General features: G+C 62.2%; 43 protein-coding genes and 1 pseudogene. 16 read left to right on the top strand and 28 right to left on the bottom strand.

Features of this window, described 5'->3' with window-relative positions:
• The 15 genes and pseudogenes from CCR96_RS12670 to CCR96_RS24620 form a co-directional block, all read right to left on the bottom strand.
• Nucleotides 1-406, bottom strand: a pseudogene (locus tag CCR96_RS12670) (polysaccharide deacetylase family protein); the annotation flags it as partial.
• 72 nt (nt 407-478) lie between these two features.
• Nucleotides 479-853: a DUF5615 family PIN-like protein gene (locus CCR96_RS12675; protein WP_201220475.1), complete on the bottom strand. Its 375-nt coding sequence runs from the start codon at nt 851-853 to the stop codon at nt 479-481.
• Nucleotides 834-1454, bottom strand: a complete 621-nt coding sequence (locus CCR96_RS12680) for a DUF433 domain-containing protein (protein ID WP_201220476.1) — start codon at nt 1452-1454, stop codon at nt 834-836. The genes CCR96_RS12675 and CCR96_RS12680 overlap by 20 nt, the downstream gene beginning before the upstream one ends.
• A 38-nt stretch (nt 1455-1492) precedes the next feature.
• A complete protein-coding gene (locus CCR96_RS12685) occupies nt 1493-2419 on the bottom strand; it encodes an AAC(3) family N-acetyltransferase (RefSeq protein ID WP_201220477.1) in 927 nt (308 codons plus the stop codon).
• Nucleotides 2416-2655: a phosphopantetheine-binding protein gene (locus CCR96_RS12690; protein WP_201220478.1), complete on the bottom strand. Its 240-nt coding sequence runs from the start codon at nt 2653-2655 to the stop codon at nt 2416-2418. The genes CCR96_RS12685 and CCR96_RS12690 overlap by 4 nt, the downstream gene beginning before the upstream one ends.
• Nucleotides 2655-4160: an AMP-binding protein gene (locus CCR96_RS12695; protein WP_201220479.1), complete on the bottom strand. Its 1506-nt coding sequence runs from the start codon at nt 4158-4160 to the stop codon at nt 2655-2657. Before CCR96_RS12695 ends, CCR96_RS12690 begins: the two co-directional genes overlap by 1 nt.
• Nucleotides 4161-4190: 30 nt before the next feature.
• The gene (locus tag CCR96_RS12700; RefSeq protein ID WP_201220480.1) at nt 4191-5156 is read right to left on the bottom strand and encodes a sulfotransferase; all 966 of its coding nucleotides are present in this window, start codon (nt 5154-5156) and stop codon (nt 4191-4193) included.
• Nucleotides 5153-6595: an oligosaccharide flippase family protein gene (locus tag CCR96_RS12705; protein ID WP_201220481.1), complete on the bottom strand. Its 1443-nt coding sequence runs from the start codon at nt 6593-6595 to the stop codon at nt 5153-5155. Before CCR96_RS12705 ends, CCR96_RS12700 begins: the two co-directional genes overlap by 4 nt.
• Before the next feature lie 54 nt (nt 6596-6649).
• Nucleotides 6650-7249: an acyltransferase gene (locus tag CCR96_RS12710; protein ID WP_201220482.1), complete on the bottom strand. Its 600-nt coding sequence runs from the start codon at nt 7247-7249 to the stop codon at nt 6650-6652.
• Entirely contained in the window at nt 7246-8898 is a 1653-nt protein-coding gene (locus CCR96_RS12715) for a DegT/DnrJ/EryC1/StrS family aminotransferase (protein ID WP_338035874.1), read from the bottom strand. The genes CCR96_RS12710 and CCR96_RS12715 overlap by 4 nt, the downstream gene beginning before the upstream one ends.
• Complete coding sequence (locus CCR96_RS12720) at nt 8895-9224, bottom strand: hypothetical protein (RefSeq protein WP_201220483.1); 330 nt, start codon at nt 9222-9224, stop codon at nt 8895-8897. Before CCR96_RS12720 ends, CCR96_RS12715 begins: the two co-directional genes overlap by 4 nt.
• A gap of 16 nt (nt 9225-9240) precedes the next feature.
• On the bottom strand, nt 9241-10290 hold the full coding sequence (locus tag CCR96_RS12725; RefSeq protein ID WP_274601114.1) for a Gfo/Idh/MocA family protein: 1050 nt from the start codon (nt 10288-10290) through the stop codon (nt 9241-9243).
• A gap of 72 nt (nt 10291-10362) precedes the next feature.
• Complete coding sequence (locus CCR96_RS12730; RefSeq protein ID WP_201220485.1) at nt 10363-11784, bottom strand: O-antigen ligase family protein; 1422 nt, start codon at nt 11782-11784, stop codon at nt 10363-10365.
• Entirely contained in the window at nt 11784-12599 is an 816-nt protein-coding gene (locus tag CCR96_RS12735; RefSeq protein ID WP_201220486.1) for a metallophosphoesterase, read from the bottom strand. The genes CCR96_RS12730 and CCR96_RS12735 overlap by 1 nt, the downstream gene beginning before the upstream one ends.
• Entirely contained in the window at nt 12599-14881 is a 2283-nt protein-coding gene (locus CCR96_RS24620; RefSeq protein WP_242519006.1) for an HD domain-containing phosphohydrolase, read from the bottom strand. Before CCR96_RS24620 ends, CCR96_RS12735 begins: the two co-directional genes overlap by 1 nt.
• Before the next feature lie 17 nt (nt 14882-14898).
• Between CCR96_RS24620 and CCR96_RS12745 the strand changes: the two genes are divergently transcribed.
• The 6 genes from CCR96_RS12745 to CCR96_RS12770 all read left to right on the top strand — a co-directional run bounded on the left by CCR96_RS12745 (nt 14899) and on the right by CCR96_RS12770 (nt 27986).
• On the top strand, nt 14899-15570 hold the full coding sequence (locus CCR96_RS12745) for a transglutaminase-like cysteine peptidase (RefSeq protein ID WP_207191952.1): 672 nt from the start codon (nt 14899-14901) through the stop codon (nt 15568-15570).
• Nucleotides 15571-15653: 83 nt separating this feature from the next.
• The gene (locus tag CCR96_RS12750; protein WP_201220488.1) at nt 15654-16904 is read left to right on the top strand and encodes an EAL domain-containing protein; all 1251 of its coding nucleotides are present in this window, start codon (nt 15654-15656) and stop codon (nt 16902-16904) included.
• Nucleotides 16901-21106: a PAS domain S-box protein gene (locus CCR96_RS12755; protein WP_201220489.1), complete on the top strand. Its 4206-nt coding sequence runs from the start codon at nt 16901-16903 to the stop codon at nt 21104-21106. Before CCR96_RS12750 ends, CCR96_RS12755 begins: the two co-directional genes overlap by 4 nt.
• A gap of 122 nt (nt 21107-21228) precedes the next feature.
• Entirely contained in the window at nt 21229-21939 is a 711-nt protein-coding gene (locus CCR96_RS12760; RefSeq protein ID WP_201220490.1) for a response regulator transcription factor, read from the top strand.
• Nucleotides 21940-23187: an EAL domain-containing response regulator gene (locus CCR96_RS12765; RefSeq protein WP_201220491.1), complete on the top strand. Its 1248-nt coding sequence runs from the start codon at nt 21940-21942 to the stop codon at nt 23185-23187. It abuts the gene before it with no gap.
• A gap of 14 nt (nt 23188-23201) precedes the next feature.
• Nucleotides 23202-27986: a PAS domain S-box protein gene (locus CCR96_RS12770; RefSeq protein WP_201220492.1), complete on the top strand. Its 4785-nt coding sequence runs from the start codon at nt 23202-23204 to the stop codon at nt 27984-27986.
• A 217-nt stretch (nt 27987-28203) separates the two neighbouring features.
• Here the strand turns inward: CCR96_RS12770 and CCR96_RS12775 are convergent, their stop codons facing one another.
• The 8 genes from CCR96_RS12775 to parE all read right to left on the bottom strand — a co-directional run bounded on the left by CCR96_RS12775 (nt 28204) and on the right by parE (nt 41384).
• Nucleotides 28204-29148 carry a lysylphosphatidylglycerol synthase transmembrane domain-containing protein gene (locus CCR96_RS12775; RefSeq protein ID WP_242519007.1) on the bottom strand — a complete coding sequence of 315 codons (945 nt, stop codon included), beginning with the start codon at nt 29146-29148 and terminating at the stop codon, nt 28204-28206.
• A gap of 8 nt (nt 29149-29156) precedes the next feature.
• Nucleotides 29157-30086 (bottom strand): lysophospholipid acyltransferase family protein, encoded by a 930-nt coding sequence (locus CCR96_RS12780; RefSeq protein WP_201220494.1) that lies wholly within the window; start codon nt 30084-30086, stop codon nt 29157-29159.
• 36 nt (nt 30087-30122) lie between these two features.
• On the bottom strand, nt 30123-34571 hold the full coding sequence (locus tag CCR96_RS12785; RefSeq protein WP_201220495.1) for a translocation/assembly module TamB domain-containing protein: 4449 nt from the start codon (nt 34569-34571) through the stop codon (nt 30123-30125).
• Between the two features lie 32 nt (nt 34572-34603).
• Nucleotides 34604-36415 carry an autotransporter assembly complex protein TamA gene (locus CCR96_RS12790; protein WP_201220496.1) on the bottom strand — a complete coding sequence of 604 codons (1812 nt, stop codon included), beginning with the start codon at nt 36413-36415 and terminating at the stop codon, nt 34604-34606.
• Nucleotides 36416-36574: 159 nt separating this feature from the next.
• Nucleotides 36575-37558, bottom strand: coding sequence for a glucokinase (gene glk / locus CCR96_RS12795; protein WP_201220497.1), 984 nt, complete (start codon nt 37556-37558; stop codon nt 36575-36577).
• A gap of 176 nt (nt 37559-37734) precedes the next feature.
• Nucleotides 37735-38280, bottom strand: coding sequence for a hypothetical protein (locus CCR96_RS12800; RefSeq protein ID WP_242519008.1), 546 nt, complete (start codon nt 38278-38280; stop codon nt 37735-37737).
• Between the two features lie 52 nt (nt 38281-38332).
• Nucleotides 38333-39445, bottom strand: coding sequence for an FIST signal transduction protein (locus CCR96_RS12805; RefSeq protein ID WP_201220498.1), 1113 nt, complete (start codon nt 39443-39445; stop codon nt 38333-38335).
• A 52-nt stretch (nt 39446-39497) separates the two neighbouring features.
• Nucleotides 39498-41384 carry a DNA topoisomerase IV subunit B gene (gene parE, locus CCR96_RS12810; protein WP_201220499.1) on the bottom strand — a complete coding sequence of 629 codons (1887 nt, stop codon included), beginning with the start codon at nt 41382-41384 and terminating at the stop codon, nt 39498-39500.
• 114 nt (nt 41385-41498) lie between these two features.
• Between parE and CCR96_RS12815 the strand changes: the two genes are divergently transcribed.
• Nucleotides 41499-41759, top strand: a complete 261-nt coding sequence (locus CCR96_RS12815) for an exodeoxyribonuclease VII small subunit (RefSeq protein WP_201220500.1) — start codon at nt 41499-41501, stop codon at nt 41757-41759.
• Nucleotides 41760-41965: 206 nt separating this feature from the next.
• Nucleotides 41966-42868, top strand: coding sequence for a (2E,6E)-farnesyl diphosphate synthase (gene ispA / locus CCR96_RS12820; protein WP_201220501.1), 903 nt, complete (start codon nt 41966-41968; stop codon nt 42866-42868).
• Between the two features lie 35 nt (nt 42869-42903).
• Here the strand turns inward: ispA and proX are convergent, their stop codons facing one another.
• From proX to CCR96_RS12840, 4 genes are all read right to left on the bottom strand, one after another.
• Nucleotides 42904-43923 carry a glycine betaine/L-proline ABC transporter substrate-binding protein ProX gene (proX, locus tag CCR96_RS12825; RefSeq protein ID WP_201220502.1) on the bottom strand — a complete coding sequence of 340 codons (1020 nt, stop codon included), beginning with the start codon at nt 43921-43923 and terminating at the stop codon, nt 42904-42906.
• Nucleotides 43924-44100: 177 nt separating this feature from the next.
• Nucleotides 44101-45204 (bottom strand): glycine betaine/L-proline ABC transporter permease ProW, encoded by a 1104-nt coding sequence (gene proW / locus CCR96_RS12830; protein ID WP_201220503.1) that lies wholly within the window; start codon nt 45202-45204, stop codon nt 44101-44103.
• Between the two features lie 3 nt (nt 45205-45207).
• Entirely contained in the window at nt 45208-46401 is a 1194-nt protein-coding gene (gene proV, locus CCR96_RS12835; protein ID WP_201220504.1) for a glycine betaine/L-proline ABC transporter ATP-binding protein ProV, read from the bottom strand.
• A gap of 131 nt (nt 46402-46532) precedes the next feature.
• Nucleotides 46533-48005 carry a hypothetical protein gene (locus CCR96_RS12840; RefSeq protein ID WP_242519010.1) on the bottom strand — a complete coding sequence of 491 codons (1473 nt, stop codon included), beginning with the start codon at nt 48003-48005 and terminating at the stop codon, nt 46533-46535.
• 489 nt (nt 48006-48494) lie between these two features.
• Here CCR96_RS12840 and CCR96_RS12845 point away from each other — a divergent pair, with 489 nt between their 5' ends.
• The 7 genes from CCR96_RS12845 (at nt 48495) to CCR96_RS12875 (ending at nt 56645) form a co-directional block, all read left to right on the top strand.
• Nucleotides 48495-50333: a BCCT family transporter gene (locus tag CCR96_RS12845; protein WP_201220505.1), complete on the top strand. Its 1839-nt coding sequence runs from the start codon at nt 48495-48497 to the stop codon at nt 50331-50333.
• Complete coding sequence (locus CCR96_RS12850) at nt 50333-51346, top strand: glycine betaine ABC transporter substrate-binding protein (protein WP_242519012.1); 1014 nt, start codon at nt 50333-50335, stop codon at nt 51344-51346. Before CCR96_RS12845 ends, CCR96_RS12850 begins: the two co-directional genes overlap by 1 nt.
• Nucleotides 51346-52029: a S1 family peptidase gene (locus CCR96_RS12855; protein WP_201220506.1), complete on the top strand. Its 684-nt coding sequence runs from the start codon at nt 51346-51348 to the stop codon at nt 52027-52029. Before CCR96_RS12850 ends, CCR96_RS12855 begins: the two co-directional genes overlap by 1 nt.
• Nucleotides 52030-52268: 239 nt before the next feature.
• Nucleotides 52269-53069: a GTP cyclohydrolase FolE2 gene (folE2, locus tag CCR96_RS12860; protein WP_201220595.1), complete on the top strand. Its 801-nt coding sequence runs from the start codon at nt 52269-52271 to the stop codon at nt 53067-53069.
• 258 nt (nt 53070-53327) lie between these two features.
• Nucleotides 53328-54365, top strand: a complete 1038-nt coding sequence (locus CCR96_RS12865; RefSeq protein ID WP_201220507.1) for a DUF4236 domain-containing protein — start codon at nt 53328-53330, stop codon at nt 54363-54365.
• Between the two features lie 362 nt (nt 54366-54727).
• Entirely contained in the window at nt 54728-55081 is a 354-nt protein-coding gene (locus CCR96_RS12870) for a hypothetical protein (RefSeq protein WP_201220508.1), read from the top strand.
• Between the two features lie 424 nt (nt 55082-55505).
• Entirely contained in the window at nt 55506-56645 is a 1140-nt protein-coding gene (locus CCR96_RS12875; RefSeq protein WP_201220509.1) for an ATP-binding protein, read from the top strand.
• A gap of 40 nt (nt 56646-56685) precedes the next feature.
• On the opposite strand, the gene CCR96_RS12880 is transcribed toward CCR96_RS12875, so the two are convergent.
• Nucleotides 56686-57288, bottom strand: a complete 603-nt coding sequence (locus CCR96_RS12880; RefSeq protein WP_242519014.1) for a GSU2403 family nucleotidyltransferase fold protein — start codon at nt 57286-57288, stop codon at nt 56686-56688.
• Nucleotides 57289-57330: 42 nt separating this feature from the next.
• On the opposite strand from CCR96_RS12880, the gene CCR96_RS12885 reads away from it, so the two are divergent.
• Nucleotides 57331-57522: a hypothetical protein gene (locus CCR96_RS12885; RefSeq protein ID WP_201220511.1), complete on the top strand. Its 192-nt coding sequence runs from the start codon at nt 57331-57333 to the stop codon at nt 57520-57522.
• Nucleotides 57523-57671: the final 149 nt, after the last annotated feature.

Below are 57671 nucleotides of genomic sequence, written 5' to 3' on the forward strand. Positions count from 1 at the left end.
AGGCGGCGCCGAAGACATCGAGTGGCAGATCGATGCGGTCGCCCTGCTCGGCCGCGCGCCCAGGTCCGGGGCTGGTGTCAGCGTCGCCATAGAGGATCGGCAGCCGCGGATCGGTGAGCAGGATGTCTGGCGCCAGCGCGCGGCTATCCCAGCTCGGCAGTTGGACCGCAGGTGTTAAGACCGGCAGCGAGGCGTCGCTGAGCCAGGCCTCCGGGGCCTCCCGGAACTGGCTGAAAAAATGGTCAGGCAGCCGCAACTCGCCGGGCTGATCGGTGAGGCGGATGCAGACATCGTCGCGCGCGGCTTGCGTCAGGCGATAAGGCAGGCCAAGCCAGTCGTCTAGGAGCACGCTTAGGATGTAGGCGCGCTCGGTCTCGCAGCCGGGTGGAGTTTGGATGTCAAGCACGGGGTTCAGGGTGTTTGGAAACGCTAGATGATCTTGTCGATGAGCGTGCAAGCCTGGATGGCGCTGCAAAATCTACTCAGGAATGGCATGCAACACCAGATCCTTGGCGCCCCTCACTTCAAGCACTTGGTTCGTCAGATCGCCAGCGCATTTGAGTCGTACAAATTCAATGGCTTCTTGCAATCGACTCCACTGCGCTCTCCGAGCTAGGCCAGCCTCGCGCAAGGCGATCACCCCAGGGTGAAGCTCTACCGTTCGGGCAAGGCAGAGGAAATCACCGACGTTCACCGTCACGACGATCTGGCTATGTGCATAGGCATGACGCCAGAGTTGAATGTCAGGCTTGCCCTGCAGACCCACGTAGATCGCCGCGCTGGCTTCTAACCCCTGCTCGTTCGCCCAAGCAGCTAGCTGCGGCGAAAGATTTTCATCGATCAGCAGCTTCAACCGCGGACCTCTGGATCTTCAAGGGTTTTGCCGGTCGTCCCGGGGGCTTGCCCATGCGCGCGCGCAGCTCGGCATACTGCAGCGCTTGTGCGCTGAGCTGCGGATAGTCCTCGGCGATTTCCACCACCGGCACGCCGGCGCGAATTTGCTCCACCACCTGCGTCACCGGCACCCGTGTCCCTCGGAACACCAGTTCGCCTGAGCAAATATCCGCGCGGCACTCCACCAGATCGGCACCCCGTTGATAAGCCCGCAAGGTCGCATGCGTCGCCCGCGCAATCTTGGTCAGATCGATGGTCACCGGCACCTCGCCCGTGCGTTCCAGCCTGAGCCCCTTTCGCCGCCAAGCACCCACCTCGCTCGGCTTGTCCACCAACACCTGGTACAAGGCACGCCGGTCCTCGGGATGCATCTGTACCCCTCCTGACTCAAGCGCGCCTTTGAGCTTGAAGTACAGGACCTCCCGAAAGGCCAGCCGATGCCGCTTCCTGTCCGTCGCCTTCGCGGAGACCTGCAACACCCGGGTAAACTCCTGCCGCATCCACTTCGGGCTCTGCGCGATCGCGGCAGCGGCGACACGGGTCTCGAACGTCAGAGACATCATTCCCTCCAAAATACCAACTCAGTATGAGTCTTATTTTAGCAGGGATCATCTGGTGGCGATCGCCGTTTGTGGGAGAAGCACCAAGGCCAAGGCACCGGCCAGACGTACATGGTCTTCCCCTCCAGCCCCAGCGAGATAGCCTTATCGATTAGGGTGCGCGCGCGGATGGCGTAAACCTCCAAACCTTCAATGGCGTCCTCGATCAACTCATCGGGCGTGAAGTGCTTGGCGAGCTTGGGTGTGTAGATCTGGCCTGTACGCTGTTTGTAGTAGTGCTCGCCCATCTCGCCCGTAGCGGTCTTGTAGCGGTAGCAGACCTCATCGCGGAACAGCTTGCGGAAATAGGCGTTTTCCTTCCAGAGCGCGCTCTCGACGCAGTGCAACGAGGTGGCGACCTTCAGTCGGTGGCCAACGCCGAGGCCGACGATCCAGGCGTCGTCGAACTCGCGCAGACGGTAGTAAGGAGAAAACCGATCCCAAGAGGTCTCGCTGCGGTGATGATCGCGCGTCAGAAAATCAGCATTCGGGCCAATGGCGCAGACCGAATGGTTGAGATTGATGCTGCGGCTCACGCCAGGGTAGCGCCGGAACACCTCGGTCAGCAGTCCGCCAGCGGACGGCATGCGACGCACGTCAAACACTGCACCTGAGACCTGCGCCGAATAAGGCGGAAACGCGGGCATCGCTAGCGTGCCCTTTGGCCCTACCACCGCCAGCAAACGCTTGACCAGCTCAGCCGCGCCAAACCCACCGCTGTTCAGGGGCTCCCAGGCCGAATGCACCATCAGGGTTGCGCCTTCGTGGATACCGGCCCGAGCCAGAAATGCCTCAATGGCCTCCAGCGTCACAGAGGAGGGGACGGTGGCTTCAGGCGAGGTCCAACGCCGCTCATGGAGACGCGACGAGGCGCGAGCCACCAGCATCGATGGCAAGGATCGCAGCCGACGCAGGACGCGATTCACCCCTCCACCCCTTTTGCCTGCAACGACTCAACAATGGCGGAAACCGTGACGATGCGATCCAACTCGTCGAAGTCAAAGGCGACCTCAAACGCCTCTTCCAGTTCCAGAACCAGCGTCGTGTGATTCAACGAATCCCAACCGGACACCATGCCGAGCCCTGCATCCGACGATAACGCATGCTCGGGCACCTTGATCACCCGGCTCACGACCTTGAGCACCTCATCCTGCAACGCCACTACAACCTCCCAGCGAGTGCCTTCTTATCGATCTTGCCGCTCTGATTCAGCGGAAACAGGTCCAGGAATAGCAGCCGGCTCGGAATCATGTAGGCGGGCAAGCGCTCGCGCAGTCGCTCGATGATCTGCGCATCGCTCAGCTCAGCGCCTTTGTGCAAGCGTACAAAGGCTGCCAATGCCGCTTCGCTCTGTGAACCAAAGGGCACAACGGCACTCACATCCACGCCTTCGAGCTGATCGATGGCCTTGGAGACCTCGTCCGGATGAATCCGATAGCCCCTGATCTTGACCAACCCATCGATGCGCCCTTTCAGATACATCAGGCCGTCGTCTTCGTAGCCGATATCGCCGGTGCGATAGAGCAGACGCCGCGCAAAGGGCAAGCGTGGGTCTTCGATGAAGGCCGCCTCGGTCCGTTCACGATCGCCATGGTAGCCGAGCATCAGTTGTGGGCCGGTGACACACAACTCGCCTTCTTCGCAGGGCGTTCCATCCTCATCCAGCAGGACATGATCCAAGGAATCGAAACAGGCGCCGATCGGAACGGGTTTCCCTGCCGCCTCCAAACCGAACTTGTCATCGAGCCGCACGGCAAAGCAGTTGATGGTCACCTCGGTGGGGCCGTAGACGTTGTAAAAGTGCGCCCCGTCTGTGAGCGCGACGTAATCATGTACCAGCTGCCAGGGGAAGCGATCGCCGCCGGAGAGGATCAGGCGCAGCGTCGAGAGGTCCGCGCCCTTCTTCTGCTTGGCGAAGGCGACCAGCGCCAGGTGTGTGGTCGGCACCGAATAGAGCACATCGATCTGATGGCGCATGATCATCGCCAGCACGCTAGGGATGTTGGTGTTGTGGCGCGCCACACCGATGTCGGTGCCGAAGGCCAGGGCAAAGGCGATATCGCCCATGGTGATGTCGAAGGTCAGCTCCGAGGTCAGCAGCAGGCGCTGCGCGCCCGCGTAGGCGCCGAAGAAACGCCGCGTCCAGTCGACGTAGGCGCGAAAGGCCCCCGCCGTGATCACCACCCCTTTCGGCTCACCGGTCGAGCCGGAAGTGAAGATCACATAGGCGATGTCGGTGGCGAGCAGGCGGCCGGCTGGATGACGCGACTCCTCATTGACGGCGGCGTCCGGCGCGGCAAAGAGCTCGGATGTCGTCAGCACCAGACATTGGGTGTCGAGTGAGGCGCCGTCATCCACCAGGACCGCCGCTGGCTGGATGCGATCGATGATGTCGAGGTTCTTCTGCGCCGGCCAAGCGGTGTTGAGCGGCACCACATAGAAGCCCGCGCGCCAGGCGGCGAACATCGCCGCGATGTATTGCGCACTGCGGGACAGGAGGATGCAAATGCCTTGTTGCACGCCGTCGATGCGGCTTGGGCTGTGAGTCGCTAGTGCGGAGGCGCAAGTCAGGACATCGGCTTGAGTGAGGGAGGAATCGTTGTCGATGTAACCGACGCGACGGAACGCAGAATTATCGAGAATGACGTTGGTTGAGATATCGTTCATGAGTTCAAATCCAGCGAAGTACTTGCTACGCTAAGCGGTCTCTTTTGCGTAGGTCACCATTCGTTTATAGATATCGGCGTCGATCCTCACTTCACGTCTTGGCTTGAAACGTCTTGGAGGCTTAGCTCGCTGGATCACTTTGCACTCGTTTTTCGACAGAAAAGCCTGAATTTGCTCCAAAGTTTTGCTCGGATTATCGCAAAAATCTTCGTAAACAAGATCAAAACGGCGGGCATCACCAATACCCGCAAGGCCCAAATCTCTGTCGATTGTCAGATGTGTATGCCGGATTTGCTCAATCACCTGTTCATGCGCTGGTAGTTTTTTTAACAGATCAATCTCTGGCGGCTCGACTGAAAGCCAAGTATCATAATCCTGGAAGCGCTGATATCGCACCTCAAGCAGCGAATGTCCGTTATCGACTTCATTGCGATGTGTGACAATAAAAAGGCTTTCTGGCAAATAGTGTGCGATCGCCTGAACACGCAGCGAAGCATAAAGGTTTTTGAAAAGGATTGGTCTATCGAAAGCGTTGGTTAACGCTGCTACAGAGCGCCTAAACTGGCGCATCCGACGAGGGACAGCCTCATCCAGCGTCATGTACGGCGGCTTACGACGAAAGAAGCGATACCACCATTCGCCGCATTCCGCAGGTGCATAACTGCCCTCGGTTGTTCCTTGACGGGATTGGAAATCAGATCTTGGCCGGTCTTTGGTTGGATGAAATAGCTGTTCCGCCAATGCCGGTGCACCAAACCATTGGCAATGCCGATTGCTGATGTAGCCGACATCTAAGGTATCCGTAATAACCTGAACGGCCAGTGTGCTGCCAGAGCGTGGCGCACCGACGAAAAAAATCGGTGGATGCCGTAAAGGCAAATCCGGATCGGGAGCTATCCATGTCTCGACTTGCTCCAGAGCAAAACGGTTAGCCAGTCCGAAAGCGCGTCTCGCATAGTTTTTCGGATTCAGGTACTTACGAATCGTAAAGCTCATAACTGATAATGAAATAGCGCAAAGAAACGCATGCCTATAAGCAATGCAAGAGCAGAGACGACACCCAAAGCAAGAGAGCCGTCATTCATGAACTCAGGGAACAGCAGGATGGGTGTAACGATGGCTAGTGAAATCACCAGGGCTTTCCCAAGCGATCCCAGAAATATTTTTATTGGCAATCCAGCAATAGCGAGCACAACCCATAAGAATACAAAGTAGGAGACAGCGCTACCAACAGAAAACAGCACGATCGTAAGCAGTAGATCGCCATAATAGGCACCAAGAAGAATCATTGCGACTCTGACGACAAAGAGCTGCACCTGCATGATCAGACCAAGATGCTGCTTTTCAGCAACGGCATTGATAATCGTCAGTGGTCCTGTGCAGAACTGCATTACAAGCCAAGGCGTCATCCACTGCGCCATCACGCCGGCTTCGCGCCATTCCTCACCAAACACAAGCGCGAAAAGGTCTGGCGCTGTCAGTGCCAAGATGAGCGCAGGTGGCACGGCGATCTGAGTAAGGATATTTAACAGTCGCCGAACTTTACCGGCTAACTGGTTATTTCGGTACGCCTCAGCAGCACTGGATAGAAATACGCTTTGAAGCGCTGATCCAAACAAGGTGAGCGGCAACGTCAGTACGCGATGCGCCAAAGCATAGAGCCCTGCGCCTGCGGCCGTAAAGAAGGCTGCAATCATCACAGGTGGCAGTTGCGTCCCTCCAGTGTTAAACAGCCCAGCCCAAGTCGTAAAAATTGGAAACCGCCGATACCGCCCCGCCGCCTTCACAATCCCCCGCCAACTCACCTGCCGAAATCCCGCGCTCGCCAGCGCTGGTCGCCCCAGGCTGGTGGTGCCGACGCTCTGCCCGGCGACCTGTGCATACAGCAGCGCGATGCCGCCGAGCTTGAAGGCGGCGAGCTGGATGGCGACGGTTGCTAGCGCCTGGCGCAGTCGGGTGCCGGCGATGGTGCTGAAGCGCTTGGTGCGCACAGACCAGTAGTTGAACACGGTGTAGGCACCGCCAAGCAGCACGCCGACCGGCAGCAGCCAGAAATAACCGGCCAGCGCGGGCACGCCGAGCATGTCGGCGATGGCCGGGCCGAGCTGCCACACCAGCAGGCCGCTGAGCAGCGCGCTGATCCCGACCAGGATCAGGCTCAGCACGGCGACGTTGGCAGCCTCGCCGTCGTCTTCCGGCAGCGGGATGGCGAGCTCGTAGCGCAGGCTTGAGATGACGCCGATCAGCGCGAGCAGGCTGGCATAAACCGCGAGCAGGCCGAAGTCTTCCGGGCTGTAGAGGCGCGTGAGCAGCGGCGCGGCCAGCACCGTGAGCAGTTGCGCCCCGGCCGTGCCGCCCACCAGCACGCTGACGCCGCGGGCGAAGGCGTTCTTGGGCAGCAGGCGTCGCAGTCCAGCTTTTGCGCTCGCAATCATCCAGAGTGCTTGTCTGAGGTGCTCGGTCGTGGGGTGACGGCTGGCAAGGCGTACTCAGACAGGCGCTTGCTGACTGACTTGACCGTTCTCGAGCCGATAGCGTGCCCCGGTCTGCGGACAGGTATAGCGGCCCTCCCCCTCCAACGGCAGCGGCATCTGCTCGCCATGCTCACTCATCCAGCCGATCTGCCGCGCCGGCACGCCGACCATCAGCGCATAGGGCTTGACGTCTTTGTTGACCACCGCACCGGCGCCGATGAAGGCGAACTCGCCGATGGTGACGCCGCAGACAATGGTGCAGTTGGCGCCGAGGGTGGCGCCTTTCTTGACCAGGGTGTCGCGGTATTCGTCCTTGCGCTCGATCAGCGAGCGCGGGTTGTAGACGTTGGTGAAGACCATGCTGGGGCCGCAGAAGACGCCTTCTTCCAGGGTGACGTTGTCGTAGACCGAGACGTTGTTCTGGATCTTGCAGCGGTCGCCGATGCGGACCTGGTTGCCGACGAAGACGTTCTGGCCGAGCGAGACGCCTTGGCCGATGCGCGCGCCGCCGCAGACATGGACCCAGTGCCAGACGCGCGAGCCGGCGCCGATCTGGGCGCCTTCGTCGATGATGGCTGTTGGGTGGATGCTGGCGTGGGTGCGGGGGTCGTTCATACGCTGGCCTTGAAGGCGGTGACGATGCGCTGTTGGTCGGCCTCGGTGAGGTCGGCATGCATGGGCAGGCTCATGACTTCGGTGGCGATGCGGCTAGCGACCGGGGTGCATCCAGGGCAGCAGAGCTGGCGGTAGGCCGGTTGTTCGTTGAGCGGTACTGGGTAGTGCACGGCGGTGGGGATGCCTTGCTCCTTGAGCTTGGCCTGCAGGCGGTCGCGGTCTTGCACCCTGAGCGTGTATTGGGCGAAGACGCTGGTGCGGTCTTCCTGCGGCCAGGGCAAAACGCGGAATGGCTCGAGCAACGGCGCTAAGGTGCTCAGGGCGTTTTGGTGATTGGCTTGTGCTTGGCGGCTTGGCGTCTCTGTGCGCCTGTCTTCTTCCTTCGCGAGCAGGTCTTGGTAGCGGCGGGCGACGGCTTGGCGTTGGGCGATCTCGTGCTCGAAGCGCGGGAGCTTGGCGAGCAGGATGGCGGCTTGCAGGGTATCCATGCGGCCGCCGACGCCGATGCGGCTGTGCACATAGCGCGCGCTCTGGCCGTGGACGCGAATCTCGCGGCAGGCTTGGGCGAGGCGGTCGTCGCTGGTGAAGATGGCGCCGCCGTCGCCGTAGCAGCCGAGTGGCTTGCTGGGGAAGAAGCTGGTGCAGCCGATGGTGCTTAAGTTTCCGCTGCGCTTGCCCTGGTAGCTGGCGCCGAAGCTTTGGGCGGCGTCTTCGATGACCGGGAGGTGGCCATGGCGCGTGGCGATGGCGTTGATGGCGTCCATGTCCGCGGGTTGGCCATAGAGGCTGACGGGCAGGATGGCCTTGGTGCGCTCGCTGAGCTTGGCCTCGATGAGCGAGGCATCGATGTTGCCGGTGTCGGGCTCGATGTCGACAAAGATCGGGGTGGCGCCGAGCAGGACGATGACCTCGACGGTGGCGACGAAGGTGAACGGGGTGGTGATGACCTCGTCGCCGGGGCCGATGTCGAGCGCCATGAGGCTGATGAGCAGGGCCTCGGTGCCGCTGGCGACGCTGATGCAGTGTTGGGCGCCGGTGAAGGTGGCGAGTTGCTGCTCGAGTTCGGTGACGTCGGGGCCGAGGATGTATTGGCCGTGGTGCAGAACGCGATGGATCTGCTGCTCGAGCGCGGGGCGGATGGCGTCTTGTTGGGTTTTGAGGTCGACGAAGTCGATTGGCGCCGGCTCGGTTCGGGGGTTGTGTTGCCGCTCGATGAGGGTTTCGGGTGTCAGGGCACGGTCTGGGTAACCGGCGAGCATGCCGCCGTCGCGTGTGAGCAGGTTTGCGGTGCCTTCGGCGAAGCGGTTCAGTGCGTGATAGAGCTGGGCGTCTTCGGGGTCTGCTTCGGCGAACAAGGGGCCTTCTGCCGAGAGGGACGCGAGCCATTGATAGCCAGCCGTGATGCGTTCAAGCAGTGCACGGGCCTGAGCACGCGCGGCCGTACCGGTGAGTGTCTCGCCGTTGTGGTGCGCTTTGCCACGCAGTTCTAAGGCGACGACATATTCGAGTGTCTGCACTGATCCGGTGTAGACCCAGAGGGAGGCACCACTGGCCTCGGCCAACGCGAGCGCGAGGCGGGTGTTTGCGGAGCCGGCGCGTTCGACGCAGAGGTCAACAACGATGTTGACATCGAGCAGGAGCTGTTTCACGGCACCCGCCCTTGCTCGGCGCGCGAGGCATTGCGCAGTTCAACGGCGGCCCAGCGTTGTTGCGCTTCTTCTGACTCGGTATCCGCGGTTGCACTTGCCGGCAACATCTCCCGCCTGGCCTGCTCGGCGATTGCGGTCATGCGTTCGACTTTGTCGCGGATCTCGGCTGGAAAGTCTGCAAGCTCATAGGTCGGCAGGCTGGGCGCTTGGGCGTCGATGATCTCTTGGTCTGGGATCTCAACGCGCACGCGTAGCCGCTGATGCTTGAGCGTGACTGGGCGCTGAAATTCGAGACGGCCTTGATCGTAGATGGCTTCGATGTGCATGTTCAGGCCTAATGCGCTAATACTCGAGTGGCAGCGAGACTGTACCGCCATCGCGCGCGGAGAGGTAAGCGGCGATCAGTAGCTCCAGGGACTTGAGCCCTTCACGGCCATCGGTCTCGGGTTCGGCCTCGCCGCGCAGGCTGTCGATGACGTTCTTGTAGTAGAGCGGATGGCCGAAGCCGTAGACGCTGGTGGTCTGGTAGTTGGCGGCCTTGATCTGCTCGTCGTAGTCGCGCGGCTCGGCGAAGTCCCAGAGCTGGATATCGTTGACGGCGACGCCGCCGACGCGCACGCTGCCCTGCTCGCCGAGGATGGTGATCGAGCCTTCCAGATTCTTCGGGTAGGTGAGCATGGTCACGCTCATCGAGCCGAGGGCGCCGTTGCGCCAGCGCACGTTGAGCACACCGGTGTCTTCGACCTCGATGTCGCGGGTAGTGCTGACCATGGCCTGGACCTTGTCGACCGGGCCGACGAGCCAGTCGAGCAGGTCGACGTAGTGGCTGGCCTGGTTCATGAAGGCACCGCCGTCGAACTCCCAGGTGCCGCGCCATTTGGCTTGGTCGTAGTAGTCCTGCGGTCGGCTCCAGAAGACGTTGAGGTGGACCAGATGGACGCGGCCGAAGCGCTTTTCGTCCATCGCGCGCCTGAGCAGCTGCAGGGTGGCGTTGCGGCGGTTTTGCTTGACCACGAACAGGTGCACGCCGGCCTCGTCGCAGGCCTTGACCATGCGCACGCCGTCTTGCCAGCGGGTGGCCATGGGCTTTTCGGTCATCACGTGCACGCCATGGCGGGCAGCGGTGATGGTCTGCTCGGCGTGCAGACCGCTGGGAGTGCAGAGGGCGACGAGATCGGGCTGTTCTTGGCTGAGTAGCGTTGGCAGATGCGCGAAGCCGGGGAGCTGGTAGCGGTCTGCGTGCTGTTTGAGAACGCCGGGGTTGGTGTCACAAACGGCGACGAGTTCTAAATCATCCGCGTGGGTTTCAATGGCGCTGAAGTGATTCTTAGCGATACGCCCGCAGCCAACGACGGCAATCCGGAGCTTGCGGTGATGAATGGGAGAAGGCATCAAGGGGTTCCGTCTCAACGATTGAGCGTCAACTGTGCACCTTCCGCGAATGATGGAACAAGCAGGTTCTGATTAAGAAGTGTGAAGCGGATTGCGGGGCATCCCCCCAAACGCTAATCCAGCCAAGAACAGATAGGCGAATACGACAGCCGGCATCTGCATGCTGAAGTCCACCAGTGAATGCAGACCAATCTGCACCGTTGCAACCACAAACAACAGCGCAAACTCGAACTCATCGCGCTGTAAGATCATGCGCAGGGCTGCAGCCAACAGCAGGCCGAAGGCGCTGATGAGTGCGAGAGTGGCGGGCCAGCCGATCTCTAGGGCCAATTCCAAATAATCGTTGTGCGCTCGGCGGAGTAAGGATGGGATCTGCGCATCACGCACCAGCCGAAAGGCCGACTCGAAGCTTCCCAGCCCATAGCCGGTCCAAGGTCGTTCTGCAATCGCCTGCTGTATTAATGGGTAAGCATCCAGGCGGGTATCGCCTTGGGTAAAGAGATGCGCAAATCGGGCCGTGGTCTGATCGCCGCTGAGCATGAGGTTGATGACCAGCAACAGCAGCGGCAGGCTCATCAGCCCCAGCCCGATGGCCCGCGTTTGCCCGCTCGGCAAGCGCAGGCTCCAGCCGAGTAGCAGCAGCGTCAGCGCAGCAAGAAACGCGACCAAGCCCATGCGCGACTCGGTGAGCAACAGCGCCAGAAAACACAGCAGCGCCGCCATCACCAGCAGCCAGCCGGCACTGGCCAGGGTCTCGACGAAGTCGCGCAGCCGCGCCCGGGGCTCGGCATCGCGCGCTAGGAGCTGGCGCAGAGAGCGCAGCATCAAGGCCAGGGCGGCCAGGATGCCGAGCCCGGCATAGGTGGCGTAGTTGTTGCGGTTGACAAAGGTGGAGGTCAGCACGCCCTGATAGGCCTGCTTGTCGAACCAGAGAATACTGTTAAGCCCGGAGAAGTCGACGATCAGCCCATAGCCGGCATAGGCTGCCTGCGCGGCGATGAAGAGCTTGAGTAACAGACTCCGGTTGCGGCTGCGCCGACACTGCCAAAAGGCCAGCCAGGCGAAGGCCAGATAGGTCAGATAATGGGTTGCAACCTGGGCCGAACGCTCGGGCACCAAGGCGAGCGTGCCCGCCAACTCGGGCAGCTGAAGCAGCTCACGGGTCTGCTCCCACACCGGATGCTGCCAGGCCGGCAGCAGCCCGGGCAGGCTTTGGGCGAAGCCCCAGCCGATCACCGCCAGCGCCAGCAGACTGGCTGCCAGCACGCTCGGCTGCGGCATGGTCAGCCCGCGACGCAGACGCCAGCGCTGTAGGACGAGGGCCAGAACAGCCAGCGCGATCAAGACCCCATAGACGGCCGGCCAAACCGGATAGACACTGGCAAAGGGCAGCGGACTCAACAGCAATACGGCAGCGAAGACCCAGAACGGCAGCCCGCGTGGCGGCGCCGTCCTGCGTGCTAGGGCTGGCGCCAGTCGGTAGGCTTCGAGCATCAGCGGGCTCCGGTCGGCGAAGGCAGCGGCTGCGGGCCGCCTTGTTGGGTGTCGATCAACATCCGCGTTGCACCGTCTAGAATCAGACAGCTGAGGCGGCCGGTGGCATAGGCGCCGGTATCGATGCCGATCCGATTCGAGCACAGCTCAACCGTTGCCCTGGCGTTGTGCCCATGCACCACGACGTAGGGATGTGGCTTGGTTTCGCTCAAGAAGCGCTCGCGAATCCAGATCAGGTCTTGGGGCTGCTGTTGCGCAATCGGAATCCGCGGGCGAATACCCGCATGCACGAAGCAAAAATCGCCCACACAGCGGCTCAGCGCCAAGTCTTGTAAGAACGCCTGGTGGTGGCTGGGCATCGCAGCCCGCAGCGCAGCGGCGATTTCAGTTGGGTCTGCGGGGTCTACAGGGTCTGCCGACCAGACGCCCACCCCATAAGACACCAGGGTTGCTAGGCCACCGAGCTCGAGCCAATACGCACCAGTCAGCGGATCGCGCAGAAAATGGCGCATGGCCTGATCATGATTGCCCAGCAGACAATGGCTGGTCACACCAGGCAACCGACGCCGACTCAGTAGTTCCAGCACCTCGCGGCTTTGTGGTCCACGGTCGACATAGTCGCCGAGATAGATCAACTGCCGCACCTTGTCAGGGTGCCGCGCAGCGTCCTGCTCGATCTGCCCCTGCAGCTGCTCGAGCAGATCGGCGCGCCCATGGATGTCGCCCACCGCGTAGATGCGCATGCCCGCAGGGGTCTGGGCCGATTCCAGGGTCTTGGCTTCCTCAGCCCGCTGACGACGCCATGCAAATACCATCAGGCTCCTCCAGAGCAGGGCTGGTCGCGCGTCATGGTTGCCCAGCGTGAGCGCCCCCCCTTGTTATTCAAGAAATTGAGCAAGCTCAATACCACTCGCCGGTCAAAGCGCTGGCCCGCATCCGCCAGCAGTTCCGACTCCGCCTGTTGGAACGATTGGCCAGCTCGAAACGTACCCGCATTGATCAGCGTGACAAAGGTGTTGGCCACCGCCAAGATCTGAGCCGTCGGTAGAATCGCTTCGCCGGCCAAGCCCAGCGGTCGTCCGCTCCCATCCCAATGCTCATTGATCTGCGCCAAGGTCTCGATCACCGGCCCTTCGAATTCGAGATGCTTGAGCAAGCTCGGCCCCTGATCGAGCGCATCTTGCACCAGCGCACGCTCGGCTTTAGTCAGCGGCCCCGGTTTCGTCAGCAGGTCACTGGGCACCCGAATCTTGCCGATATTCACCAAGCGACCGGCCTGCTCCGCGGTCTTGATCAACAGTGACGACAGCGCCAACTCAATGGCCATCTCGCGCGCCACCTGCGCCACAAACAATGACTGATTGGCTGAGTTTGGGTCGCGCTCATCCATCAAACCCACCAGGGTGTCGATCAGCTGCAGCGTATTGCGCTCGCGCCGGCGCCGCTCCTCGGTCAGCGCGGTCAAGTCTTCAATCGTTGTCAACACCACGGCCGCATGCAGGTTGTCTCGGGGCAGAGGGTGATGATTAGAACGCCAAACCTGCTCGCTATCCTCGGCCTCGGAGCCGGGCGAGGGATGATCAGCGGCGCTCAGCGCCTGCGATTGCGTATTGCTGGGCGCATTGTTGGGCGCATTGCTGGCCTGCGTAAGCCGCTGCTCAGTCCTGCTCTGGCAAAACTCAAACAATCCGAGCAGGCCCGGATCAGGCTGTAAATGAAAATGGCGAGTGACGATCAGCTCCTGCTGCTGTTCATAGGCGCGCTGGATAAGCGCTTGATAAAACCGGCCGCGCTCTTGCCCAAACACCCCGATCAGGCTGCGACCCGTCAGCTCTGGCCTGGGGATACCGGTCAGCTCGGAGGTGCGACGATTGGCAAAGGTCAGCCGTGCCTGGGCGTCGGTGGCGAACACCGCATTCGGCTGCGTATCACTGACCGCGTCGAGAAACCGAGACAGGGCCTCGAAGCGCTGCGAAGAGGCCTGGTATTGACGGGCAACCTGCTCAATGCGCGCCGAGCTGCCATAACGCCAGGCGAACAGGATGATCGAGACAAAGCCGATCAGCAGCGCCAACATCAGGCTGATCAGGGTGATCAGACGGCGCTTGCTCTGCGCCAGGGCCTCCGCTTGATCGACCTGGTGCACTAGCACCCAGGGTGTGCCCGGGATCTGGCGACTCACTGCAAACACTGGTGTTGCCGAATAATCCAAACCGGCGTGAAAGGCGCCTGGCTTACGCAAGGCCGCCGTCTCCACAGAGTCTTCTTCGCCGATCGCGATCCGATGACTCAAGGCCGCGGTGCCATTGGCGAGCGGGCTGAGAAACTCCAGCGTGTGACCACTCTGGCGGATGAGATAGGTCTCCGCCGTCGCCATGGTCTGGCCGGGCTGTTTCAGCGTGGCAAAAAACGCCGTATCCGCTGGCCGCAGCGCCAGCAAGCGTGCCGCGACGGTGGTGCCCTGGCCCCTACCCTGCTCGGTCAGCACTGGTAGCAGCCAACCCAAGGCCAGTTGGCCTTGGGCATCGCGGCGTAGATCCAAGAAACCGGGCTCGGTCAGTGGCGTCTCGGCAATGAACGCCGCCAAGGCGGCGCTGATGGGGGGCATGCCGGCGCTCGCGACCAAGATCCCGCCGTCCGGACCCAGCAGCGCCAATCCGGCGAGGCCAAGTCGCTTGACGTTAGCGCGGACTGGGCCTCCCTCAACCCTTGAGACAAAACCGCCGCGTTGTGCGGTCACCTCCAACAGCGTGCGCAGAAAGCCGAGTTCCTCGCCGCTGTCGACGTTCATCTCAGGGGCTTCGGCCTGCATCCGCAACACGTTGAGATACACCTGCAAGGATTCGTTATTCACCAACCCGAGCACGACCGCTTGCTGTTGATCGAGCCAGTACTCGAGCGCCTGCGCGCGGCTGTCAGCAACCATGCTCAGGCGCCATCGCAGCTGCTGCTGATCGCGCGCATACTCCTGTTGCGCAAAGGCAAAGACCCCGGCCAGTGCAGCCAGAAACACGATCACCAATGCCGCAAGCGCCACCTGCAAGCGCTTGTTCATCGGCGCGTTGCTGTGCGGGTCTTCTATAATCGGCGTTGACATTCGATGAGAGCGCGTGCATGAAAAGAACGCCCAGCCGGCGCGAACGGCGCTTGGTTGTACTGCTAACGGTTCAACTCAGCTTTAGCAGTCTCCTACTGGCTAATACCGCCGCCGCCGAACATTTTGAAAGCGCCGGCATCTTTGGTGAGTCTGGTAAACAATTCACCAATTTTCGCCCCATCCCCAAGTGGCAAGATGTGCTCAAGCGCTTTCGGATCGAGCAGCGTCGCCAGCGCGACTGCGACTCAGGCGGCTGTCGTGACGACCATGACTGGATGCAAACCCTCGACAGGCTGCGCGGCAAGGACAGGGCCGTTCAGGTGCGCGAGGTCAACCGATTCGCCAACAACTGGCGCTATATCACCGACCCCACCAACTGGAATCAGGACGATTACTGGAGCACACCCGATGAATTTCTCAAGAAGCATGGTGATTGTGAAGATTACGCCATCATAAAATTTCTGAGCTTGCGCGCACTTGGATTCAGTAATGACGATCTGCGGCTCGTCGTGATCAAGGATCTCAATCTCGGCGTTGCTCACAGTGTGACCCTGGTCAGGCTCAATGATCGCATCATGATGCTGGACAACCAGATCGACCGCGTCATCCCCGCCAACGCGGTGAAGCACTATAAACCGATTTTCGCCGCCAACGAAGAGGCTTGGTGGCTCTTTACACTTCTTCAATAAAGCCAGCTTGCAGGGAGTGGCGTTTGCGTTAACAGTGAGTCGAACGTTTACATCCATTCAGCGCCATCCGCTCAGGGATTTCAATGCTCATCACCTGCCTTGACGACGACCCACGCGTCGAGCCACTGCTGCGCCGCATGCTTGGGCGCATCGGGCATACATTCCATTTCAACTCCTCGGTCAGTGCGTTCAAGGCGGAGATCGCCGAGCAACCGCCCGACCTGGTCTTGCTCGACTTGGGTCTCGGCCAGGAATCCGGCGTCGACGTCATCCATTGGCTTGCGCAGAACAACATCCAGCAGCCACTGGTGCTGCTCTCCGGCCGTGGCGACGGCCTTCTCGACACGGCACGCCGCATTGCCAACAGCCGCGGTATTCCGGTCCGAGGCATCATCAGCAAGGCCCGACTCGCCAGCGAGCTGCCGGCCTTGCTCGACGACCTGGAAGCCATGCCCCTGGTGCCGGAGGCCGACACGCCAACGCAGGATGAGGCAGCCCCTGACGCCAGACCGCGTCCATCGACTCCACCGCCACGCCTCGATGCCGCCTTGCTGCAGTCGCTGATCAGCAAGGGTGATAAAGACACACTGATCCCCTATCTGCAGCCTATCGTCTCGCTCACCGATGGCTCACTGCGGGGGGCTGAGGTGTTGGCCCGACTGCGCATGCCGGATGGCTCGATTCTCGACGCCAGCAGCTTCATTGCGCTTGCCGAGAACCAGGATCTGCTCTACAGCATCACCGAGTCGTTGTTTCGCTCGGTGGTTGCGCATCGCACCCGACTCTCCGCGCTCAATTTCGATTTTCTCGCCGTCAACCTCTCCGCCGGCTGCCTGCGTGATCAGCGCACCATCAACCTGGTCCGCGCCCTGATCAGTACCCTCGACACCCTCTGCGAGGTGCAGATCGAGATCACCGAAACCGCCGTCAGCCGATCGCCCCAACAGATCCAATCGCTCGCTGCGCGCCTCAAGCTTGCCGGCACCCGACTGGTGATCGACGACTTCGGCACCGGCTACTCCTCGATGCGAGCGTTAGCTGAGCTGCCGTTCGAGATCCTGAAGATCGATCTCTCCTTCGTCTCGGAGATGTTCGATTCGCCTAAATCGCTGCAACTCCTGCGCGCCATCATCGGTTTCGGGCGCAATCTCGACCTGCAACTGGTCGCCGAAGGCGTCGAGACCGAGGCGCAGCGCGAGGTGCTGGTGAGCGAAGGCGTGCCGTTGGCGCAGGGCTATCTGTTCGGCGAACCGATGCCGATCAGCCAGTTCATCCAGCGCTTTTCCAACGACCCATTGCGAGCGGGGATCAACCATTTATCGACCGCCCTATGACGGCAAGATGGCGTTACGGACGACGACTCCTGCTGTTGCTCAGCTTGATGGTGCTGGCGGTGGCCGGCAATCATTTCAACCTGTCGCTGTTCTTTGGCGTCAATCTGATCTTTGGCTCCATTGCGGTCTGGTTGGCGCTGGCCTGGCTCGGGGCGCTGCCGGCGATTCTGGTCGCCACTAGCGCGGCTTTCTATACCAATCTGCTCTGGGATCAATCCTCTGCATTCCTGATCTTTGTCGCTGAGGCGGTCTTTGTCGTCGGACTTGTCCAGTGGCGCCAACAGCGGGGGCGGGAGCGCGACATCCAACCCCTGATCCGGCTGGTCGGCCTGTATTGGCTGTTGATCGGCCTGCCGGCGATCCTCGGCTTGTATCGGCATACAATCGACCTGCCGCTCATAGAGCTGTGGCTGCTGGCCCTGAAACAGCCGTTGAATGGCATCCTCAATGCCGTGCTTGCCCAGCTCATCCTGCTTGGCGTTGCCCTGCTGCGACAGCAGCCGCTCAGCGGCTCGCTGCGGCAATTGCTGTTCAGGCTCCTACTCGCCGCGATGCTGGTACCGGTGATGGCACTGATCGCGGTTCAGAACCAAGACCAGAGGCACGACATCGAGTCCGAGCTGCGTGATCGACTGCACTGGTTTGCGGAGTTTGTCAGCCTTAGCCTCGAGCGCAACCGTCAGAGCCCGCTGATCGACACCCTGGCCGATCTCGAGCAGGAACTGGCCGCCCTCCTACCTGCATCGGCGCAACCCAGCCTCGCACTGATCTCGGCACAGGAACGGATGCAGGAGCCGTCTCAGCTGCAGGTCGAGGGGCTCTGGCTCAGAGCGCCAGGGCAGCACGCGCCAACCTTGATCAAGCAATGGCGTGCAGCGCGCTATCGCGTCGAGATCCCACTGCCGCGCACGGCAGCCGCAGACTGGCTTGTTGTTGAGGTCAGCGCCACCCTGGTCATCGATGAATTCCATGCGCGGCTCATACGCTTGTTTGGCCTGCTGCTCGGGCTTGTCTTGATCGCGGCCCTGATCGCCGAACTGCTGAGCCGGGTCTTGACCCGCCCCCTCGATCAGCTCAATGAGGTTGCCTCGCAACTGGGAGAACGCATCCGCGCCGGGCAGCCGATGGCCTGGCTGCAGCCCACTGCGGTGCTCGAGCTCGAACGCTTGGCGCAGGCGATCCAGCGCATGGGCGCCAACATCGCCGACAATTTCAGCCTGTTGCAGCAGGAACATGATGCACTCAGCCTGGCGCGTGAACGTTATCGGTTGGTGATCGACAACCTCGAAGACCTGATCGTGCGCACCGACGCTCAGGGGTGCCTGGAATTTGTCAGCCCCTCTTACTGCCGCCTGTTCGGCCGTGGCGAGGCCGAGCTGATCGGCCAGGTCGAGCAGTCATATCAGCGCGGCGCTGAGCCCGAGGAGCACCGCGCTAGCAATCGCCATGACCACCCTGAGCCAGCAACGGCACTGCACTGGCCAACCGACCAGCATCGGCGCGAGCAGTTCGTCTTCACCGCCCGCGGCTGGCGCTGGCTGCAATGGCTCGATCGTCCCGTCGTTGATGCGCACGGCCGGGTTCGCAGCGTCGTCTCGCTTGGCCGCGACATCACCGAGCAAAAGAGCGCCGAGCAGGATCTGGCTCAGCGCGAGGCCATCGAACATGAGCTGATACAGCTCGCGACCGATTTCGCCCTGCCCGATTTTGCCCTGAAAAGTAGCCAGCGGCTCGACGCGCTGATCGACCAATCGCTTGCGCGCATGGGCCGATTCACCCATTCAGATCGCGCTTATCTGTTTCAGTTCACTGCAGACGGAGTCCGCCTGAGCAAGACCCATGAGTGGGTTGCACCGGACGTAGCGTCAAGGATCGACCAGCTGCAGGATCTGGCCGCCGATCAGTTCTCGGCCGCGATCACCTGGATGCGCAAAGGCGCATCGGTGGTGGTGCCGCGTGTTGCCGATCTCGGCGAGGACTGGGCGGAAGAGCGTAAGGTTCTTGAACGCCAGGGTATTCAATCGGTTCACTTGGTGCCCATCATAGAGGGACAGCGCCTCGCCGGTTTCATTGGCTTTGGCGCCGTCGTTGCACCGCGCACCTGGCTCAGCGCCGAGATGCACATGCTCCAGATCCTCGCCCGCTTGCTCGTCGGCGCTTTCAGCCGTGCACGCATCCATAGCGCCTTGGTCAAGAGCCAGGAGCGTTATGAACAGGTCGCGCGCCAAAGCCGCAGCGTGGCTTGGGAGGTCGATGCCGAAGGCCGCTATACCTATCTCAGCCCGGTCATCGAAGACCTGCTCGGATACCGGCCCGAGCAGTTGGTCGGCAAGCGATACTTCTATGACCTGTTCCCGGCGGCCGAGCGTGAACGCCTGAAGACCAAGCTGATGACCTTACTGGAACAGGGCCAACCGAGCCAGGCCTTGACCAACGTCCTGCAGCACGCCGATGGCAGTCTGCTGTGGGTCAACAGCGATGGGCTGCCCATCGTCGATGACCAGGGCCAGATCCAAGGCTATCGCGGTATCGATTTCGACATCAGCGCACGCCATTGCACGGAGCAGCAGTTGCGCGCGAGTGAGTCGCGTCTCGCCGCGATCCTCGACCAGGCCCCCATCGGCATCGCGACCGCCGATCAGGAGGTTCGCCTGATGCTCGTGAATCAGGCCATGAGTCAGTTGCTCGGATACCGCCAAACCGAGCTGATCGGCAAGGGCTTGGACGCCTTCACCCATCCCGAGGATCTGCAGCGCGAGCGCCCCCTATATGCCGAACTGCTCGCCGGTGTGCGATCTCAGTATCGGATGAGAAAGCGCTACCTGAAGTCAACCGGCGAAATCGTCTGGGCTGATCTGCGCGTGGTGCTGATCCCGCAGGAGCAGAACCACGCACCCATCCTACTGGGGATGTTCGAGGACATCACCGAGGTTCTGCTCGAGACCGAGCGGCGCAGACAGGCCGAGCAAGCGCTCGACGCCTACACTCGTCAACTCGAGCAGCTGCTCGATCTGGGCAACCGCGCCTTGTCGTTCGAGCAAGAGGTCGAGGCCCTGCTGGCGCTCAGCTGTCGGGATCTGCGGATGGCCTTTGCCGAGCTGGCGCTGATCAAAGACGACGCAACCTATGAGCGGCACGCGCGTTATGCCGTCGATACCGAGCAACGGGTGCCGACCCGACTCGGCCGCAGGCTGTTGGCCCGCTGCCGCGCCCACCACTGCATGGCCCAGGTGATCACCAGCGATCAGTTGCCGCGGCGTTGTCGCGAGGCCGGTTGGCGCAGCGCCCTGCTGATCACCCTGGATTATCGCGAACCCAACGGCCAAACCCAGACGCTCGCGCTCAGCTTCTGGTCGCAACAGCAGGCAGATGACGTCTCAGCGCTCGATCGCGAGCCGATCTGGCTGGTCGGACAGCGCTTGGCCGCGCTCCTCTTCGAGGAGCAGGCCCGACAACTACTGATGCAGACCAAGCAGCGCGAGACCATTGGCCACCTAGCCAGTGGGGTTGCTCACGACTTCAATAACCTGCTCAGCGTGATCAGGGGTAACCTGCAGTATCTGCAGGCTGCGCTCCAGCGTTTGCCAGCGCACCCGGAACTCCACGAGTTTGACGACATCGTCGACGAGACCCTGAGCGCCCTAGGACAGGCCACGGTGATCACCGCCGGCATGCTCTCGCTCAACCGCACCGGCGGCATCCGGATCAGTCCAACTCAGCTCGGCCCGGCCATTGATGAACTCTGCCGCATCCTGCAGCACATCCTGCCGGCACGCATCCAGCTCGAGTTGCAGTTGGTGCCGGATCTTCGTGCCGAGACCAATCTCGCCTTTTTGCAGTCTGCCCTACTGAACCTGGCGCTCAATGCCCGCGATGCCATGCCTAAGGCGGGCACACTGAGCATCCGCGCGCAACCGCGACGCTGGAGCGGCACGCCAGCCCTGGCCGTCGGCGAACTGATACCGGGCGATTATGTCGAGGTCAGCGTCGCGGATACTGGCTGCGGCATGGGCGCCAAGACGCTGAGTCGGCTGTTCGAGCCGCTGTTCTCGACCAAGGCCAAACAACGTGGTCACGGTCTCGGCCTGTTCATGGTGCAACAGTTTGCGCTCCGCTCAGGGGCAGGCTTGGTGGTGGAGTCGACACCGGGTCAAGGGGCGGTCTTTCGGCTGTTGCTCAGACCATGCACCGATCGACGCTAAAGCATTAAAAAACATTAAATTTACACTTCTTCATGCCAACTCGGTCACGAAATGGCCTTCTAATACAGACGCCTGAAAAAGAGGGTGCTAGTCTTAAGTTCCACTTCGGTAAGGGAATGTGAATGGACACCCGCGAGAACACAGACGACCAAGCCAGCATCATCGTTGTCGACGACGACCCGCGTATGGCGCGGATGCTACAGCGCAACCTCAACGCCGCCGGCTATCAGGTGAGCCTGGCGCCCAATGGGCGAGAGCTACGTAACGCCTACCGCCATCGTCAGCCCGACCTGGTGCTGTTGGATCTCAACCTTGAGGTTGAAGATGGCATCGATTTGGCCGTTGAGCTGGTCGCGGCCACCTCTGCTGCCATCATCATCATCACGGGGCGGGATGAACTCAATGATCGCATCAAAGGGCTGGATGCCGGCGCTGATGACTACATCATCAAGCCATTCGTCATCGATGAGCTGCTCGCCCGAATCCGGGCCGTGCTGCGCCGGCGCTCGCTCGAGTTGCCGCAGACCAATCAGCTCGAACTCGGGCCGTTTTGCCTCGACCGCACGGCGCGCACCTTCTGTCGCGCTGGCTCACCACCCACCTGTATCACCCTCACTGAGACTGAGGTGCGTATCCTCTCCATCCTCATCCTCCATCACGGCCGGGTGGTCAGTCGCGAGCAATTGATGTCACGCGAGATCAAGTCACCGGTGGATCGCAGCATCGATGTGCACATCGGCAACATCCGGCGCAAGCTCAAGCAGAGCAAGCTCAATGACATTGTCATCTGGCCGGTGCGCGGATTTGGCTATCGTGTGCGCCTCGAGCCTTAGATGCACATTACCTGCCTCGATGATGATCCACGCTTGGAGGGCCTGTTACGCCGTCTCCTCAGGCGTCTAGGTCATGAGTTGCGCTTTGACTGCTCGGTCAACGCCTTCAAGAACGGCCTCAGCGAAGCGGTTCCGGATCTAATGCTGATTGACCTCGGCTTGGGCCAAGAGTCTGGAATCGATGTCATTCACTGGCTTGCGGACCAGGGCCTGCGGCTGCCGATCGTACTGCTCTCAGGGCGTGGCGATTGCCTGCTCGACACGGCGCGCCGGATTGCCCTCGGGCGTGATCTCGTGGTGCTCGGCATCATCAATAAGGCGCGGCTGAGCACAGAGCTGTTGACGGTACTCGAGCACTGGCATCGGTGCGAGGCCACCGAGCAGTGCGCTCCGAGCCCAGCCCCGGTCACCGCGGCGGCACCGCTTGGCGCCCAGACGCCAAAGCCATCGCTCGACGTCGAGACCTTGCGTGAGCTGATCGGCCAAGGTGCTGTCGTGCCCTATCTGCAACCGATCGTCGATCCCAGGGACGGCAGTCTCCAGGGGGCGGAGACCCTGGCTCGACTGCGTCTGCCGGATGGTCAGATCCTGGGTGCCGGCAGCTTCATTCCGCTCGCCGAAGACCACAAGCTGATCTACCCGATCACGCAATGCTTGGTCCAAGCGCTCATCGAGCAGCGGCGGCAACTGACCTCGCTCGGGCTTGAGTTCATTGCCATCAACCTACCACCCAACGGCCTCGAAGATCAGCCCGCGCTCGATTTGGTGCGCGCGCTGGTGACCGAATTCGGTAACACCTGTGCGGTGCATGTCGAGATCACTGAAACGGCTTGCAGCCTATCGCCCCAACAAACGCAATCCTTAGCCGCGAACATCCGACTCGCCGGGGCCAAACTGGCGATCGATGACTTCGGCACCGGTTATTCCTCGATGCGCGCGCTCGCCGAGCTGCCCTTCGAGACGCTGAAGATCGATCTGAGCTTCGTCTCGGAGATGTTCGACTCGCCCAAGGCCCTTAGCCTGCTGCGCAGCATCATCGCCTTCGGCCAGAACCTTGAGCTGAAACTGGTGGCGGAAGGCGTCGAGACCGAGGCACAGCGTCAGCTGCTGGTAACCGAAGAGGTCAACCTCGCGCAAGGTTTCCTATTCGGCAGGCCGATGTCGATCGAGGCCTTTGTCGAGCGTTATGCCAAGGCGCCGACCTCGGACAGGTACTCGGTGCCGAGCTGCCTCTCTTCGAATCCATGATCCGGGTTCGGTCGTTGACGGCCTTGCGCCGGTTTGGCCTGCTGCTTGGCCTACTGGCGCTCGCCGTGGTGGGCAATCATTACAACCTGTCGCTGTTCTTCGGCGTCCATATCATCTTTGGCTCGGTGGCCGTGTGGCTTGCCCTGGCCTGGCTGGGGTTGCCGGCGGCGCTGCTGGTGGCCGCCGCCTCTGGGCTCTACACCTATGTGCTCTGGGATCATCCCTACGCGATCCTGATCTTTTTCGCTGAGGCGTTAGCGGTCGGTGGCGTCGATCTGCTCATGCGACGCCGAGGCCGCGAGCCGCCGCCACTGCTCTGGCTGGTGAGTCTGTATTGGCTGTTAATCGGGGCGCCGCTGGTGGTGCTGTTCTACCGCTACGCGATCCAGATGCCGGTCACGCAGGTGGTGCTGATCGCGATCAAACAGCCTTTGAATGGCATCCTCAACGCGGCCATGGCGCAGCTGATCTTGCTCGGCATCGCGCTGGTCGGGCGCCGATCGCTTGCGTTGTCGTTGCGCCAGCTGCTGTTTAGCCTGTTGCTCACGGCGATGCTACTTCCGGTGATCGGCCTGATGACCTGGCAAAACCAGAATGCCCGTGCCAACATCGAGGCCGACCTGCGCGATCGGCTGCTTTGGTTCGCTGAACTCGCCAGGCGGGAACTGATGCACGAAGATCAAACCGCGGAGCAACTGACCGAGCTGCAGGAGATCCTCGCCGCTCGCCTCCCAGACCCGAAATCCCCAAACATCACCCTGTTGCCAGCGACGGCTCAACAGGCGGTGACGCTGGTGCCGTCGAAGGTCGAGGGGCTCTTACTGCGATTGCCCGAGCAGAGGTATCCCGCCCACATGGAGCGCTGGCGTGCGGCACGTTATCAGGTGGCGATCCCGATGTCGGCTGCGGCAACCGGCGACTGGCTCGCGATCGAGGTCAGTACGACCCTGGTGATCGATCAATTGCATGCGCGCATCGTGCGTTTGCTCGGCGCCTTGCTGACGGTGATCGCGTTCTCGGCGCTGTTCGCGGAGCGATTGAGTACCCTGCTAACGCGGCCGCTCGAGCGGTTGATCGAGACCGCCACGGCGATTCCGAATCGAATCACCGCCGCCCAATCGCTCGAGCCCATGAAGCCAGCACCGGTGCGCGAGATCGAACGCCTGGCGCGCGCCATCGAGCGGATGGGCAATCAACTCGCCGAGAGCTTCGTCAAGCTGCAGAAAGAACGCGATGCGCTGAAGCTCCAGCGCGAGCGCTACCAGCTGGTCATCGACAACCTTGAAGACCTGATCGTCCGCACCGATCGCGATGGCCGATTGGAATTCGTCAGCCCCTCCTACTGCAAACTGTTCGGCCACTGCGAGGAGGAGTTGCTCGGCCAAGACATCCTCTCGCCACGGCTGCCCAAGGAGCCGGAAGCCAAGCGGGCGATCATCGAGGCCTTGCGGCAGCCGCCTTATATGCATCTCTCCGAGCACTATGTCTCTACCAGACGGGGCTGGCGTTGGCTGCAGTGGGTCGACCGCGCCGTACTCGATCACAACGATGCCATCAGCAGCATCGTCTCGCTCGGCCGCGACATTACCGAGCGTAAGCTCGCCGAGCTGGATCTGATCCAACGCGAAGCCATCGAGCGCGAACTGCTGGAGATTGCCACTGCCTTTGTGCTGAAGCGGGACGAACAGCTCGCTGAACTCATCGATGAGGTGCTTGAGTGGGTTGGCCTCTTTACGCGTTCGGATCGCACCTATCTGTTTCAGCTCGAAGCGCGAGGTACACGCCTGAGCAACACCCATGAATGGTGTGGAGCGGGCATCGAGCCGATGATCAATCATCTGCAAGACCTGAATGCGGATGACTTTTCAGCGCTGATGCAACACATGTATTGCGGTGAGCCAGTGGTGGTGCCGCGCGTCGCTGACCTTGGCGAAGACTGGGCCGAAGAGCGCAAGATCCTCGAGTTTCAGGGCATCCAATCCGTGCTCCTGGTGCCGCTGATGGCGGGCGGGACGCTGTCTGGCTTCATTGGCTTCGACGCCGTGTTTGCGCCGCGCGACTGGCTTGCCACCGAGGTCCGGTTTTTGCAAGTCGTTGCCAATCTGATGGTTGGCGCCTTCGATCGCTCGCGCATCCATCAAGCCCTGGTCGAGAGTCAGGCCCGCTATGATCAGGTGGCACGCCAGAGCCGCAGTGTTGCTTGGGAGATCGATGCCAGCGGCCGCTATACCTATATCAGCCCGATCATCGAAGACCTGATCGGCTACCAGCCCGAGCAGCTGGTCGGCAAATACTATTTCTATGACCTGTTCCCAGCGGCCGAGCGCGAGCGCCTCAAGGCGGTGGGCATGGCTTACCTGGCGCGGGGCAGGCCCTGTCACGACTTGGTCAACGTGCTTCAGCATAGCGACGGCAGTCTGGTGTGGGTCAACACGAATGGGCTGCCGATAATTGATGAACAGGGCAAGCCGCAAGGTTACCGCGGTATCGATATCGACATCAGCGCGCGCCATCGCGCCGAGCAGCAACTGCGCGACAGCGAGGCGCGGCTGAGCGCGATCTTCAATCAGGCTCCCATCGGCATCGCCACCGCCGATCAGCAGGCTCGGATCACACTGGCCAATCAGGCGATGGGGGCCCTGGTCGCCGGCAAGCCGGAGACCTTGATCGGCGTTCAGCTCGAGACGCTGACGCATCCTGATGATCGCGCCCAAGAGCGTCAGCTCTACCAAGAGCTGATCAGCGGCCAGCGCTCGCGCTATCGCATCACCAAGCGCCTGCTGAGCACGGATGCCGAGGTGGTTTGGGTGGATATGCGGATGGTGTTGATACCGCAGGAGGAGGGTCAGCCGCCGCTGCCGCTGGCCATGTTCGAGGACATTACCGAGGTCCAGCTCGAGACCGAGCGGCGCAAACAGATCGAGCAGGATCTGGCCGAATACATGCGCCAGCTCGAGAAGCTGGTTGATCTCAGCAGCCGCTCCCTGGCCTTCGATGAGGAGGTTCCGGCCTTGCTGGCCTTGGGCTGCGATGGATTGCAGATGACAGGTGGCGAGCTTGGACAGATCAACGGCGACATCGACTATCTGTCACAGGCGCAGCATGTCGCCAAGGACGCTCAGGGGCTGCAGCCACCGACCATCGGCATCGACCGCGAGCTGTTGACCAAGAGTCGTACCGAGCCTGGCATCCCGCAGCTGATCAGTGCTGATCAGTTGCCAACCCACTACCACCAGGCGGGCTGGCAAAGCGCCCTCTTGCTCGCCCTGCCCTGGAGCACGCCCGATGGTCAAGACGAGACGCTCGCGCTCAGCTTCTGGTCGCAACAACCGATCTCGATCCTGTCCAGCCTCGATCGGGAGCTGATTCGGCTGATCGGTCAACGCCTGGTGGCACTGCTGTTCAAGGAGCATGTGCAACAGGTCATGATCATCGCCAAGGAGCGGGAGACCATCGGTCACCTGGCGAGCGGCATCGCACACGACTTCAACAATCTGCTAGGCGTCATCGATGGCAACCTACGCTACCTGCAGTCCTCGCTCGATCAACTGCCGCGGCATCCGGAGATCAATGAATTCAGCGAGATCATCGATGAGACCCTGAGCGCCCTGGGGCATGCCACGGTGATCACCTCCGGCATGCTCTCGCTCAGCCGTGCCGGGGGCATTCGCATCACGCCCACGCTGCTCGAACCAGCGATCAATGAGCTCACCCGCATCCTCGAGCAGGTGCTGCCCGCGCGCATCAAGCTGGTGCTCTCGATTGAACCCGGCATCAGCGCCGTGACCAATGCCGCCTTCCTGCAGTCAGCGCTTCTCAACCTGGCGCTCAATGCCCGCGATGCGATGCCAGACGAGGGCCAACTGAGCATTCGGGCGCGGACGCGCGCCTGGCGTGGTGATCAGCCCCTAGCCGCTGGTCAGCTGCCGCCCGGCGACTACGTCGAGTTGCGCGTTGCCGATACCGGCTGCGGCATGACCAACGCGACGCTGCGGCGGCTGTTTGAGCCCCTGTTCTCGACCAAGGCCAAACAACGCGGCCATGGCCTCGGCATGTTCATGGTGCAGGAATTCGTGCTCCGCTCGGGCGCCGGTCTGGCGGTGGAGTCAACACCAGGGCAAGGATCAGTCTTTCGACTGCTCTTGCCATCCGCGCAGCCAGCCGAGGACGAGCCAGCGGCACGGCCACAAACAGCGATAGCGGGTCAGCCCGAGCCGGAGCTGGAGCTGGATCTGGAGTCTGCGCCCAATTTGGATCTAGCGCGCGAGCCCGAGCGAGCGCGAGAGCAGATGCCCCAGCAAGCGCAAGAGCCTCGGCTAAAACCTCAGCCAGAGCCCCCGTCAGAGCCTCTATCAGAGCCTGGACAGGTTCTGGAGCAGGTACCCGGGCAAGTACCGAGTCAGGTATCGGAGCAGGAACAGGCGCCGGAAGACAATGGGCAGATGCGGGTGTTGGTGGTCGATGACGACCCCAGAGTACGCGAGACCGTTTGCCGGTTGCTGCGCAGCATCGGCGTCATTGCCGAAGACGCCGAAGACGCCGCGGCCTGCCTCCAGCGACTCAACCTGAAGCCTGGATTCGACCTCGTCCTGACCGATCTTGCGATGCCGAAGATGGACGGCGCCGAGCTCTATGCGGCGATTGTCGCGCGTGATCCCGAGCAACAGGTCATCCTGATGAGCGGACAGGACGCAGCCCAGTTTGGCGTCGATCAACTCACGCCCAAACCCCTGGTGCTACGCAAGCCCATCGTCCTTGATCAGCTCCGCCAGGCGCTCCATGGAACATCCTTGGCCTGATCAACGCTCAATGATTTCGGAAGACTCCAGATCCAGAACACTACCTGACTCTTTACAACGGCTGCAGGCTTGTCAAGCACCCAGAAGCGGCTAAGATAGCCACATTAGCTAACCCACGAGAGCCTGTCATGATCACTGTTACATCTGTTGAGGCACAGAGACAGATCCAGACCTCGGAGTCCAGACCTCGGAGATAACAGCTGGCAAAAACATCGCCTCATTGCGGGCCTTGCCCTTGGTCGCTGAACCTTGGGCCGAACAGCGGGATCAACAGGGCGGCGCATCCAAGGAGAAGCGTCGTGCCGAGCAAGAACAGGTGCAGATTCACGGCCCCGGCAAGTGCTTCAGCTGGCGCAACACCGAGCGGCACCATCGCCGCCACCGCCGCAAACTCAAACGAGCCACTGCCAGCAATCCCATGCAACGGCAGTACCGTCGATAACTCCGCCCCCATCACCCCCAGCAACACCTGCCAGAGCGCGGCCGGCACGAAATGGCCTAGGATCAACGCAAAGCCTAGGAACTTCAGGCTCCAGGATAACGCCGTCCAGAGATAGAGCCAGAGCACCCGCGGTGCATCCCGGGGCGCCGAGCGAGCGACCAGATCCAGCAAGCCGCGGAGACGAGACTCGCCCCCCGCAGCCGCGAGCGGTAAACGCGCGACCCACCAGAACAGCGGTAACACAACCAGCCAACCCAAAACCAGCAACAGCCACCAACCACTAGGCGCTCGCATCCAAAGCACAACAAGACCGATTAGCCCAAGAAAGTGCAGGTCAAGCAACCGAATCCAGACCAGCGACGCCCCAGCCGACAAAAACCCCTCGCCGAAATAGCGCTGCATCAGCCAAGGAAACACCAGCTCCCCAGCCCGCATCGGCAGCAGATTATTCGCCGTGTTATGCAGCACCGAGAGCCGCAACACCGCCAGAAAATCCCCCGGTCCCGCCAGCAACTCCGAGAAATAGGCCCGCACCCGGACCGCCCGCAGCAGATAGCTCATCGCCGTCAACACAAACGCCCCAACCAGCACCGATAACGGCAAGGTCGCCCAAGGCGCCAAGACGATCGACCAGCCGAGCGTGGCCTCGACCACAACCAGCACCAAGGCCAGCAGCACAGTACCGAGAAGCCAATCCCGAGGCCGCCCAAGCCCTGGCATCCTAACACTCATCGACGCTGACGCCGCCGCACCGGATAGATCGGCTCCGCCCCCTCAGGCCGCGTCTTAAACCGCCGATGCACCCAAAAATACTGCGCTGGCATGGTCCGCAGCCGCGCTTCGATCACCTGATTCATCCGCGCCGTATCCACCTCGGCATCACCACTGGGAAAATCCGCGATCGGCGGATCGAAACAGAGCTCCAACCCCTCGCCGCGCGGCAAAAACCGAGCAAAGGTCGGTATCACCACCGCCCCCGCCAACCGCGCAATCCGACCCAAGGTCGGCACTGTCGCCGCCGGCACACCGCAGAAAGAAACAAACACCCCGCGCCGCCGACCCGGGTCCTGATCCGGCAGATAGAAAAACGGCACCCCCGACTTCAGCGTCCGGATCAGCCCGCGCAAATCATCCTGGCGTTCGACCGGAATCGCCCCAAAGCGGGTGCGCGCATGCCGCACCTGCGCATCGATCACCGGATCACGGATGCGCTGGTACATGTATATGCCAGAATGCACCAAGGCCGTGAAGGCAGTGCCGCCCAGCTCTAGGCCGACGAAATGCGGCACCAGCACGATCACCGGCCGCCCCGCCTCGAGATAGGTATCGATCCGCTCGCGATGACGCAACCGCACGATCCGCGCAAGACGCCGCGGCGATGCCGACCAGCTCAGTCCTTGACAGACCGCGGCCAGGCCCAACCAGCCGAAATGCTCGCGCACCAACTGCTCGCGCTCCCATGGCTCGAGCTCAGGCAGACAGATCGATAGATTGATGCGCGCGACCCGACGTCGGTCCCACGCGAGCTGGTAGCCGATCCAGCCCAGCCCTTGCCCCAATCGGGCCTGGAGTCGGAACGGCAACAACGCGAGCAACTTGAACAGGCCAACCAAGGCCCAGCTCGGCCAGTGACCTGGAGTCCAAAGCCGCTCCGTCATGGACGTTGACTGACTGGCATCGAGTACAGGGAGTGTTCAGTTCTCGAACTTGTAGAAGAGATCGAATCCCTGCGCATCCCCGGTCTCACTTTGTAACTGGATGCGCTTGGTCAGGTCGTAGCGCATCTTGATGCTGTCCGACTGCTCGCCGAGGCTGGTGTCGTACTCCATGTAGAGCTTCGGGGCGATATAGGTACCGACCGACACCGAGCGGTCGTCTGTTCTGCCGCCGCGCTTCGGGGGAATGCCAGTGACGAGATAACTGGTGATCTCGGATTGCGACATGTTCGGATCGGACTCCGAGAAGAAGGCGAGCTTCGGATTGCGCAGCGTGCCCAGCACGCGAACACCAGCGGTGATATCGCCACCCTGACGCTGGGCATTGAGGATGATGCCGGGATTATCCAACGGGGTATTGGCGAACAACACGATGCCTTTCTCGATGACCAGCGGTTCGCCCACCGAGGTCAAGATCCCAAGCCCGGGCAGCGAGACCCGATAGCTGCCATCGATCACCTGCAACTCACCACTGCCGAGCAACTGCTTGCCCGGTTGTTGGGTGACCCGCAACTGCCCTTGCAACAGACCGCGGAGTCCGAACGCCTCCACCAGGACCTGGTCGCCGAGCTTGGCCAGAACGTCGATACTGATCGGTAATCCGGTCTCCTGAGTCGTTTCCTCCAGCACCACATCCGGCGACGGCTGCACCGCACCGGCTGGAATCGTGCGTGGCATGATGTTCGCCGTCGGCACGCTCAGCTCGCCGCGCAGGGCGCCGCCGCCGAGGCCGAATCCGGCATCCATGTCTAACGACACGATGGCCATGTACTCCTTGGTGTTCGCAACCTTGAGCTGGTCGCCCTTGAGCTTCACGGCGAGGTTTGGCTCCGGCGACCCGATGCCCGTTGCGTTGCCTTCGATGCTCAACTGGCCGCCACCCACCAAGGCACCACCGCTGAGCCGCATCGCATCCGCGCTCTCGCTTTGCAGCGTCAGATTGAGGTCAGCCATCTCGAGGCCGATCGAGGGCACATTGAGCGCCAGATCGCGGACCGCGAGGTTGCCCTGAATCGCCGGCTGAGTGAGCCGGCCGCCGAGCCGGAGATCGCCGTCGATCCGGCCTGCGGTATCGCTGACGTCTGGAGCAAGCTTGGCGAAGCGATCCAAGCTGTCGACATCGATGCGGATACGCCCGGTCAGTGGCTGGCTGTCGACACGGCTGAGCCGGAAGCCCGGCAGCCCGACCTCAGCATTGATCTGCCCGGCGTTCTCGACCGGGAGCGCGAAGCTGGCATCGATGCCATTCGCACCCGCGCGGACATCGAGTCGGGTGCCCGTGAACACCAAGGTCTCGCTGGCCCGCGGCAGCACGATCTCGACGCCACCTTCTGGCACGCGCAACTCGGCAGTCCCGGTGAGCAGATCGCCTTGGCCTTGGAAGTCAGCCTTCGCGGTCAGGTAGCCGGTCAGCGAAGCGGTATCCGGGGTGACGGCATCCAGCAGATCGAAGCCGAGTCGCTGTAGATCGAGCGAGACCGAGAAGCGACCGGCTTCAGGCTGCTTAAACGCCAGGCAGCCCTTGGTCGAGCCAGCATTACCGATGCAGACTGGGCCGGCCTCGACCGTGCCTGCGGCGACACTGAAGGGTGCGGCCTGCTGCAGCGCCCAATCGTCATCGTCTTGCGTCAGCAGCGACAGCCGGGTCAGCCTGCCGCGATAGGCACCAGCCTCCCCAAGACCAGCATCAAGCGTCAGCCCAAGGCTGAGCGGCTCGCTCTTTAGCTCAGCGCTCAGCTGGTGGGCCTGGGTGCGGCCCTGACCTCGCACCTGCAGCACCTCGAAGCGCTGCGGTCCAACGATCAGGTTGCTGCCATCGATGTTGAGCTGCAGCGCACTGTCCGGCGCCAGCCCCAGCTCGACCTTGGCGTCAACGCGCTCGATCCCCTGTCCACTCATTTCGATATCGCGACCGTTGAGAGCAAGACTGATCTTAGGAGCCTCAAGACTGCCGGCGACCTTGCCCTCAGCCTTGAGACTGCCGCTGAGTTCCGGCAACAGCGCGACGAGACTGGGTGAATTGAAGGCGTAGCGCAGATCGAGCTGCTCCTCGACACGGCCGTTGACGCTGAGCCGGGTATCGCCGGAGCTGGCTTCGAGCGTGCGAACCATGACGGCCTTGTCCTGCATCGCCACATCCGCTCGCAGGGCCACCGGATAGCCGCGCAGTTGACCGCCAAAATCGCTCACACTGGCACTCATGTCGATGCCAGTCTCGGCCATCGAGCCCTGGCTCTGCAGTCGACCACCGAGGCGACCCGGCCAATCAACGAGGGCCTGGCCAGGGTCGAGATCAGCCAGGGTGAGCGCTGCATTCCAGCCGATTGCCGGCGCCCATCTGAACTCGCCGCTGCCATCGATACGCCCGCCGATGACCTCGATGGCGAGCCTCTCGAGCATCGCTGAGGTGGAGGTCCCAACACCCGCCAGATCGATGCGGGTGGGCGGATAATCGGCAAGCGCCGCATCGCCTTTGAGGCTGAAGTCGAAACCCTTTTCGAGCCCACCGGCGGTCTTGGCGATGAGCCCGACACGGCCATCGAGCCCTGGATATTGACTGCCAGGGTTGAGATCACGCGCCTCGAGACTGAATTGCCAGTGCATCGCTGGCGACCAAGTCGCTTCACCGTTGCCGTTGATCACGCCACCCAAGGTCTCGATGCTGAACTCCCGAATCAGCGCATCGGTCGTGCTGCCGGTGCCCGTCAGATTGACCAGGGCATCGGGATAGGCGCTCAACGCCGTATCGAGGCTCAGATTGTAGCTAAAGCCCTCCTTGAGACCGCCGCGGGTATCGGCTTTGAGGCCGATGCGACCATCCAGGTCCGGCCACTGCTGACCTGGGTCGAGATCTTTTGCGGTCAGCGCCAGATCCCAAGCCAGCTCCGGAGACCAGCCAAGCTGCCCCTTGCCGCTGATCAGACCACTCAGCGTCTTGAGCGTCAGCTCGAGCAGATCGGTGCTCGTCTGATTGCCAGTGCCGACCAAGGCCAGGTCGGTCTCGGGGATCTGTGGCCCGAAGGCCTGTAAATTAACCCGATACTCATAGTTGTCGAGCCCACCCTCAGCCGCCACGACGCCTTGAGGTGACTGCGCAATGGGCTCGCCCGCCAAAGGCCAGCGCAGCCGTTCCCACAGCGCTTCGAGCTTGAACGTCGGCACGTTCGGGCTGGTATCCAAGCGGCCCGTGACATCGACACGGGCGCCGAGACCTGCGTCGCCTGACGAGGCCTGTCCCGCCTGGGTCGAGTCCGCCGCTGTGTTGGTGGTGGGCGACTCGGTCAGTTGCAGCCGGTTGATGGTCAACACCTGCGAGGCCCATGCGAGATCGAGATCGGCCGCCAGGTGCCCCATCTCGATGACCTCCGGGGCAGCGCCGCTGAGGCTGCCGGTCACCGAGGCTTGCTCGAGATCGCCTTGCGTCTTTAGCTGCGCCTGCAGATTGATGGGCGGTGCCTCGGCGACGAGCTGCGGCAGGTCGACCGCCTTGAGATCGATCTCGGCTTGCCAGCTCGGCGCCTTCAGCACCTGCTTGACCTGCGCCTGTAAGCTCGCGGTGACCGAGCCGCTGATGCGATGCGAGATCAGCAACGCATCCAGGTCACCCGTGATCTGACCTTCACCGGCGATTGACAATGCCGGTGCCTGTTGGAAACGCCAATCGAGGCTGAAGCTGATTGGATAAGCGCCATCAAGCTGTACTTGGCCCGTTGCACGGGCGTGCGCCACAGGTTGTGACAGCTCGGCTGTCAGCGTTCTGAGATCAACGGTATCGCCAGTCGCGGTGGCTGAGAGCTCCGCGCGTGTCAGCTCGATGGCCGACTCGGCCGTCGAACCGGCCTGCCGGTAGCTGAGCCGCTCAATCAACAGCTGGTCGATGTCGACACCGATCGGCAGCCGAACCGAAGGCAGCTCGAACGGCTCACTTGGCTTGTCCTCGGCGGCCGGCTCAGTCACCAGGCTAATATCGCTGCCCTTCAGCTGCTGAACCCGCAGCGTACCCGTAAATAAGGCACCCGGACTCCAGTCCAGCAGCAAGGCGTCAACCGACGCTTGCAGCCCGGGTAGGTTTAAGGCGAAGCCTTCGAGTTCTAGCCGGCCGAGCACCCGCCCTTCGACGCGCTCGACCTTCAGCAATCCCGGCATCAGATCGTCGGTCACGGCGAACAGCGTGCGCAGACCGGTCTGCGTGCCAAACACAAAGACCAGCAGCAGCACGACAAGGGTCAGCGTGACAACGATCAGGCTCCCGATCCAGCGCAGCGGCCGAAATCGTCGGCGGTTAGCTTGGTTTGATTGCTCAGGTTTCGAACCGGCTGGCGCGGTGCCAGGCTCGGCGCCAGCTTGGGCTTTGGTTTGAGCGCCAGCTTGAATGCTGGCTTGAGCCTCAGCGTGGCCGCCAGCCAGGTCGCTAGCTTCGCTCGCCAAGGCGCTGGGATCTGGGGCTGTCTCGGTCCCGCTCACAGATCAGGCCCTATGGCGAAGTGCAGGCGGAAGCCGGCCGGATCTTTGGTCAGGGCGTAGGCCAGATCCAACCGAACGGGGCCGATTGGCGTACTGTAGCGGATGCCGACGCCCAGGCTCTGCTGCCATGTCTGCTGATAATCAGGATCGAATGCGTTGCCAAAATCGGTAAACACCGCGCCACCCCAGTTGCCGACGATCTGATGCTCGAGCTCGAGACTGCCAACGGCCAAGAACCGCCCGCCGACGGTTTCGTTGTCGAGCGGGTCGTCGGGGCCAAGCACATCAAAGCCCCAACCGCGAATGCTGTTGTCACCGCCGGCAAAGAAGCGCTGACTCGCGGGAACGTCATCAACGCTAGCCGCCCAGATGGCGCCGAGGTTGGTCCGACCGATGAATCGCATGCGCTCGCCCAGTGATTTGATCAGCTTGTAATTGAGCTGCCCGCTCAGCCAGTTGCTGGTCGAGAGCAGATCCTCAGAGGTGCCCTGTAGATAGTAGTTGATCTTGTAGCCGTTGCGCGTGTTGATCGGATCATCAGTAACTACCTTAGACCAGGAGAGATGCGGAACCAAACCGTTGAAGGTGCCGTCATCTTCACTCGCCACCGAAAAATCCTCGTAGCGATAATCAACGCCCATGATGCGCCGCCAGCCATGCTTAGTGCGTACCGACTGCGCCACGCTGAGTTTGAACAGGTCGCCCTGTCGGCTATCGGTGTCAAAGGCGTAGAACTCGGGACGGATCAGGAGATAGTCCTGGACCGGATTGCGAATCGGTACCCGGTATTCCGCGGCCAGGGATTGCTCGATCTGAGAGATCTCGATCTCGGCCTTCAGATTGTGGCCCCGGCGCCCGATGTAGCGGCGCCGATAATCGAGACTGAAGCGTGGACCAACATCAGTGCCATAGCCAACCCCAACGCGATAAACATTGGCCTTGTTGCGGGTCGCGATCACATCGATCGGCACCCGGCGATCAGGCCCAGCCTGCCCTTGCAGAGGCTGGATCTGGACGTCGTTGAAGTATTCGGTGCTGATCAAGCGACCTTGCAGCTCTAGCAGCAGCTCCGGGTTATAGATCACACCCGGTTTGAAATCGACGAACTTGGCGAGAAACGCATCGTCGAGCAGGTCTTGCTTGAAGCGGACCTTGCCGAGATAGAACTGTTCGCCAGTGTCGAGATGGAACTCGATGATCGCCTCATAGGCCACGGGGTCGATCAGCACCAGGTGTCGCGCTAGGTTGGCGTCGATGTAGCCTTCTTCGGACGCGATATTGACGATGCTGCTCTTGGCCTTTTCATAGTCGGCGTGGATCAGCGGATCACCGATCTGCATCGGAAACTGCTTCGGAAAGCGCGGATTGTCAGCGCCGGCGCCTGTGATCTGATAATCGATGCGGCCAATCTTAACGGGATCACCTGGGTCGACCTCGAAGGAGGCAATCCAGGCCCCGCTATCGGCGGTAGGCTCGGTCAGACTGGATGCGATCTCAACCCGATAGAGGCCAAAAGGCGCGAGGGCCTCACGGATCTGTTCCGGTGCGCGCCGATAGAGTGCCCGCAGGCGCGGCACCGACATCTCTTTGTCGCCCCGTTCTTGATAGAGCCCGAGCAGCGCCTGGACATTGGCTTGGTAGCGACCTTCAAGCCCACTGAGCTTGACCTCGAGGCTCAGGGCCTGAGCCTCGTCTGGCAGCAGGATGAACAGCACGGCCAAGCCGAGCCAAACCCCAGCCAGCCATCGCTGGCGTTTGAGGAGCGTCAGGAGCGCTGGGGTTGAATCTTGATGTCCAAATTGAGACATCCGCTTGGCAGCATCCAAAAAGTGCAAAGATGCGACATATTATGGCACAGAAGTAACACTATGACGCCAAACCACTGCGCGTGTCTCTCGCCTGGTCTCGGTGTCGCCCGCTGGGGGATCAAGGATCATCAACGCGGGAACGGACGACGGCCCGCTGTGTCAGCCAATCTCGGCAGCCATATAGCGTGCGGCCCCATAAAGCGGCGTCAATGGATCAAGAATCACCTGTACCGGAATCTGCTCCATTAGGCTGCGCATCCGGCCCTTGTCCCGAAAACCTTCGGCAAAACCGGGACCTTGTAGGAGTGCGAGATTCTTCGGCGCAATCCCTCCACCAAGATAGACCCCGCCCAGGGCCATGTGCTTGAGCGCGGTGTTGCCGGCCTCTCGCCCGTAGAGCACCGCGAACAGCTCCATCGCCTCTTGGCTGATGGCGTGGCCATTGTTGGCTGCCTCGGCCACGGCAGCTGCGATATCGCCATCGCTGCGCAGCGCTTCGGCGACTGCGGGTGGATGCACCGCCTTATGCCACTGCGCTAGGAACGCATAAATATTTCCGATGCCTATGCCCGAGACCACGCGCTCCCAGCTCACGCGCCCGACCTTCTTCTGCAGATAGTTCAAGAGCGCGAATTCGCGATCATCGGTGGGTGCGAAGTCGGTGTGTCCACCTTCGGTTGGGAAGGCGTGATGCTTGGTGCCGTCCCAAAACAGGCCAGCCTCACCCAGCCCGGTCCCGGCAGCGACGACGCAGGCATTTCCCACGGCACCACTCGCCCCCGGCTGCAGCACCGCCAGCTCGTTGCGGGTGAGCGCCGGCACGCCCCAGGCCACGGCCTCAAGGTCGTTGAGCAGGCCAACGCGCTTGAATCCCAGGTTTTTCTGCAGCTCGGCCGCATCGATCTGCCACGGTAGATTGGTGGTCTTGCTGCGTCCGCTGACGACCGGTCCAGCAACAGCAAAGGCCGCCATCTCACACTGGCAGCCAGTCTCGTCGAAGAAGGTGGTGACGATCTCGCCGAGTGATACCGATTTTCGGCTCGGGTAGCGGCGATGCAGATCGAGACTGACTGTATCCCCCTGAACCTCGGCAATCCCGAGACCCGTCTTGGTGCCGCCGATATCGCCGACCAAAACACGCATGATGTGCTCTCCAGACTGAGACGATCGCCCGCGCAACCAAGCGGCGGGCGATATCCGATGATGATAGCAGCGCGACCCGCGATGCGTGGCAAGCGTTGCATTGAATACTTGACCCAGGCAAGGCGACATCGCCCATGCCAGGTGAAATGACCCAAACCAGGCGACATGCGATCGGCTCAGAACGTCCCTGGGCGCGCGCTGACGAAACGAAACGGGGCCGCAAGCAATCGATCTGGATAATGCAAGAGGACGCGCGCCTCCCAGGTCATACGGTCACGAACACAGACAGGCAACATGCCCTGACCAGCCCAGGCCCCGGCCTCAGCGTCGAAGCTCAATGCGGCCCGGTTGAAGCCCATCGCCATATCGACACCCGCGAAGTCGACCTCGACGCGCTGCGGCGACGGCACATCCTCGAGCCTCACGCGCAGCTCGAGCGGATGCACGGCGGGGATGCCGCGGGGCTGGATATCCAAGGTGACCTCGGCGCCGGCCGAAAACCGAACCGAGCAGGGCTGGCTCAATAGGTTGCAGCCCGGATTCAAGGGCGCTCGCTCGCTGATGTCGGGATGAAGCAAAGGCCAGGATTTGACCCACACCACCGCGACAATGGCAGCGCCAAGGGCGGCAGCAATCACCCACAGCAACGTCGTTTTGCTAACGCGTTTGCCAATGCGAGCGCAATCCTGGTTGCCGGCATGTGCATCCGACCCGCTGCTCATCATGTCGCCTGTGGTCTCGGGCAAAGGGCTAAGATACCGCGGCGCCGATGCATCAGGTAAACAGGGTCAGCACACCGGTATAGCCATATAGACGATTCTGCGATAACTCACCATTGGCAAAGAAGCCAACCAGGGGAAAGTCACCCAACTCATCGCGGATCTGCTTCAGTTCTTCCGAGTCTTCGCCGAACAGGTTGGCGCCGCGTCCAAGGCAGGACACATAGACGCCACCGCGCGGCGGCGCATTCAAACGCGCCTTTAGATTCCCCAGCATGCGCGTTAGATCTTCGCGAGCAGTATTCGCGTCGCGTCGGCAGAACATCAACGCTTGGCCCTTTTCGACCAAGTCGCCGATGCCGACCAGCCGCTTCTCTAGGTCGACACCAATCAGATTCCGCACCAGATAATCGGCTGTGTCTGAACCCTTGATCGGCAGGCCGACAAAGATATAGCCGCCGACCCGCGCGATATCCCGCGCTAAGACCTCGCCGATGTCCTCTTTGAATACATCCAAGGCCGGGCGACCATCAAGCTGCACGATCACATTGCGCTGGCATTCGGTAATTTGGCGGTGCGGCCCGATCGGCGAGCAGCCCTGCGAGAGCGCGGTTTGGATGCCGGCTGCCTCGGTGAACATCACCCCGCTGAGCCCGCCCTCCGTCGGCTCGTCGGCGATGACCCGGGCATTGTGCTGACTACTGGCTAGGCCGCCGACCAAGAATCCACTGACGGTGCGCTCGGCTAGCTGGCGGATCAAGCTCTCAGTCAGCGGATTGCTCGGATCACCATGGACCAATCCCATGAACGGTTGGGCGCTACCAAGCCAAGCGCGTTGGGCGGCATCAAAGGACTCCAGATCTTTGACGATCGGCGGAAATACCCGAAACGCGTCTTCGGGCAGATCGGCCACCATTGCGGCAATGGCCGGTCGCTCGTAATACTCGATCCCGGTTGCGCAGATACCGATCCCAACCGCGCCAACCCAGTGCTCGACATCGGTAGCCTCACGCAGTGCATCGAGGATCTCCTCGAGATGCGCGTTGATCGCGTCGGTGACGTAGAGGAAACCGAGCCGACCCCGGACTGAGCCAAGACCGGCAATGACGCGCTCGAGCGCTAGAGTCCAGTCGTCGTCGGCGGCGTGGGCGTATGGAAATGAGTGCATAGTTGCGCTGCGCGTTAATGAGGTAGGTGTGGGCGGTGTGACGACAGGCTGCTCAGACCTCAGCCAAGTCGCCCTTTTCCTGCAGCCAGGCGCGCCGATCTGCAGCGCGCTTTTTGGCCAACAGCATATCCATCAAGGTGGCGCTGTCATCGCCAGGCTCAACCGTCAATTGCACCAAGCGACGGGTATCCGGGTGAATCGTGGTCTCCCTCAACTGCGCCGGATTCATCTCGCCTAGGCCCTTGAAGCGCTGCACGCTGACCTTGCCCTTGAGCTTTTCGGCAGCGATACGATCCAACACCCCGCGCCGCTCGGCGTCGTCGAGCGCATAGAAGACCTGTTTGCCAACGTCGATTCGGAACAGCGGCGGCATCGCAACATACACATGACCAGCAGCGACCAGCTGCGGAAAATGCTTCAGGAAGAGCGCGCAGAGCAGCGTCGCGATGTGCGCACCGTCAGAGTCAGCATCGGCCAGGATGCAGATCTTGCCGAAGCGCAAGCGCGAGAGATCCTCGCTACCTGGGTCGACACCGATAGCAACGGCGATATCGTGTACCTCTTGCGAGCCCAAGACCTCGGCCGGGTCGACCTCCCAGGTATTCAGGATCTTGCCACGTAACGGCATGATGGCTTGGAACTCACGGTCGCGTGCCTGCTTCGCGGAGCCGCCGGCAGAATCGCCCTCGACCAGGAACAGCTCGGTTCGCGCGGGATCGGTGGCCGTGCAATCGGCGAGCTTGCCTGGCAATGCTGGCCCCTGGGTGACACGCTTGCGGGTCACGGTGCGCCCGGCACGCAAGCGCGCTTGCGCCGCGCCAATCGCGATCTCGGCGATGCGCTCGCCGTCGCCGACATGCTCGTTCAGCCAGAGGCTAAATGCATCCTTGACCACGCCGGAGACAAAGGCAGCGCACTCGCGCGATGACAATCGCTCCTTGGTCTGGCCCGAGAACTGGGGGTCAGCCAGCTTCACCGAGAGAATCCAGCTCGCGCGTGCCCAGACGTCCTCGGGTGCGAGCTTGACCCCGCGCGGCAACAGGCTGCGAAACTCGCAGAATTCGCGCACCGCCTCCGTGAGTCCGCTGCGAAAGCCGTTCACATGCGTCCCGCCCTGCACAGTAGGGATCAGATTCACATAGCTCTCGGTCACCGGCTCGCCAACCTCCGGCAGCCAGGTGATGGCCCAGCTTGCAGCCTCCGTCTGCCCTTCGAGGTTGCCGACGAAGGGCACGTCAGGCACCCGCTCCGCCTCGCCCAGCGCCTCGCTCAAATAGTCGCGCAGGCCGTCGGCATAACACCAGCGTTGCTCTTCACCGGTATTCTCGTCACGAAAGCGGACATCGAGACCGGGACAGAGCACGGCCTTCGCACGGAGCAAATGGGTCAACTGCCGCACCGAGACCTTCGGTGAGTCGAAGTAGCGCTCGTCGGGCCAAAACCGCAGCCGAGTCCCACTGTTGCCGCGCCCAACCGTGCCGATCTCGATCAGGTCTTCCGCCTTGTCGCCGCCGGCAAAGGCCATACGATATTCCTTGCCGTTGCGCTTGACCCAGACCTCGAGACGCTTCGACAACGCGTTGACAACCGAGACGCCCACTCCGTGCAGACCGCCGGAGAAGCGATAGCTGCCGGCCGAGAACTTACCGCCGGCATGCAGCGTGCCCAGGATCACCTCGACCCCTGGCAGGCCCTGCTCGGGATGGATATCGACCGGCATGCCGCGACCGTCATCGCTGACCTCGATCGAGCCGTCCTGATATAAGATCACGTCGATCCGCGTCGCCTTGCCGACCAGCGCTTCATCGACACTGTTGTCGATGACCTCTTGCGCCAGATGGTTCGGACGGGTGGTGTCGGTATACATGCCCGGGCGCTTGCGCACCGGGTCGAGGCCGCTGAGAACCTCAATCGCTGAGGCGTCGTAGTTGCCGCTCATGGCGGGGCAGGATACTCCTTCGTTGTTGACTCGTTGTTGACTGTGTCGTTGACTGCGTTGACCGGTCAAAGCGCTCTACGGTACCGTAGATCGAAAGATGGGTTCAAACGCACGATGAACGAAGACAAGATTCAAGACCCCAAGCAGTTCGAGGCCTCGTTGCAGGCGTTAGAGACCATCGTCGATCAGCTCGAACGCGGTGATCTGACCTTAGAGGCCTCGCTCGCGGCGTTCGAGCAAGGCATTCGTCTCAGCCGCGGCTGTCAGCAGGCGCTCGAGACCGCCGAGCAGCGCATTCGCATCCTCAGCGAGGCGTCGGTTGAGGCCGAGCCCGAACCCTTCAGCGGCACCGCAGACCAAGCGCAGAGCGATTAGGCGCGCTGAGCACGTCGAACAACCATGACGGCTTGGCGCTCATCTCGCTCTCATCACAGCGCGTTTCCATCGCCGACGTTTCCATCGTCGAAGATCAAGCGATTGCTTCAGGGTGGTAACCTCAGCGCGCGTCTGAGATCGTGCTCGACTCGATCAGCAGAACACCCCAGCTCAACCCCTTACCTCTATTGACCGCTATTCGGCCCATGCAAGACGCGCTTCGTCTCCAGACCTTCCTCAAAGATTGCCAAGCCCGCGTAGAACGGACCCTTGATCGCGGCTTGCCGGCCGCTGAACAGCCGCCAAAACGGTTGCATCAGGCGATGCGCTACGCGGTCCTCAGCGAAGGCAAACGGGTGCGCCCGACCTTGGCTTACGCTGGCGCTCAGGCTCTGGGTCTCGCCGCCGAGCGGGTCGATGCCGGCGCTGCTGCTGTCGAGCTGATCCACGCCTATTCGCTGATCCACGACGATCTGCCGGCGATGGACGATGACGATCTGCGGCGCGGACGGCCAAGCTGTCATAAGGCCTTCGATGAGGCCACCGCCATCCTAGCCGGCGATGCGCTGCAGACACTCGCATTCGGCCTGCTCGCGGAAGACAAGAATGGGGATACCAGCGACAGCGCACGGGTGCAGATGATCGCCGCACTGGCACGAGCCGCGGGATCGATCGGCATGGCCGGCGGACAGGCGCTCGATCTCGAGTCAGAAGGCAGCGAGCTCGATCTGGTGATGTTGGAGAACATCCACATCCACAAGACCGGGGCGCTGATCCGCGCCAGCGTGCAGATGGCCGTCCTCGCCTGTCCGGACCTCGAGCCAGAACAGGCAAACGCGCTTGATCACTACGCCAAATGCATCGGCCTCGCCTTCCAGATCCAAGACGACCTGCTCGATGTTGAAGGCGACACCGACGTCATCGGCAAGCAAAGTGGTGCCGATGCCGCGCATGAAAAGGCCACCTATCCGTCGCTGATGGGGATTGGGCCAGCGCACGAAGCAGCCAATGATCTGGTTACCGACGCGCTCGAGAGTATCAGCCGCTTTGACGAGGGCGCCGATCCCTTACGCTGGATTGCGCGTTACATCGTCAATCGTGATCGCTGAGCAGCATCCTGCCGCTCCGGCTACTTTGCTAGGTCTTACTCCGCCGCCGCCGCCCGCGCCTGCTCCAGCCAGCTGTCGTAGGTCGCCTGATTGGCTTTGATCCAAGCCTCGGCGTGGCGCTTGATCTCCTGTTCGCTGTCCTCGCCATCACGCATGCGCAGGTTCTGCGCACTGATATCGTTGCTCGAGACCTCCATCACCGCAAACAGCTTGGCCGCGGCCGGATTCGCCTCTGCCCACTCCTTGTTAGCGATGATGCGCTGTACATTGGCCTGGAAGCCGTAGTTCGAGCCGTCGGCCAGGGCGGTATCCACGTCCTCACGCTCACCCGGCAGCGAGCTGAACGGCACCTGCAGCCAGGTCACGTCGTCGCCCGGCACCAACACACCGCTGACCCAGTAAGGGGTCCAAGTGTAGTAAAGCACCGGCTCGCCTTGCTCATAGCGGGTGATGGTGTCGGCCATCACCGCCGAGTAGCTGCCCTGATTGTGCTCGACGGTGTCGCGCAGGTCATAGGCGTCGAGATGATGCTCGATCACCTTCTCGCAGCCCCAGCCAGGGTTACAGCCGGCCAGATCCGCTTTGCCGTCGCCATCGGCGTCGAAGAGCTTGGCGATCTCCGGGTCCTTGAGCTGTTCGATGTTGGTGATCTCGTAGGCCTCGGCGGTCTCCTTATCGATCAGGTAGCCCTGCAGCGAGCCGCTCGAATAGGTCCCCTCGCGGACGATCTTGTCATCGCCACCGGCCTCCTCGAAGAAATCAATGTGCAGTGGGTCCCAGTGTGCGGCCATGAAGGTGGCATCGCCATTGGCGAGCGCGACATGTCCGGCCGCGTATTCGATCTCTTTGATGTCATCGACCTCATAGCCCAGGTCTTCCAGGGCCTGCATGACCAGCAGGGTTTGGAAGGTCTCCTCGGCGATTGAACTCTTGATCGGCAGCACCTCGACGCCTTCGCCGGGTTGTTCAGCAGCCACTGTGGCGCTGACGGCAAAGGCCAGCGACGAGGCCATCAGGGTGGGTAATGCATGGGTGTGCAGGATCGAGCTAGGCATCGTCAACAGTCTCCGTTCAGGGTAAAAGATCCAGGCCCGATGCCAACGGGCCAGGAGAGCGAAATGCGATAAAGGTCAGCGAATTCATGTCAGCAACAGCCAAGCCCTCTCAGCGCCAGCGACGGCGGTGCAAGCAAAAGCGCCAGCATGTCAACATCAGGCCTTGGCGTTGTATTATCAGGCGCCAGCGCTAGCCTCTGCCTCAGCCGGTGTACGGCGCCGAAACAGGCGATAGAACAGCCCCACCGGCCCCGACTCGTACCAATGCCGGGTCGGCTTATCGCGACTGGCCTGGCCAAAGGCCTGAGTCATGCGGTCGAGGATGATCGCCAACAGCACGATGCCGACGCCGCCAATGGTGGCCAGGCCCATGTCGAGCCGGCCGATGCCACGCAGCACCATCTGGCCAAGCCCGCCGACCGCGATCATCGAGGCGATGACCACCATCGATAGGGCCAGCATCAAAGTCTGGTTGACGCCGGCCATGATGGTCGGCATCGCCAACGGCAGCTGGACCTTGAACAGTAGTTGTTTCTTCGAGGCGCCGAACGAGCGCGCGGCCTCGACCAGATCCGCGGGCACCTGACGAATGCCTAAGTTGGTCAGCCGAATCAGCGGCGGCAGCGCGAAGATGATGGTGACCACCACGCCCGGCACGTTGCCGATGCCAAACAGCATCACCACCGGCACCAGATAGACGAAGGCCGGAGTGGTTTGCATCGCATCCAGCACCGGCCGAATCAGGGACGCGGCGCGGTCGCTGCGTGCCAGCCAGATCCCAGTCGGCAGCCCAATGACGATGCAGAACACCACCGAGGTCAGCACCAGCGCCAAGGTCACCATGGCCTCGGACCAGGCGCCGATCAGCCCAACCAGGGCTAGGGAGATCACCGCGCCGAGCCCGAGCCGCTTACCACCGGCCTGCCAGGCGAGCAGGCCAAAGATCAGGATCATCAGCAGATCCGGCACCGCCAACAGGGTCGATTCGATGCCAGTCAAGGTGCCATCGATCGGCCATCGGATGGCTTGAAAGACGGCACGGAAGTTTTCGACCAGCCAATCCAAACCTTGATCGACCCAATCGCCGAGCGGGATCACCGCATCTTGGAACGGGTGCATCCAATCGATCGCCGTCAGCTCAATCGGATCACCGCCGGCGAGCCAGTCGCCCGAGGTCGCGGTAACGCCGTCCTCGCCGAGGGTGCCGCCACCGCCCCAGGGATTCGCGGCCGGCGCTGGTTCGGCGGGTTCTGCCGCCCAGGGATTCGTCTCTGCAGCCATGGGTCAATCCTCCCGATCCAGGGTTTCGAGTAGGCTCGCCTTGGTGATCACGCCTTGGTAGCGTTGCTCGCGATCGACCACCGGAACCCCGCAAGGACTCTCGGCGACGGTCCTCAGAAGATCGCTGACCGCCGTATCGGCCGGCAGGGTTGGAACGCCGTCGAGGAAGGCTTGGCTGATCCGATGCGGCTCCTGCCGATGCAGCAGTTTCTGCAGCGAGGACAGCGAGACGACGCCATGGAACTGCTGCCGACGGTCGACGACATAGCCGAACTCACGATCATGGTCGCGCAGACGCTCGATGGCCGCTCGAATGCCCTCTTCCAAGCGCTCGAACACCGTCACCTGGGTCTTGCGCGCGATATCGCCCGCTTTCAGCACGGTGCTGACATCGACCCCGCGGAAGAACGAGCGCACATACTCATCGGCCGGGTTGCGCAGGATCTCGTCAGGCGTCCCGACCTGCACCACCCGCCCGCCTTCCATGATCGCGATCCGATCCCCGATGCGCATCGCCTCGTCGAGGTCGTGCGAGATAAACACCACGGTACGGCTACTATCGGCCTGCAGCTTCAGCAGCTCGTCCTGCATCTCACTGCGGATCAAGGGGTCAAGCGCCGAGAAGGCCTCGTCCATCAGCATCACCGAGGGATCATTCGCCAGTGCGCGCGCCAGCCCGACGCGCTGCTGCATGCCGCCAGAGAGTTCATCCGGGTAGCTCTCGGCCCAGGCCTTGAGACCCACCTGGTCCAGCGCGGCGAGGGCGCGTTCCTCGCGCTCGGCCCGCCCCACCCCAGCCAGATCAAGCCCGAAGGCGGCGTTAGCGCCCACCGTCAGATGCGGCATCAGCGCGAATGACTGGAAGACCATGCTCATGTCACGGCGACGGAGATCGAGGAGTTCGGCCGGGCTCATCGCCGCAATATCGCGACCATCGACCAGCACCTTGCCCGCGCTCGGCTCGATCAGCCGATTCAGCAGCCGCACCATGGTCGACTTGCCCGAGCCGGAGAGGCCCATGACGACGAAGATCTCGCCCTCGTAGATGGAAAAACCGGCGTCACAGACGCCAACGGTCTGGCCCGTCTGCTCGAAGATGGCGTTTTTATCGACACCCTCGCGCAACAGTCGCAGGGCCTCGTCTGGATGATCGCCGAACACCTTGTACAGATGCTCGACGATGACTTTCTCTTGCATGATGCTTGTCGCAGACGCCCGCTAAGGCCCATGCGCTCCGCGTTTGGGAGAGACTGAGGCCAGTCGCGGCCAGCGATTGGCGCTGGCGCGTCCGGCCTCAGCTGGCTAGCAGCTGTGGCCAGCCGAGGCGGCTAGAAGTAGTAGCCGAAGTTGATGTTGAACCGGTAGTTCCAGTGGTCGTTGCCGTTGGCGCCAAAGTCTCCGACACCGCCGGTGGGTGAGAACAGGTTGGTATAGCCCTCGGGCGTTCCAGCCTCGGTTTCATTACCGACGAAATAGTTACCGTCGGAGAACGCGAGGTCGGTGTAGATGTACCAGCCGCCGCGCGCCCAGGCGGCACCCAGGGTGACCAGCTGACTGTCGTTGAAGTTGTTATCTTCCTTGATGATGCTGCTGTATTCGACGTAAGGCCGAACGGAGTCGAGCCAAGGAATGCGGTTGGTCTCGTAGAGATAGCTGAGCGAGATGGCTGGCAGCCAGGCATCGGAAGCGACGGGCCAAGCAAACTCGTACGCACCCATCGGGAACAGCTCATCGGTACTGAGCGCGTTATCGGAATCGATATCGTACTTGTAGCGCGTCAGCTGGGTCGCAAGCAGCCAGTTGTTCCAGCTGTTGGTCATGTGGACCGAGGCCGCCCAGTGGTGCCCGTCATCGGTGCGTCGGCCTTTCAGCTGACCATACTGCAGTGACACACCCAGGTCGGTATCGACCGCGGTGTCGTTAAAACTGTAGATCGCTCGAACATTGAACTGGTTGCGTTCCTCGTAGCCGTTCGGCAGGACACCGTAAGTCACATCGCCATTCGGCGCGACGGCGTTATCCCAGACCACGGCATCGTAGCCGTAGCGCGCGCTGTCCTGGCTGGTCCCGTTGCCGTTCCACTCGCTGCGCGCGTAGTAGGCAAAGTCAAGGCTCCAGTTGCCGATATCGGTGATGTACTTGATACCGAGATCCATGTCGTCGGAGAGCCCGACATAGTAGTGCTGATCGAAGAACCAGCTCTGCGAGACACCATAGGGGCCAGGGCCAAAGGGCACGCGGTTGACACCAACCTGGAGCTGGCTGCCATCATCGAAATCCCAGCCCAGCCAGCCGGTGTGGAGGAAGTTGTAACCGTCGTACCAGCGGTACTCGAGCTTACCGACCAGCTGCTCGTACTTCAGATCCATGTTGATGCGGAAGGTATCGAGCGCAAAGTTGCCGCCATTGCCGCCGCGCGATGGACCGTTGCCGCCACCGGGATAACTGCCGAGGATGTAATTCGCGCGGATCGCCCCACCGATGGTGACGGGGCCGACAGTGATCTTATCGGCTTGCGGTGAACCGGCCTTGGCCAGCTCGGCCTCTGCAACCTCAGCCTTCTTGGTCGCGGACAGCGTCTCGGCCTTGGCCGCTGCAAGCTCGGCCTCGGCCTGATCCAGCTGGCGCTGGAGTTCGAGGACGCGACGCTCGAGGGCGGCGGGGTCTGTTGCTGCGGTCGCAAGCTGGGGCGCGCCGGCCAGGCTCGCAAGACTCAGGGCGAGGAGCGTTCGAGCGCGTCGGTGCGCCGGTCGCTGACAGTTGGAAGAGGCGCTAAGCGCCCGCGGTTCGTAATTGTTCATGATGTCCTGCGTGGGTTTCTTGGCTTGAAAGATGCCATTGACTCAACGTCGTTGGCCTTAGGACCAACCGGCGGCCCATCCAAGCGACATGTCGTGCATCTGCAACAAGGAGCGCAGTTTATATCGTAGGCAACATATTTTCCAGACCAACAGGCATCAAGACCCAAGCCTGTGAGTTCAATAGGCTCGCAACACCGCCCCGATCAAACTGCTTGAATGATAGGGAATCGATGAAACACTTGCCTAGTTATCAGGGGCTCGAGGTCGAGGATGACTCGGGGGCGATAGGTTGCGCCAAGGCCAGGCCGATGACAAATACTTCGCCTACGAAGGTTTTAGGGTCGACCGAGTTTGCAGTACTATGAAGGCGTTTAACGCTCACACAGCGGTGCATGCGGCCCTGATCCCGAGACCGAACCACCGACAGCTGCGCTCAACCCTGGCAGCAGGGGCGCACCGCTGACCGCATCAAGCCCGAGGGCAACGCCTATGCAAGACGTAACCGATCGCTCATCAGACCAGCCGGGCTGGCTTCGGCTCGACGTTCATCCCTGGGTGTTCTTCACCTCCGCCGGTATCATCCTGCTCTTCGTCGCGCTGACGATCTTCTTCGAGAACCGCGTCGATAACCTCTTCAACCTGGTTCAGGGCGCCGTCTCCAAGTACGCCGGCTGGTTCTTCGTCGGCACCATGAACATCATCCTGATCTACGTGATCGCGCTGCTGCTCGGGCGCTACGGCGATATCAGGCTCGGCGGCGAGGGTGCAAAGCCGGAGTTCTCGACCATCGGCTGGTTCTCGATGTTGTTCAGCGCGGGCATGGGCATCGGCTTGCTCTTCTACGGTGTCGCCGAGCCGATGTTCCACTATGTCGCTTCCCCACTCGCCGAGCCCGGTACCCCAGAGGCGGCGCGCGTGGCGATGGATTTCACCTTCCTGCATTGGGGACTGCATCCCTGGGCGATCTATGCCTTGGTGGGCCTATCGCTGGGCTTCTTTGCCTTCAACAAGGGCCTGCCGCTGTCGATCCGCTCGGTCTTCTATCCGCTTCTGGGCGAGCGCATCTATGGGCCCATTGGCAACGTCATCGATATCATGGCGACCGTTGCCACCATGTTTGGCGTCGCCACCTCGCTCGGACTTGGGGTGCAGCAGGTCAACGCCGGCCTCAGCCATCTGGTCGACTTCATCCCGCAGAACACGCTGGTGCAACTGCTGTTGATCACCGGCATCACGGCCATCGCAACCTGGTCGGTGGTGCGCGGCCTGGACTCCGGCATCAAGGTGCTGAGTCAGCTCAATGTCGTCGTCGCCGCGGTGCTGATGTTCTTCGTCATCATCGTTGGCCCGACCCTGTTCATCCTGAATGCCTTCATCGAGAACATCGGCATCTACGTCCAGCACTTCCCGTCGCTCAGTACCTGGAACGAGACCTACGACGATACCGACTGGCAGAATGGCTGGACCGTCTTCTACTGGGGCTGGTGGATCGCCTGGTCGCCCTTCGTTGGCATGTTCATTGCGCGGGTCTCTTACGGCCGCACCATCCGCGAGTTCATCAAAGGGGTCTTGCTGATTCCAACCCTGGTCACCTTCCTCTGGGTGACGACCTTCGGCAACACCGCGCTGCACATCGAGATGTTCGGCGTCGGCGGTCTGGCCAAGGCGGTGCAGGAGAACATCCCCGTCTCGCTCTTCGTGATGCTCGAGAGCCTGCCGCTGAGCGCCATCGCCTCGGTGGTGGCGATCACCGTCATCATCACCTTCTTCGTCACCTCCTCAGACTCCGGTTCCTTGGTCATCGACATCATCACCGCCGGCGGCAATACCGAGCCACCGGTGATCCAGCGCGTATTCTGGGCGGTGATGGAAGGCGCGGTGGCAGCCGCCTTGCTCCTCGGCGGCGGACTCGTGGCGCTGCAGACGGCGGCAATATCAACCGGCCTGCCCTTCGCGATCATCCTGCTTGGCATGTGCTGGTCGCTGCACATGGGATTGGTGCACTACAAGACCGGACAGGGCTTTGAGCTCAGCCTGGACGACTACCAGGGGCCAGAGTTCCGCACCCAGGCGACGCGCAAGATGCCGACCTTTGGCCGCCGACAGTTCTGGGTACCCGCACGACTGCAGCGCGGCACCGGCGCTGCCGTGCGCCCGCGTCCCAGTGTTGGGCTTGGCGTCGAGTCAGGTGCTGGGGCTGCTGTTGCAAGCAGTGCGGCAATCCCGGGCGGTTCGACGAGCTTCGAGCTCAGCCCGCAAGCCGTGCCTGCCGATGCCGCTGGCGACACGGCAGCCAGTAAGCAAAAGCCGACCGGCGGGGAGGTCTGATGAGCAGCAAGCAGCAATACCGGCCGCACGCCCAAGCGCTAGGCCCAAGTCAAGTCCCATGCCCGAGTCAATCCCTATACCTGAGGTTGATGCCGGGGCTGCTAGCCGCACTCTGTCTCCTGCTCGCGACGGGCGTCAGCGCCAGCGACAACACCAACAGCAGCAAACCGCTGCGCATCGCCTATGTCGATTGGTCGTCATCGGTCGCCAGCGCCAATGTCGTCTGTGCGGTCCTGACCGAGCATCTCGAGCAGCCTTGCGAGCTGATCGAGACCAGCGCCGACGCGATGTGGCGCATGGTGGCCGAGGGCGAGGCCGATGTGCTGCTCTCGGCCTGGCTGCCCGACACCCATGCCGACTATTTCGCCCAGTATCGCGACCAGCTCGAGGATCTTGGTCCCAATCTGGATGGGACCAAGACCGGCTTGGTCATCCCAGCGACCGGGATTGGACGCCAGACCGACCAGCGCGGCGCCCAGACCCAGCCGAGCCTCCAAATCCAAAGCATCGAGCAACTGGCCGGACAGCGCCAGGCGCTCGGCGGTCGCATCATCGGCATCGATCCGGAAGCGGGCATCATGAGCGCGACCGAAACCGCGATCTCGACCTATGAGCTGAGCGGATTTCGACTGATCGCCGGCAGCGAAGCGCGGATGACAGAGGTGCTCGCGAATGCGATCGCCCGCAACCAACCGGTAGTGGTGACCGGTTGGATTCCGCACTGGATGTTCGGACGTTGGTCGTTGCGCTTCCTCGATGACCCCGAGGGCGTCTATGGCGGCACCGGCAGCATCCATACCATGACTCGAATCGGCCTGAGCGACGACCGCCCGCAAGCCGCTGGCATGCTCGATCGCTTTGCCTGGGATGCACAGGCGATGGAGCAATTGCTGGTCTGGATTCACCAGGACCAAGGCCAAGATCCCTATGCCCAAGCCCTGCGCTGGCTGCGAGCCAACCCGCAACGGGTGCAGGCGTGGCTGGGTGACGCACAACCATCGGAGAACCCCTGATGCTCCAAGGAATCAGCCAAAAATTTCGCGGCGGCTGCCTGATGCTGGCCAGAGACAACGCTGGCGCGCTCGACTTTCTCGGCACGGCGTTCGTCGTCCATCCGCAAGGCTATCTGCTCACCGCCGCTCATCTCGTCGCCGAGACCGAAGGGCTGCGGGTGGTCCCGACCTCCAGCGGCGGCGAATTCCAGCCGATGAGCTTCGATCGTGTCGCGGCCATGGCCGTGTCGGTGGCGCGCCGCGATACCGCCCACGATGTCGCCTTGCTGAAGATCGACCAAGCGCTCGAGATCAGCGTGCCCGATGATTTCCTCGGCAGCGGTGAGAACGTCTTGCCCGGCGCCTCGCTGATGAGTCTCGGCTACGCCTTCGGCCACGAGCAGATCCATACCACGCTGACCGTCGGCGGCTTCGCTGCGGCCAAGATCCGCTCGGCCAACGATACCCAGCTGATCCTGTTCGACAGCATGGTCCACAACGGCGATATCGGTGGCCCCTTGATCCATGTCACCGATGGCCACGTGGTCGGTATCATCAGCGGGCGCTTCGAGCCCGCCGAGGTCCTGAGTGGCAGCTCGAATTGGGAGCGACGCTCAACCCCCGGCACCAACATCTCATTTGCCGTCGATATCGACTATGGCACCGCCTTGATGCGCTCCGAGGGGCTGTTCGAGCACGAATGACCTCGGCTCGACGCTTGCCGCAGCGGCTCGATGCTTGCAGCGAAACGCGCTAGACCTCATCGTAAGCGGTATTTCGCGAGGTCTGAGTCGTTTGCGCTGCCTCGCCCCGTTTCACCCGAGGAGCAGTCTCTGTGGACTCCGCGCTGACCCCCAACCCATCCCTTGAAACCCCCGATCGTCGTCAAGATCAGCGCCCTGGTCACCGCCAGGGTCAACCAAACTCACCGCGCACGACGGGCCTGATCGCGCCATCATCGGCGGAGATCGCCGACGTCCAGTCGAATCCGGACAGTCGTCAGATCGCGATCAACAAGGTTGGCATCAAGGACATCCGCCACCCAGTGCGGATCAAAGACCGCAGTGGCGCCGAGCAGCACACGGTCGCGACCTTCAACATGTACGTGTTCTTACCGCATCACTTCAAGGGCACGCACATGTCGCGCTTCGTCGCCATCCTCAATGGCCACGAGCGCGAGATCGGCGTCGGCACCTTCAAGGAAATGCTCACCGAGATGGCCGAACGGCTCGAATCCGAGGCCGGTCATATCGAGATGCGCTTTCCCTTCTTCATCAACAAGCGCGCGCCGGTGACCGGGGTCGAGAGTCTGCTCGATTATGAAGTGACCCTGATCGGCGAGGTCCGTCACGGTAAGCCAGAGTTGTCGATCAAGGTCGTGGTCCCGGTCACCAGCCTCTGCCCCTGCTCGAAAGAGATCTCCCGCTACGGGGCGCACAACCAGCGTTCGCATGTCACCGTCGAGGCGAAGACGCGCGGGTTTTTGTGGATCGAGGAATTGATCGAACTCGTCGAGGCCGAAGCCAGCGCCCAACTCTACGGCCTACTCAAGCGGCCCGATGAGAAATACGTCACCGAGCATGCCTACGACAATCCCAAGTTCGTCGAGGATACCGTACGCGATGTTGCACGCCGGCTGAATGCCGAGGAGCGCATCGCAGCCTATGTGGTCGAGGCGGAGAACTTCGAGTCGATCCATAACCATTCGGCCTATGCGATGGTGGAGCGCGACAAGGAAGCCTAGGCCGCGGGCATGACCGCGTATAGCGCGGCGAGTGGAACTGCTCGCGCCGGCTAGCCCGCTTCCTTCCTTTGCGGATGCAAGGCGCGGTGGATCAGGATAGGCAGTACTGTGCGCAATCCCAGATCGCTGGTGATACCGATCACGTGCTGCTTGTTAAAAGGCGTCCCGCTCAAGGCAGCCGCTGTGTGTCATCATGACAGCCGCGTTCGGCGAGTTGTCCGATCCGGCTCATCCATTCATTGACAAGGAGGGTTCATCATGAGCTTTCGTTTCTGGCGCCGTGTTCAGCTCTTCCCCGGCGTGAGCCTGAACCTGAGCAAATCCGGCGCCTCGCTCTCGCTGGGACCGCGCGGCGCCAAGTACACCATCGGCCCACGCGGTACCCGCGCCACCGTCGGGCTACCCGGCACCGGTCTGTTCTACACGGTGCAGAATCCCGGTCGGGCCAGTCGCGCGCCCTCATCCGCGCCTCCCGACCCCTTGCCGGTCGCGGTCGAGGACCGGCTCACGCTCGGCTTCTTCCAACGACTGACCACCCCCGCCGATGAGCAGGCCTTCGTCGCCGGACTGTGCGCCTTGCACGCTGGCGACGAAGACGAGGCTTTGGCGCAGCTCGAATCCGCCCCCGAACAGGCCGATGCCGCCTGGACCGCCGGCCTGCTGCGCCTCAAGCGCCACGACCTCGAGGCCGCGCATGCCCATCTGCACGCCGCCCTGCAACGACAGGCGACCTTGGGTCAGCTCTACGCCAAGTATCAGGTCAACGCGACGACCAGCTTTTCGGTCACCCCCGAGGTCACCGCCCACATCGGCCCGCGCGAGCGCGGCACCCGCTTGGCCCTGGCCGAGCTGCATCAGCTACGCGATCAGCATGCGCTGGCCGCCGAGCATCTACGCCTGATCCTCGCCGAGACCCCGGAGGATGTGGTGGTCAAGGCGGCGCTGGCCGAGTTGCTGCTCGATGTCGATCCAATCCCGCGCGCCCAGGCCGATCAAGTGGTGCAGCTGAGCGCCGGGCTGGAGAACGAGACCCCGGTGCATGCCGCGCTGCTGCTCTACAAGGCGCGGGCGTTGCGCGCGCTGGGGCTGCATGAGGTGGCGGTGAGCACCCTGACCCAGGCCTATCGGCGCAAGCAGGATCGGCCCGAGGCGCTGCTGCGCCAGATCCGTTATGAGCGGGCGTTGGCCTATGCGGATGTGGGACGGCGCGGGGATAGCCGGCGGGAGTTGTCGGCGATCTATGCTGAAGATCCGGGGTTTGAGGATGTGGCGGAGCGGTTGGGGGTGCGGCGGTGAGCGGTGCATGGTGTTGACCACGTTGAGGCAGCACGATGGGCCAACGCTGGAGCAGGCGATCAAGGGGTATCATGGCAAGACGATCCGGTTGCCGAGGCATCTGGAGGATCGGCCGGATCGGGAGGCATTGGAGGTGCGGTTTGGGGAGTTTTTGGGAGTCTGAGCAAAGCGCTCGCTGAAATGCGACCCCTGTGCGGCGCTAACACCGACAGTGGTGAGCGCGCGTTATACTCCCTGCAGACTTCAAGGCCGCCTTGGCCCAAGGAGACTGATCTAGGTAGTCAGCAGCGTTCCGGCGCGTTGACCCCGCATGCGGGGCTGGCTACTCTGAGCGGCATAGTCTCTCCATCGATTGCCAACCCATGCAGAATCTGACCGTGCAGCAGCGTCTGTTGATCGCCTTCGGGCTGGTCGTGGTCACCCTACTTGTCCCGATCGGAGTCGCCTACACGGGGATCGAGGCGATCGAGCAGCGCTTGGGCCAGTTGGAGGCCGATCCTGGCGCCTTGGCGCAGTCTGGCGCTGTCTCGGGCAGCCAGTCCCTCCCGGCAGACCTTTCACTGCGGGAGACCGCTCGGCGCGTTAAGCTGTTGGTGATGATGAGTACGATCATGGCGCTGGTCCTCGCCGTCCTGCTCGCGCTGATCACATCCAGAGCCCTCAGTGCTGCGTTCAAGTCCACGGCTGCTGATCCTCCGTCAACTCAGGGCGGATAACCGCGGCTGAACCAGCGTGCATCGGAACAAGAAGTTTGCAGGTCGCTGCAGCTATCCGTCTTCCGCATTCACGGACGAAGCGCAGCTGCTCGCTCTGCGTCCTGATCTGCTCAAGCGCGCGCCGCGCCGCCTGCACCTCCGCTCTGGCCTGATCCCGCTGCGCCAAGGCCAGCTGCTCCCTCACCCGCAGATCAGCCAAGCTCCGTTCGCCCTCAGCCACCGCCTCGCGTAACCACTCCTGCTCCGCGCGAGCGACCTCGAGCTCGGCCTCGGCGACACCTGAAGCGCGCGGCGAGGACGCCGACCATGGCGCCTGAGCTGGAGGTCTGGCGGGCAACTCAATCACGCGGCCTGAAGTCGACTATCTTCCAGCGGAAATTCATAAAGTCTTGACTTTTTTCCAGTCAAAAGAACAATAGTCGTCATGGAGCGACTCATCAAACCGCTGGTGCAGCGTGATCTTGCGCGCAAGATGGTGTTCCTCACCGGTCCCCGGCAGGCCGGAAAGACCACGCTGGCCCAGATGATTGCTGGCCAGTTTGCCGATGCCCAGCTGTTTAACTGGGACGTCCTCGCCGACCGTCGCGTGATGCTGGCCCACAGCTGGGTTCCCACAGCCTCCCTGCTGGTGTTCGATGAGCTGCACAAGATGAAGGACTGGCGCCCTTGGCTCAAAGGCGTGTACGACGGGCGAGTGGAAGGACAAGCGATTCTGGTCACCGGCAGCGCACGGCTCGATGCCTTTCGCCAAGCCGGGGAATCGCTGGCCGGTCGCTACTTTTCCTGGCACCTGCTCCCGGTGACCGTGCATGAGTTCGTCGCGACGACGAACACGGCGCCTGAAGAGGCGCTGAATAGGCTGCTGATCCGGGGCGGGTTCCCCGAACCGCTGTTGGCCGACGCCGATGCCGATGCACGGCGCTGGCGGCAGCTGTATCTGGACGGACTGATCCGCGACGACATCCTGGAGTTCTCCCGCATCGCTGAGGTGCAGGCGATGCGCCTGTTCGTGCAGATGCTGCGCGAGCGCGTCGGCTCGCCGGTCTCGTTGGCCTCCATGGCCCGCGATCTTCAGCTCTCCCCCACGACCCTCAGTCGCTACCTGGGCATCCTCGAGACGCTGCATATCGTCTTCATCGTGCGTCCTTTTCACCGCAACATCGCACGCGCCTTGCTGAAAGAGCCGAAGGTCTATTTCTACGACACGGGTCTGGTCAAGGGGGATGACGGCATCCGCTTTGAGAATGCCTGCGCCACCATGTTGCAGGCCGAGGTGCAACGGCGGCGCGATGCCGAGGGCCAGGAGGCGACGCTCCATTACATTCGTGACAAGGAAGGCCGGGAGATCGATTTTGTCGTTTGCGATGCCGATCAACCGACCCAACTGGTCGAGTGCAAATGGTCGGACGCCGCTGTTCCCCGGTACCTAGCGGCCACGGCAGCGCGATTTCCGCAGGCCCGCGCCACCTTGCTGGTCCGTCATCTGCGCCATCGCGAGCAACGCGGACCCGTGGCGGTCGAGCCCGCCGCACCCTGGCTCGCCGACCTTGGCGCCGGCCTCTGATGCCGCATCCCGGTGCCTTACCCCGATTCCCGCTGGTGGCTCAGGCTGGCTGATCGTGCGATTTTGGACCAGCGCGGGCCAGATCGGCGAGCCCGCATGTGGACTCGAGCGCCGCGACATTTGCCAGCGTCTTCGGCAAGGCCGTCAGCGGCTCCGCGAAGGAAAACTGCGGAAGCTCGTCGCGGATCAGCCGCGCCATCGCACAGGCTTGCGCCAGATCGCGTGGCTTCTTGACCGGCTCGCGATCCATGCGCTGTGACAGCCAGGCTTTGTGGAACGCAAAGGCGCGTGGGTCCGGCACCCGCAACGGCACCGGCCAGCCTTGTTCGTCGATGGCAACCGCTTCCAGAGGCGGGACGCTGAGCAACCATTGCAGACCAGGCACCTCGGCGTCGACGAGGCCTTGGTCGGCAAAGGTGATCGGCTCGGCCTCATGCAGCGGGCGCGGCGCAATCACCAAATCGACCATGAACTGCCCGGCGTTAGCGGCGCGAAAGCCATTAGGGCGCACGCACTCGAAGCTGCGATCGGCCTTCTTCAGCAAGCCTAGAAGCCCCTTGCCTTCGAGGCGCTGGGAGACCAGCGTCAGTCGCTGGCGGGTGTCGTAGAGCAAGTCCACATCGCCAGAGGCGAGAAGCTCCAACAGCAGCTGCACGCCGGCGTGGGCTTCGTAGGTGAGGTGGCGGTGAGCACCCTGACCCAGGCCTATCGGCGCAAGCAGGACCAACCCGAGGCGCTGCTGCGCCAGATCCGTTATGAGCGGGCGTTGGCCTATGCGGATGTGGGACGGCGCGGGGATAGCCGGCGGGAGTTGTCGGCGATCTATGCCGAAGATCCGGGGTTTGAGGATGTGGCGGAGCGGTTGGGGGTGCGGTGAGCGACGCCAGCCGATGCGGCGGGGCTGGCGTTGCCCGATCGCCTAGCCAAACAGCGGCACTGTTGCTGTTTGCCATCGCCCAACTTGATAGCCGAACCGAGCCTGGTTCTCGGAGTCAGTACGGCGTCTGTGTCTTCGAGGACAACCGC

It is taken from the genome of Halochromatium roseum (genome assembly GCF_016653315.1).
In the GTDB taxonomy this organism is placed as follows: Bacteria; Pseudomonadota; Gammaproteobacteria; order Chromatiales; family Chromatiaceae; genus Lamprobacter; species Lamprobacter roseus.

Coding starts and splice junctions, on each gene's coding strand:
- CCR96_RS12680 (WP_201220476.1), bottom strand. CDS start 1,454: ATGTCTCTGACGTTCGAGACCCGTGTCGCCGCTGCCGCGATCGCGCAG.
- CCR96_RS12695 (WP_201220479.1), bottom strand. CDS start 4,160: ATGAACGATATCTCAACCAACGTCATTCTCGATAATTCTGCGTTCCGT.
- CCR96_RS12700 (WP_201220480.1), bottom strand. CDS start 5,156: ATGAGCTTTACGATTCGTAAGTACCTGAATCCGAAAAACTATGCGAGA.
- CCR96_RS12705 (WP_201220481.1), bottom strand. CDS start 6,595: ATGATTGCGAGCGCAAAAGCTGGACTGCGACGCCTGCTGCCCAAGAAC.
- CCR96_RS12710 (WP_201220482.1), bottom strand. CDS start 7,249: ATGAACGACCCCCGCACCCACGCCAGCATCCACCCAACAGCCATCATC.
- CCR96_RS12720 (WP_201220483.1), bottom strand. CDS start 9,224: ATGCACATCGAAGCCATCTACGATCAAGGCCGTCTCGAATTTCAGCGC.
- CCR96_RS12725 (WP_274601114.1), bottom strand. CDS start 10,290: ATGCCTTCTCCCATTCATCACCGCAAGCTCCGGATTGCCGTCGTTGGC.
- CCR96_RS12730 (WP_201220485.1), bottom strand. CDS start 11,784: ATGCTCGAAGCCTACCGACTGGCGCCAGCCCTAGCACGCAGGACGGCG.
- CCR96_RS12735 (WP_201220486.1), bottom strand. CDS start 12,599: ATGGTATTTGCATGGCGTCGTCAGCGGGCTGAGGAAGCCAAGACCCTG.
- CCR96_RS24620 (WP_242519006.1), bottom strand. CDS start 14,881: ATGTCAACGCCGATTATAGAAGACCCGCACAGCAACGCGCCGATGAAC.
- CCR96_RS12745 (WP_207191952.1), top strand. CDS start 14,899: ATGAAAAGAACGCCCAGCCGGCGCGAACGGCGCTTGGTTGTACTGCTA.
- CCR96_RS12750 (WP_201220488.1), top strand. CDS start 15,654: ATGCTCATCACCTGCCTTGACGACGACCCACGCGTCGAGCCACTGCTG.
- CCR96_RS12755 (WP_201220489.1), top strand. CDS start 16,901: ATGACGGCAAGATGGCGTTACGGACGACGACTCCTGCTGTTGCTCAGC.
- CCR96_RS12760 (WP_201220490.1), top strand. CDS start 21,229: ATGGACACCCGCGAGAACACAGACGACCAAGCCAGCATCATCGTTGTC.
- CCR96_RS12765 (WP_201220491.1), top strand. CDS start 21,940: ATGCACATTACCTGCCTCGATGATGATCCACGCTTGGAGGGCCTGTTA.
- CCR96_RS12775 (WP_242519007.1), bottom strand. CDS start 29,148: ATGCCAGGGCTTGGGCGGCCTCGGGATTGGCTTCTCGGTACTGTGCTG.
- CCR96_RS12780 (WP_201220494.1), bottom strand. CDS start 30,086: ATGACGGAGCGGCTTTGGACTCCAGGTCACTGGCCGAGCTGGGCCTTG.
- CCR96_RS12790 (WP_201220496.1), bottom strand. CDS start 36,415: ATGTCTCAATTTGGACATCAAGATTCAACCCCAGCGCTCCTGACGCTC.
- glk (WP_201220497.1), bottom strand. CDS start 37,558: ATGCGTGTTTTGGTCGGCGATATCGGCGGCACCAAGACGGGTCTCGGG.
- CCR96_RS12800 (WP_242519008.1), bottom strand. CDS start 38,280: ATGAGCAGCGGGTCGGATGCACATGCCGGCAACCAGGATTGCGCTCGC.
- CCR96_RS12805 (WP_201220498.1), bottom strand. CDS start 39,445: ATGCACTCATTTCCATACGCCCACGCCGCCGACGACGACTGGACTCTA.
- parE (WP_201220499.1), bottom strand. CDS start 41,384: ATGAGCGGCAACTACGACGCCTCAGCGATTGAGGTTCTCAGCGGCCTC.
- CCR96_RS12815 (WP_201220500.1), top strand. CDS start 41,499: ATGAACGAAGACAAGATTCAAGACCCCAAGCAGTTCGAGGCCTCGTTG.
- ispA (WP_201220501.1), top strand. CDS start 41,966: ATGCAAGACGCGCTTCGTCTCCAGACCTTCCTCAAAGATTGCCAAGCC.
- proX (WP_201220502.1), bottom strand. CDS start 43,923: ATGCCTAGCTCGATCCTGCACACCCATGCATTACCCACCCTGATGGCC.
- proW (WP_201220503.1), bottom strand. CDS start 45,204: ATGGCTGCAGAGACGAATCCCTGGGCGGCAGAACCCGCCGAACCAGCG.
- proV (WP_201220504.1), bottom strand. CDS start 46,401: ATGCAAGAGAAAGTCATCGTCGAGCATCTGTACAAGGTGTTCGGCGAT.
- CCR96_RS12840 (WP_242519010.1), bottom strand. CDS start 48,005: ATGAACAATTACGAACCGCGGGCGCTTAGCGCCTCTTCCAACTGTCAG.
- CCR96_RS12845 (WP_201220505.1), top strand. CDS start 48,495: ATGCAAGACGTAACCGATCGCTCATCAGACCAGCCGGGCTGGCTTCGG.
- CCR96_RS12850 (WP_242519012.1), top strand. CDS start 50,333: ATGAGCAGCAAGCAGCAATACCGGCCGCACGCCCAAGCGCTAGGCCCA.
- CCR96_RS12855 (WP_201220506.1), top strand. CDS start 51,346: ATGCTCCAAGGAATCAGCCAAAAATTTCGCGGCGGCTGCCTGATGCTG.
- CCR96_RS12865 (WP_201220507.1), top strand. CDS start 53,328: ATGAGCTTTCGTTTCTGGCGCCGTGTTCAGCTCTTCCCCGGCGTGAGC.
- CCR96_RS12870 (WP_201220508.1), top strand. CDS start 54,728: ATGCAGAATCTGACCGTGCAGCAGCGTCTGTTGATCGCCTTCGGGCTG.
- CCR96_RS12875 (WP_201220509.1), top strand. CDS start 55,506: ATGGAGCGACTCATCAAACCGCTGGTGCAGCGTGATCTTGCGCGCAAG.